The following is a 56380-nucleotide window of genomic DNA, read 5'->3' on the forward strand; positions in this document are numbered from 1 at the left end:
GACGCTGCCGGCTGCTTTTACCTGAATCAGTATGCGTTTATTTCTAAGGTGGATCATTCTCTTATAGATTTGATTATCCATGTCCACGTGAACGATATTATTTTTTCCTGCACTGCTCACCCTCCGAAGCATCTTAGAGAAATCAAAGGGTGATGCAGGCCTAATTACTTTTAACATATTTTCTCCTTTTTACTTCATAGTTTGTAAAAAAACACATAACGATGTATGCGCTCCCATCCTCTTTATTATCCCCCCTCACCTTCAAACTTTCCAGTCTAATTTTAGGGAGGCCTATCTGAAAAATAAAAAAGCCGGCATGGGCTGCCGGCTTTATGCGTCGCGCGATTTTTCCTCTTTTTCTTTCAGGTGCGGATGTTCCTCCAGGCTGTCCACCGTATGTTTATAGGAATATCCCTTCGATATCGCAACAACAAAAATAACGAGGATGAACAAAATGATGATGACAGAAATAACAATAGAAATAAGAAGAGTGGACACGATGTACAACTCCTTTATTTATTATTCCTTATTTTAACATAGTCAAGCAGCCTGCTACACTCTGCCTTTATACAGATTGTAATCATCTATACTGTTAAAACAGCCCAGTCTGTCACCGATGACCAATCCAAAATCAATATATGCATTGTTTTTGGCGGTTATTATATTTTTATCTTCAACGACCGGCCGGTTCACAGCTCTTCCTGTCAGCCAATCCTTGGCTCGTCTGTGCTCCTCCTCAAGGACAGACGAAGTAAAATTTTTGTTAACCAGTACTCCTGCTTTGCCAGCAAGCAGCACACCCGTGCCGATTGCTGCTATCCGTACACCGTCTCGGTCAAAAGCTTTTATGAGTCTGATCAGCCGGGGATCGGACTGGCTTCCGGCTTGCCGTCCTCCCGGGATCAGCAGCATATCATATTCAAGCGGATTAATATTTTTCAGTTTAATAGACGGCTGCATCGTAAGGCCGCATTCACTAGTGACTGCCCCATGCGGCAATGTGAAGGTTAATACTTCATAAAAGCGGCTGACAATAGACAGCGCCACCATAATCTCAACTTCTCGAAACTGGGGATAGAGATAGACAAGTACTCTCTTTTTCACGTCCTCACCCATTCTTCCTGGTACTATTTACATACCATACTTTGTCGAACCTAGTATAAATTAAATTGTATCAGTACAAAAGGAGGATGTGTATTGGGAAAATCAGTGATTAACCTATGAAAATATCGAAGTGTCGCCCTATACTTTTTCCCAATTCGCACATAAAAAAAAGCAAAGCCCTGAATAAGCTTTGCTCAGAGTGTACACGATTAGTTCTTCATACCTGCGGATGCAATTCCCTGAACATAGTATTTTTGAAAGAAGACGAAAATAATCAGAAGCGGGACGGTGGCCATCGTGAGGGCAGCCATGACATGTCCATACTTCACTGGGGGCTGATGGAAAAAGAACTGCATCCCGACTTGAAGCGGCCTTACACTCTCATCTGTTGTCGCGATGAGCGGCCACATAAAGTCTCCCCAATGGGTGATAAACGTCAGGAGAGCTACTGTAATGAAAACAGGCTTTGACAGCGGAATAACGATCTGGAAAAAGATACGAAGCGTCGAAGCCCCATCCATGCGGGCAGACTCTTCTAATTCTTTCGGCAAGTTCAAAAAGAACTGCCTAAACATGAAAATATTAAACGCGTTTGCAATAAAGGGAACGATCAGAGCCTGGTAGGTATTGAGCCAATCAAACTCATCAATGATTAAATACAAGGGAAGCAGGATACTCTCAAACGGGATAATGATTAAAGCAACTACAGCTGCAAACAAGAAATCCCTTCCTTTAAACTGCATTCGCGCAAAAGCGTAGGCGGCCAGTGAGTTTACGAACAAACCGAGGATGACAATGACGGACACGTATAACGTACTCGTAAGCAGATACCTGATGAACGGGATCCGTTCAAAAACCCCGGTATAGTTATCCAAAGAAAAGGTATAAGGAACAAAGGCTTTAAAGGATTTCAAGTCGGCAAAAATCTGGGGCTCTGTCTTAAAAGAAGAGACGATCATCCAGACGAGCGGAAATAAAAAAAGAAGCGCAAGCAAAGTAAGGGCGGTATACAAGCCTATTAATTTAAGCAACCTGTTCTTTTTCATCAACTCTCCTCCTATTCTGTAGATTCTTTAATAAACTTTCGCTGCAGAATGGAAATCACCAGCACAATCACAAAGAAAAGAATGGCGATCGCTGATGAATAGCCGACATCCCTGAACTTAAAGCCGGTTTCATATACCATATAGACGAGTGTTTTTGTCGAATCCAGAGGCCCTCCCTGCGTCATTACGAACGGCTGGATAAAGAGCTTGGTAGCTGCTATCATCGTTACGATCGCAATAAAGACAAGAATATTGCGAATACCAGGAATCGTAATATGAATGAGCTTCTGCCAAGCGCTTGCTCCATCAATGGATGCGGCCTCGTAGAGATGGTCCGGAATCTCCTGAAGTCCGGCAAGGAAGATCATCATCTGATAGCCGGCACCCTGCCAGATACTCATAAAAATGATAGAGTACATCGCCTGGTCTTTATCTGTAAGAAACTGAAAAGGGCCGAGTCCCACGATATTCAAGATTGAATTGGCCAACCCGTTGTCAGGATTATAGATGAATGTCCAGAGAATCGATACAATGACCATGGACGTGACGACAGGTGCAAAAAAGGCCATCCTGAAAAATTTAATGCCTCGCACTTTTTGATTCACGAGCAGAGCCAGTGCCAAAGCGACAAGGGTTTGTACTGGGACCACGATGATGACAAAAAGAGCGGTATTGCCTAACGATTTCAAAAAGATATCGTCCTCTGCCAGACGTTTGTAGTTTTCCACTCCTACAAATTTCATTTTTTCAGGAGTCAGCAGATAATAGTTTGTGAAACTATAATACAGCGCTAAAATGGCCGGCAGTATGAGAAAGACAAATAAAAGAATCATCGCCGGACTGACGAATCCATAGCTGGCAAACAAATTTTTTCGCTTTTTTTGCTTCGGGCTTACCGTAGGCAATGGGCGGCTTTCATTTGTTTTTTGAGTAACGGGTTCCATCCGATTTCTCCTTCCTGTAGAGAGTACAGGAAAAGGAGTGAAGCAATCACTCCTTTTTCCCTCTTACTTTTTGAATCGTTCGAGTTCCCTGTCTGTATCCTTCGCTGCTTTATCAAGTTCCTTTTTTACATCCTGCCCTAAGGCAGCGGCTTGAAAGGCCTCAGCAAATTTAGCGGTTAAGACAGGATAGGCCGGCGTCGCCGGACGTGCCTTGGCTGTATTCAACACCTGGTCTTTAATCACCTTTTTAGGAAGTTTATCGTATTCCGGCAATTCCTTGAATGCAGATTCCCTGGCCGGCGGCATTCCTGTAATTTTGGATATTTCTACAACAGAATCTTTATTGCTCATCCACTTTACCACTTCAGCTGCCTCTTTTGGCTGTTTGGACTGGCTTGAGACTCCGAATGCCCATGATCCTGAAGGTGACATCTTTTTCTTGCTGTATGGTAGATAGGTCATTCCCCACTCCAGATTCTTGTACTCCTCAAACCCAGGAATCAGCCATACTCCGCCAAGCATCATGGCCGCCTTTCCCTCTTCAAAATCTGTTGGACCGTTGGAAACGCTCACAACTTTGGACTTGAACAGGTCTTTCACGTAGTTCATTGCCTCTACTGATTTGGGGCCGTTGACATAACCGTCAGCTTTTGTGTTATCTTCGTTGAGCAACAGTCCGCCGTTCGACCATACAAATACAGAGCCCATATAGGTCAGCCACTCCCCGACGCCGAGGTCCATATGCATCGTTAGGCCGTGGACGTTGTTTTTTGTCAGCTTTTTCGAGGCGTCCATAAACTGGTCCCATGTCCATGCTTTATCCAACGATTCAGGAGCCTGGATCCCGGCTTCCTTCAGCAATTTTTTGTTATAGAAGACCACGACGGATGATTCCATGGCTCCAAGAGCGAAAAGTTTGCCGTCATATGTACCTTGCTGGATGATGGATTTGGCAAAATCCTGCTTGTCCTTTTTCTCTACGTAATCATCTATGGGAGCAAGAATTCCGGTGGCCGCATAGTTTCCGACAAACGGCCCGTCCATATCGAGCACATCCGGCAGACCGTTTGAAGTGGCGGCTGCGTTGATCTTGTCTTCATAAGCATGGCCCGCACCACTCGGAATGATGTCCAGCTTAACATGAATCTTTCCTTTGTATTCCTTGTTAAATTCTTCAATGCGTTTTTTATAAAAGTCAACTTCTTTTGGCTGTCCCTGATGTGCCCACATTTTAAGCTGTACTTCCCCGTTCTTCTCTGTTCCTGATGCTCCTTGGTTGTCATTGGAACAGCCCGACATGGATAAAGCAAATACAAGACAAAAAAGCAGCAATAATCCCTTTTTCATCGGTTTTGCCTCCTCATTTTATAATCGAATGGGTGATTTAAACGGATTTTGAACTTCATCCTCTGCTGGAAGTGAACGGATGATTTTATCATTTTCCATGATAACCGCACCGTTCGAATCCTTCAATTGTCCGGTTATTTTTACGATTTCACCGGTTGTAACTGGAATGGTTAAAGATTCAAATGATTGGACGGAATCTTTTTCAATCTTTGGAACAGACAAACAGTGCTGATCGACCAGGGTGCCATCCTCCAGGAACACTTTGTACGTAATTTGGCAGTTTTCAATCACGGTGTTGTAATCGTTCACAATCCAAGGCGTGACGGTAGCTGTCCTGCCCAGCTCTCCCTCTGTAATATCCCCGTTAAAAGAAAGATGCAGCGGTTCAAAAGCTTTGGCCATGGCAAAATAGGCTTTCTTTGGCTGTCGGTAATAATCAATAATGGACCAATCGATGGACGGCCCTGTATTAACAAAATGAAACTGGAGAAGGCCGCCTACCTGATTGTACTTCTTTCGCCTTAATGCCTCTGTATGCTCCTTGTAGAATTGAACCTGATAATCCTGTGTAATGTCGATGAGCTCCTGAAGGGACTGCGTCATGACCGAACCCATCATCGTCTGATAAATATTGGTCTGAAAGCCCCACGTACGGTAGATCTCCCAATTGACCGGCCACAAAGATTCCTGGTTCATAAATTTCTTCAGAGAATCTTCATTTGGAATAGACTGGGTTCCATACTCTGTTACAAACATTGGATTATAAAACTCAGCATCTTCAATTTTTCCCCAGTACCAGCCGACCCAGTGCACACTTAAATGCGTACCGATATAGTCAGTGAAATCATCGAGCGTCTCAAAATAATGAGGGAGCTCTTCATCGGATACAAGAACTGAGTTTTTAATAACCGGGCGGAGACTGTCCAGCTCCTTTACAACGCGAAGTAGCATGTTGTCCAGTTTGTTGTAGTCATGGTAGCGGGACTCACTGTGGCAGGACCATAAAATAATGGCTGGATGGTTATACAGCATTCTAACGAAGCGCCTCGAAACATCTTCAGCCCGTTTTATAAAAAGACCGGTAGATTCATAGCCCCATTGAAACGGCAGATCCTGAAAAACCATGATTCCCTTTTCATTGCACAGCTGATAAAACTCCTCCTGTTCGGCATGAGCAAAAAGCCTGGTGGTATTCATGTTGGCGTCCAGCATCATCTGCACATCCAGCTGGTAGGATTCCTTTGTCATAAGGGAGAGGAATTGATCGGATAAATAGTTGTTTCCTTTAATAAACACCCTTGTCCCATTGAGGAAAAAGATCCATTTTTCGTCCATTTTAATTTCTCTTATTCCAAAAATTTGAATCTTATTATCTACCAATACCCCATTTACCCATACTTCAATCACGGCTTTATACAGGTGAGGAAATCCGAGCTCCCAAGTCCACCATAATTTAGGGTTGGACAGCTGATCGGTCATTGAATAGCTGCTTCTGCCAGGCCTCTGAAAATAGCTTTGTGGTTTCCATCTGTAAATTTTCCCTTTGAAATTATGGGGCAGGAAGGAAACTTCCACATCAATCCGGGCTTCCTTGCTATTGTTGTTTTGTATTTCAACATCCAGATAAATCGTTGCTTTCTTGTAATCATCTTTCAGATAAGGCGTCACCTGAATATGCTCAATATGTACCTTGCAGCGCTCTTCCAGATAAACGCCTTTCCAGATCCCTCCAGGATTAACAAGAGGGTTTGGATAATGGGCATTAACGGAAGAGGGGACTTCCGGACAGTCTGTGAGCCCTTCTTGTTTGACCGGCAAGCAGTCCCAATGGTAGAGGCCTCCCTTTGCAATTTTTTTCCGTTCTGGCCTTGTATCCAGCTCCGAGGTTACTTTTACAACCAATGTATTCTCCCCGCAATATTCCAGAAAATCAGAGACATTGAATTCAAACGCATCAAAATCGCCCTCATGAGCGCCGAGATATACCCCGTTCAGCCAGATCTCGGAATAATAATCAACAGCCTCGAAGCACATGTAAAACATTTTATTTTTCTTTAGTGCCGGCGCCCGGAACGTAGTTTTATACCACATGACCCCCTGAAAGTCCTCAAATCCTGCTTTCTGCCAGTGTGCAGGAACATGAATGTCCTTCCATTCCAGTTCCTCCGCATGGTAGACAGGCTTGTTCCTGATGTTTCCTTCCAGACGATTTTCCTCATCCGGGACACATTTCCATATACCATTCAAGCTTAGTTTTTCTCTGCATGCTCTGCTCATGTTTATCACCCGACTTCGAATTAAATGATTGTGTTTAATTATCGCTTCAAGGGACAGAGAAAAGTTAACTTTCAACACTATTCTGAACATTTCCCATCCATGAATGAACATAAACACCTTTTATATAAAAAATGTACTCCCTCTATTAAAAAGTAATGCACATCTTCACATGAACGGGTAAACCTCGGGAAGATGTGCTGTTTCCATGGCATTCGTTTTTTATTTCATACCTTTTCCTTTTGTCAGATGGCAGGGGACACCGTGGCCTACTGCACCCGGTTTAGACATTTTTTCGATATACGCCAATCCTCTCGCACATTGTGTTTTACAGGACAGGCAGGTAGAACTGGTCACCATTTTTACAGTATGGGCATATTTGTTGACTGCCTGATCATATTTGGAGATCTTTTTTTTAGCCGGTTTCTTTGCCATAATATATCCTCCTCGCCTAACATTCCTCATATGATATGAAAGGCTGAAGAGGTGTGCCACAAGTGAAAAATAAAAAAACCGCCTATAAAAATAAGCGGTTTACATCCTTATTCGATCTCATAATGCAAAGCATTCTGGTCGGCCAGTGTCAAAATATAATCACTGTCCCTCCTATCATAAGAGTCTAAAAATTCCTGAAGCGGCATGTGATATTTGTCCCAGACAATATCCATCAGCCAATTGTGGTTCACCTCAAAGTATTCTCCGTCAAAACGGTTAATTTTGACAGTTTCACCATAATACATGCCTAACACTCCTTTCGACAGGAAGGTAAACTGCATTAAGGCCATACATGATATGATAAATTATACTATAATATTCAGAAAAATAAAACAATATGACAGAAAAAAATATAGCTGAACAAAAAAAACAGGCAGTTCAAAAACCGGCCTGTTTATTATTGTTATAATTTTTTAGCGCCTAGGAACTTCGGAGCCCAATAAGGATTTTGCATGGATGCGATGCTTACTCCTTTAGATGATGAGCTGTGAATAAATTTATGGTTGCCGATATAGATCCCGGCATGAGAAGCTCCTCGTTTGTAGGTTTGGAAGAAAACTACATCTCCAGCTTTTGGAGTACTGACAGATGTACCTCTTAAATAGATGCCGGAAACAGTTCTTGGCAAATCAACTCCTGCTGATTTATCGAATACATAGTTAATATACCCGCTGCAGTCAAAACCTTTAGGTGTTGTCCCGCCCCAGCGGTAAGGAACACCCATATATTGTTTTGCTGTGCTGATCAAGCGTGTAGAGCTGTATGATGCGCTGCTTTTGGATTTAGACGGTGTTTTAACACCTAATGCTTTAAACGTGTTTTTACCAGCTACTCCATCTGCTTTCAATTTTTTTGCTTTTTGAAACTTTTTTACAGCGTTTTTCGTATATGTACCATAGTAAGCAGTTGTCTTTTTATATGTGAAATATCCTTTTTTCTTAAGGACAGATTGTAATTGTTGTACGTCTTTACTGGTCATACCTTGTTTTAAAGTGTGATCGCCAAGCGCTGCTTTACCTACGATCGGATTGAACGCCATCATTCCTACTAGTGCCGCTGCCGCTACCAATTTTTTCAAAGCATGTATCCCCCTAATATCTGTATTACCAATGTTGGTATTTGTTTCCTTGCTAACTTACTTAGATTCTACCAACAAAATATGACATGAGTATTTTAGGAAGATTACAGATATATTACAAATTAATAGAATTCCCGATTTTTTATGACATTAAACCTAATGAATTCCATATTTTTTGTCAAAATAAGCTAATTTCAGTAAATGTATTTGTAACCAACCGACTACCCAATGCGCCATCCGATGTCTAAATACCCATAACTCAAGACCTGTTTCGAATAAACTGATCAATGAAGAGGTTCTATCCCTTCAATTTTAGGGAAGTATAATGCAGAGATAGACTGCCTTAAAATATTTTCATTTAAAAAAAGGATGCCGCAATCCTTTTCGTACGTTATGATAAGCAAGTGCTACCTATTTTTTGTCATAAATATTACAGGGTTATTAACAAGAAGCGCCACAACTTTTACAAATATCATGGTATAATATGGTAGTTATTCGATTTGAATGGTAATGAATTGAAGGAGCAATGACTATTGAGTAAATTAAAATCCCATATTCTTCCCTTGAGTTTAATGCTATCTATTCCTCTTCTGCATACTTTCTATGAACTGCTGAACAACGGCGAACGGGGAGCAAGGAGTCTTATGACATCATTTGACCAGCAGATTCCTTTTATCGAAGCTTTTATCATTCCTTATGTTTTTTGGTACCTATTTATTTTTGGCATGCTATTTTACTTTTTCATCGTTGACAGATCTCTATATTTCAAGACGCTGTTAAGTCTGGCGATCGGCATGGTTGTCTGTTATGTTATCTATTTCTACTTTCAAACAACCGTACCGAGGCCCGCCCTGCATGGAACCGGGGTTCTTACGAATGTGATCCGCTACATCTATTCAGCAGATGAACCATTTAATTGCTTTCCTAGTATTCACGTGCTCAGCAGTTATTTGATGGTCATAGCCATGAGGCACTGCAAAACTAGAACAACTGCTGCCTATTTCGGGGTCAGCATTGCAGGGTATTTGATCATTCTATCGACCCTTTTCGTAAAGCAGCACGTCGTCCTTGATGCCTTTGCCGGAATTCTTCTTGGCAACATCCTGTTTAATACGATCTATTACTTTAAACCTATAATGGCATACGCCACGAACAAACGTTATTCCAAGAATAAAAAAGCAGCCGAGCCCCGATAGCGGACCAGGCTGCTTTTTCGTATCGTCTTTCTCCTCACGAAGAGAGGATCAGGCGTCCTCTCCTTTATCAGAAGCATTTCCGTGTGTTTCCATCATTTCATCGACTGATTGCATTCTGCTGTCTTCGAACTTTCCTTCGGCCTTTCTGACGAAAGAAGGTTCCCCGATTTCAAAATTGTCCGTTTTTCCTTCTTCATCAGCCTTTTCCTGTGCCTGTACGGTTCGTTTTGCATACGGAAGGGCTTTTAGTCTTTCGTAAGGTATCTCCTCTCCCGTGTCCATGCACTTTCCATAGGTGCCTTCCTCAATTCGTTGGAGCGCTTCGTTAACCTCTTCAAGAATTTCCTCCTGATTTTCATCAAGCGCCATTGCCATCTCGCGGTCATTTAGCTCACTCCCCATATCACCAAAGTGGTTATCGTATGAGCTGATCTCCCCGGTAGATTCTTGCAGGCTGTCTTCGTTCTCCCTCAGCTCCTGCTGTTTTTCAAGCTGCTCTTTCATCTTGATCAGATTCTGTTCTAGTTCGCTGACTTGTTGTTTGGATAAGCTCATGATGTTCCTCCTCCTACATGATTGTGGTTAGTATTTACCCTCTTTTCATTGAAATAACACACACAATCCTTTTATTGGACAGACATATTCTAAATTTTCAATAAATAAGAATAGTGTGGAAGGAGTTGATTGCCTATGGAGGATTACAATGATCAGCAGGAAACGGAAGGAAGAAACTGGGGACATATGCACAACCTCTGTAAGAAGCATTTGTATTTCCACGTTATTGTCACTATGAACGACGGCAAGAAAACGGAAGGGATCATAACCAATGTGGATGGCCAGAACCTCCATATGATGGTTCCTCAGGATATTCAGCAGCAACAGGCTGGGCAAGGAAGCCAGCAAGGCATGCAAGCGATGCAGGGACAACAGGGGACTCTGGGAAGAGAGGATAGTGAAGAGGAGAGGATATGGTTCGGGAGGCCATGGTTTGGAAGAAGGTTTTTTCCAGGCATATTTCCACTTGCCTCAGTGGCTGCACTTTCACTCTATCCTTATTACTATCCGTACCCTTATTACCCTTATCCACCGTATCCTTATTACCCTTATCCACCGTATCCTTATTACCCTTATCCTTATCCATATTATTGACGGCCAGCTGGATCTCCAGCTGGTTCTGCTTTGGGCAATTCGTCCTTGTTTTCCATTTCATCAATCGCCTCTTCTTCCTCCTTCAAAACGCCATCATCTATTTCTTCTTTATAAGCGTAGGATAGGAGCAGTGAGACGAGTATGCCGCCGCCGATCAAATTGCCGATGCTAGCAGGAACCAGGTTAAGCAGAATAAACTTATACCAGCTGATATCAAACCCTTCAAGGACCGTTATACTGAAATAACCCATGTTGGCCACAGCATGCTGAAAGTTTCCTGCTTCAAAAATGATAACAGGCAGAGCAATACCGAGAATTTTCCCCACTACATCTCGCGCAGCAGTAGCCAGGACCGCCGCAGCCCCGATTAGCCAGTTTGCCAGGATTCCTGAAAAAAGAACCTGAAACCAGCCCCAAGTTCCTCTATGTGTAAACTCCATTTTCTTCTCCATAAACATAAGTAAGTGATCATAGAAATCACCGTGCAAAGATCCTGAAAAATTTAAAAGAAAACCGACAAACAGAGCTCCCACGAAATTTCCAATGTAACAGATGAGCCAAAATGACAGCAGTTTTTTACTGATCCAATACTTGCTCTGCATGATATAACTGGGCAGGAGAATGTTTACTTCTGTAAATAATATGGAACCGGACAAAAAGACCATTGCATAGCCGATCATGAATCCAATGCCAGCCATTAGATTCATAATGCCTGCCGTATCAATTTCCATTGTCAGCAATACTGAACCAAGGGCTCCAAAAGCAATAAAAGCACCTGCCAGACTGGAGAGAATAAATTGAGCCATATAGGTGGTCTGCAGGGATTCTTTTCCTTTTTTAATAAACGTTTCGACGATTTGGGCAGGGAAGTAATACTGTCTTTCAGGGTATTTTTGCGCGGATTTAGAATGTGTCTTTCCTGATGGATTTCTCATTGCCGGCCTCCATTTCTTTAACTTACTTTCCCTTCATTACCCTCTCGTCAAACGGTGATTTTTATACAAAAATAAGGCGCTGTTTATGTAAATGAACATAAACGTGCGCCTTATTTAAAATACTTGCTATTCACTTGTTGATTTTCCTTTCTTTACTTAAAACACATGCCTAGCACTACTTGCAGACTTGCATCTTTCAGTTTATTTTTTCCTTTTTGGTTTCCCGCATGCCCACATGATGCGAAAATAGTTTTCACGGACTATTTCCTTATGCTCCATGATTCTAGCATGCTTCGCTTACGCTAGTCATTGGAACCACGTCCTCTGAAATTTTAGTGTTTCCATTTTGGTTTCCCACATGTCCACATATCTCAAAACCAGTTTTCACGGGCTGATTTTTTACTGGATATGATTCTGACATGCTTCGCTTACATTTTTCATTGGAATCACGCCTTTAAGAGGTTATTTTGAAAAGCTGCTGCTTGGCAGACTCTGAAGAACCCGCATGCTCCACCTATTGTACTGCTTGATAGGTTTGTTTAGCATGCTTCGCTAACATCCTTCATTGGAATCTACTCCCTTCTCTTGTTACGTTTATAATACTGTATGTAAATATTAATTAAAATATTCAGAATAATCTATTTTATCTAATTTTAGGGATTTTTGCTTGCTTCTGCCTATGAGAACAGGTTTTCTTTTAAAATTCCTGCTTTTTTCTTCAATTCTCAACAAAAAATATATAAAATCTTCACAAAATCTGGCTAGTCATGGCTCGCATGATGGATGGCCTGTTTAAGCAGGTCAATCACATGTTCATCGTCCATGGAATAAAACAAGGTGGTCCCTGAACGCCGGAACTTTACAAGGCGCAGGTTCTTCAGAAACCGTAACTGGTGGGAGACCGTAGATTGCAGAAGAGACAGAGCCTCTGTTATTTCGTTCACACTGCATTCTTTTTGGGAGAGCAGATGCAGAATCCGGATTCTGGTAGGGTCTGAGAGAGCTTTAAATGTTTGCGAGACAATAAAAAGCGTTTCATCGTCCAGCTGTGTGTTTTCTCCTGATTGATGTTCACGATTTGAATCCATCAGTAAAATCCCCCTTTTTACACTCATGTTATCGATCATACCTAATCAGGGCGTGCTGGTCAAAAGATTGAACGAACGCGTAAAAGGAAGCCCGCCAAAGCTGTACGAAACGGTGATTTTTTTTACAGGTACACCGTGTAAAATACGAATTTGCCTTTCTCCTCCAGAGTCTAGGATTAACTTTCTAATTGAAATAAATTGATCGGATGACCTGTAAGCAGCTTCAGCAGGCACTTCATTATTATTCACATAAAAGGATTGCACCTTGATTGAAGCCCATCCTTCGTTCTTTACATTAATCCATGTTTCATTGGGGGATGCCTTAAGCCAACCCCCTATGGATAATGGTGGATTCAGGCTGATAAACAAATAGATGGCTGTGGCGATCATAGCTATTAATGCCATCAATCTGAATTGATATGTTGTTTTCATCCTTCACCACCCGGCTCTTCCCTTATCACTGTTAATCTTTCTATCCTCTCTTATATCTTTAGCCGCCTGCTCTTTTTTATGACGGCAGCTTAACAAGGGCAGATGGATGGCATCAATAGAAAGAAATGAAGGAAAACATATGCAAAATAGTAAGCGATTTTTAGTTTCTCTGCTATGCTTTATGTAATTAGTATTTGAAAGGATGGTCTTGTGAAAAAAAAAGGTCTGTCTCTCATCACAGCTCTTTCCATTCTATCAGCTTTTCTATGGCTTGCGGGGCTTGCCTGGGTCATACAGGACCAGTTTTTTTCCGCTGGCAGCCAAAGTATGGACACCGTTAAGCCAGACAGGGATCAAACTCCCTCCATACCATCGGATGGAAAGAGCAAGAAACTGCATATTGCAGCATTAGGCGATTCCTTGACAAGGGGAACAGGCGACCCTGACGGGAAGGGATACATCGGTTACTTAAAGCAAGAGTTAGCAAAGAAAACAAAAAAAGAGATTGAACTTTCCAATTCTGCTATAAAAGGACAAACTTCAAAGCAGCTTCTTGATCAGGTCAGCCAGCAGCAGATCAAACGCCAGATTAAAGGCGCTGATATCATCCTGCTTACGATTGGTGGCAATGATTTATTCCGCGGCGGACAAGGTCTTCAGCAGCTGAATTCACAGGCCATCAATCAAACAGAAGAAGCTTACTTGAACAACCTGAAGGAACTGTATAATGAGATTCGTTCGCTGAACAAGACCGGGACAATCTATCATGTAGGGCTCTACAACCCATTCAGTGATATGGAGGATTCTAAAAAAACGTCCAGCATTGTCCGGAAATGGAACTATGATTCAGCGAACGCCGCGGCTGCTTTTCCAAACATTATTTATGTCCCCACGTTTGATCTTTTTGAACTTCATGTGAATGAATATCTCTTCAGTGACCATTTTCATCCGAATAAAGAAGGTTATCAATTAATCGGAGAGCGGACTGCCTCCCTCATTCATTTCAGCGAGGAGGAAAAGAAATGAGCAGATCACCTGCACTTTCCGTTAAAAACCTGCGTAAATCCATCGGCAAGAAAGAAATCATCAAAGGATTGTCCTTTGAACTATATCCCGGTGAAGTATTTGGCTTTCTTGGGCCTAACGGGGCCGGTAAAACAACCACGATCCGAATGCTTGTGGGGCTGATCAAGCCCACATCAGGATCTGTACATATCGGGGGCAAGAACGTACAGACAGAGTTCGGTGAAGCGATGAAGGATTTGGGCTGCATCGTTGAAAATCCTGAACTTTATCCTTATTTAACAGGTTGGGAGAACCTGGAGCATTTCGCCAGAATGGATTCCTCCATCCCCGAGAGCAGGCTTAAAGAAGTCGTCGATCTCGTAGATATGGGCAACAGAATACATGACAGAGTAAGCACCTACTCATTAGGGATGAGACAGCGTCTAGGTATAGCCCAGGCCCTGCTTGGCCATCCGAAACTTCTCATACTGGACGAACCAACCAACGGGTTAGATCCCGCAGGCATTCGGGAAATGAGAGAATTTATCCGTTTCCTGGCTGAAAAGGAGAAACTGTGTGTGATGGTTTCCTCCCACCTGCTTAGCGAGATTCAGCTCATGTGTGACCGGGTAGCGATTATCTCGAAGGGGAGCATCATCCGGATTGACACAGTAGAAGCATTATTGTCTGAACAGGAACGGGTAGTCTGGAATGCTGAACCACTGGATCAAGCAAAGCACCTGCTGGGGAAAGTGACAAAGGTGTCGGAAATGGAAGGCAAGCTCATCACTTTATACGATGAGGATCAAATCGGCAATTGGAACAGGCTGCTTGTTAATGCAGGAATCGAAGTAAAAGAAATGAGAACGAAACTCCCTGCCCTTGAAGATCTTTTTTTAGAACTTACAGGAGGAGAGCATATTGACTAAACTTGTTCATAATGAATTGCTGAAGCTCTTTAGAAAGAAACGGCTGTTCGTCATTATACTCATTGTAGCAGCCCTTGTTCCCCTTTTTACGTACGCTCAATACCAGCAGGCAAAAACGACACAGGAGAAACTCGGGAATGCCGATTGGCGCACGAAGCTTCAGCAGGAGATTGTAGACACACAGAACCGTCTTAGTTCAAGCCGGCTTCAGGACGACTGGAGAAAATATTTAAAAATACGGTTGGCCCAGCAGCAATACTATCTAGACCATGACATTAATCCACAGGCTCCAGGCGCTCCTACATTCATGAGAGTTTTCGTTGAAAATTCAATAACTTTGCTCTTGCCGCTGCTTGTTATGGTGGCGGCAGCGGATCTTGTTTCCTCCGAAGCAAGCGGGGGAACCATTAAGCTCCTCCTCACCCGGCCGGTAAAAAGGTGGAAGATTTTATTGAGCAAATATATTGCTCTCCTATTATCAGTATCGTTTATCGTAACCGCTGTGGCCTTCCTTTCTTACACCATATCTGGTGTGGTCTTCGGCTATGGCGGATGGGATATGCCGCTGCTGACAGGATTTAGTACAAAAGGTGAAGAATTGCTGACGGACAACGTTCATCTTATTCCTCAATGGCAGTATGTACTCATGGAATTCGGGCTCGTATGGTTTGTTTGCCTCGTCGTCGGCACATTGACCTTTATGCTGTCCGTACTGCTCAGGAGTACAGCCGCTGTCATGGGAATCATGCTCGCAGCCTTGATCGCCGGTGCCATTCTGTCGAACATGGTATCCTCATGGGAGAGCGCCAAGTATTTATTTATGGTGAACTTGGCCCTGACCGATTATATCAGCGGTATGGCCACTCCTATCGAAGGGATGACTCTCGGCTTTTCGTTAAGTGTTCTGCTTGCTTGGGCCGCTGGCGGACTCATCATCGCCTTCGCTGTCTTTACGAAAAGGGATGTGTATTAATCCTTAAAAAAAACAAAAAAGCTGCAGCAGAATTATGCTGCTGCAGCTTTTCTCTTAAACTCCCCGTTCAGGTGAATCAGTTGTCTTCTTTTTGTTCGCTTCGGAACGTTTTTTCGCTAATCCGATCAGAACGACCGCGGCAACCATAATAATTTCAAATCCATATTTAATGAACGGATTGCTGAAATAGTCTTTCAGGAAAGGCTCCCCAACAATCATTTTTGCAGCTGTCCACGCGAGAATTGCAGCTCCGATCGTAATAATAAATGGGAACTTGTCAATAAGCTTCAAAAATAGAGTACTTCCCCAAACGACAATCGGCACGGAAATAAGCAACCCAAGGACAACCAGCAAGAAGTCGCCATGAGCAGCTCCCGCAACGGCGAGTACATTGTCCAGACCCATTACGGCATCTGCAATAATGATCGTCCTGATTGCCGCCCAGATACTGTCCTGAGCTTTAATATCATGATCTTTCTCCTCTATCATAAGCTTATAAGCGATATAGATCAGAATGAGTCCTCCGGCAAGAAGCAGTCCCGGTACTTTAAGCAGCCATACAACCGCCAGCGTAGCAACGGCACGAATGATGACAGCCCCTACCGTACCCCAGATAATCACTTTCGTTTGCTGCTCTTTTTTTAAGTTTCTTGCTGCCATTCCGATCACAATCGCATTATCGCCTGCCAAGACCAAGTCGATAATGACGATGGATAAGAGGGCAGAAAAGAATTCAGCTGTAAAAAAATCCATGTAATACATTCCTCCTCAGGTACCTTGCTGTACACAATAAAACCATATAATTGCAACGGGCCCTTACTCCAATTATCATTTCTTAAAAAGCTCGGAGACATGCACTAACATTCTCCTAAAATCTCAGGACTGGCTTGTTCACCTCTTTCTAAAAGCTCTTTAAGACTGATTGCTCATCTATAGGTATACGATTGACATGAAAGAAGGTTTCAATCATTTTTAAAATTTTAAGAGGCAGGCTGTCTCGATCGAAGAAACAAAGGGAATACTGCAGCTAACGGTTAAAAAGGAGTTAGGTATGATTGTATTTTTAAAAGAACTTAAGCTGCGTTTTTTTGAAGATAAAGTGTTTGATCTCTCTGCACAGCTAGCTTACTATTTTTTTGTTTCACTCTTTCCCTTTTCATTTTTAATCTTCACAATTTTAGGATTCCTTCCTATTTCATCTGCTGCCGTGCTAGAAATCATCCGCCCGTTCGCTCCCGTTCAGGCTTTTCACCTGCTGGAGTATAATCTGATTTCAGTACTCGATCAGAATAGAAGCGATATTTTTTCCATCAGTATTGTGATTACCATCTGGCTGTCCTCTATCGGAATTCTTGCCATCATCCGTGTGTCCAACCAAGCTTATCATGTAATCGAAAACCGGCCTTTTATAAGAGAGCTCTTCCTCGGCATCCTTTTAACCTTAGGCCTTGTTCTGGCTATAGTTACTTCCTTGCTGCTGCCGGTATTCGGCAATTCGATCGGTATTTTTCTGGCGAACAGGCTCGGCTATGATCATCCGGCTTTTCATCTGTGGAACACGACCCGCTGGACCTTAAGCTTCGTTATTCTGATGGTGATGTTTGTGTCTCTCTACCTCATCGCTCCGAACATCCGACTGAAGCTTAAGAACGTCTTGCCGGGGGCATTCTTCTCCACGATCGGCTGGCAGCTGATCTCGATCGGTTTTTCGTATTATGTTACTCTTTTCGATTATCGCCAGATCTATGGCAACCTTGGCGCATTGCTCACCCTGATGATCTGGTTCTATCTCTCAGCCATGATTCTTATTCTTGGCGGGCAGATTAACGCGGCCTTGCTTACGATTCATAAGAGAAAGGCAGAACAAAGATAATTTTCTGTCGAAAGGGTATAACAGGATTGACTTTTTCTCTGTTCCATATAATGATTTAAGATATATAATAAAAGTTATTCTACATAGAGGATGATGGCCTGAAATGTCGTTAAAAAATGTAATCATTATTGGTTTGATTCTGGCTGGGGTAATCTTTCTGATCCCATACAGCATTCCATTAATATTAGCTCTTGTGACCGCTCTTGTGCTGGAGCCGGCAATCAAATTCTTCATAAGAAATTTTAAGATGAAGCGTTTATTGTCTGTAACCATCACTTTTATATTATTCCTGGCAGGATTTGGACTTTTGTCATATTGGCTGACCACCACACTGGTCGTCCAGACCATCGAATTCCTGTCATTGATTCCGACATACGCTGTTAAAGTGTTCGGTCTGATTGAAAAAGATTTATACAGAGCTGAAAGGCTGTACGCTTCACTGCCTCCCGAAGTCGTCTCGACGGTACAAAATGCTTTGAACGGCTTCAAGACATTTGCTGGAAGCTTTGCGACTAAGCTGACCAATGGTATTATCGCCATTATCGCTTCCATTCCCCAGCTGCTGATTTATCTCATCATTTATTTGGTCGCTGTGTTTTTAATCTCTCTTGATCTGCCGCGGCTCTTCGCTAATTTTCTCAATCTGTTTACGACATCGGCAAGAGAGAAAGTTGAGCTCGTTTTTACACAGCTTTCAAGAGCGACTGTAGGTTTTATTCGTGCCCAGATCATCCTAAGCTTTATCACATATGTTCTTGCCTTGATCGGCTTATTGATACTAGATGTTAAGTATGCTGTACTGATCGCCCTTTTTGTCGTATTGGTTGATATCCTGCCGATACTGGGTACCGGATCGTTTATTGTTCCGTGGGCTATCTATAACTTTGTCGTCAATAACGATTTTCTTGCCATCGGCCTGATGATCATGTTTGCTGTTCTTACCATCATACGGCGCATCATTGAACCTAAAATACTGGGTTCAAGCCTTGGGATTTCCGCTTTGGCGGCATTGATCAGCCTTTACCTCGGATTCCAGATCCTTGGATTTGTTGGCCTTATTGTCGGACCTGCCCTTGTGATCATCTATGAAGCGCTCCGTAGTGCCGGTTTTGTTAAGATTAAAATCGATTTTTAAGCAGATCCTTCCATTCAGGACAAAAGTACAAACCTTGGTTTGTACTTTTTTTATTTGTAGGTTAGATATCCTATCATTTATGGGAATTATAGAACTAGCTACAGAAAAAGGGACGAACACAACGAATAATTATGTTTGCATGTCTTTTAGATCTTGGAGGAATTATGGCGACTGAAGTAAAAGAACGCGATTATTATTTCGACAACGCAAGATTCATATTAATTTTTTTGGTAGTGTTTGGACATTTCATTTCTCCGATCAAAGACCAAAACGATTGGCTCTATACCGTTTATAACTTTATCTATACTTTTCATATGCCGGCCTTTATCCTAATATCCGGTTTTTTCACAAAGGGAGTGCTCAAGGACGGATATTTATCAAAGATCTTCAGAAAAGTTCTTGTACCTTATATTGTGTTCCAGTTAATCTATTCTTTTTACTATTATGATCTTTATGATAAAAGTGAAATAAAGCTTAACTTTTTTGACCCGCATTGGGCGATGTGGTTTTTATTAAGCTTGGTATTCTGGAATATCCTTTTAAAAGTATTTGTAAAAATTAAATATCCTTTGATCCTTGCCATTGGAATCGGAGTTGCTGTAGGCTACATTACCGATATTGGCACCTATTTGAGCCTTCTGAGGACCTTCGTCTTTTTCCCTGTATTCCTGCTTGGGCATTATTTAACAAAAAGGGATTTTAAACAGATTTTAAAACCATCGGTCCGGATTGGTTCGAGTGTTTTTCTCGTATTGATGTTCCTCGCTTATCATTTCCTAATCCCGGACCATGCCAAGGACTGGCTGTTATCGTCATCCTCTTATGCTGAAATTCTTGGTCATAATGAATGGTATGGCGGGGTGATCAGGCTGGGGCTCTATGCCGTAATGTTCCTGGCCACCTTCAGTTTCTTGGCGATTATACCAAAGCGGAAATTTTTCTTTACGGAATTCGGGGAAAGAACGTTATATATTTATTTGCTTCATGGTTTCGTTTTAAAATATTTATTTACAACAGATTTGTTTTCATCCATCGAGAAAAATAACTATTACGTGATGCTTCTCGTTCTTGCTGTTATCATTACAATGTTTCTTGCCAGTAAACCGGTCATCGCTCTCGCCCAGCCGCTCATTGAACTTCGCTGGACAAAGCTAAACCGAATGCTGAGGAAAGATGAATAAAAAAACCATCTCGGATAAAAACCCGAGATGGTTTTTTTGTGTTACGGCTTGGATGTTCGAAACAGTAAGAACTGAAGAATTAGATAGGACGCAAGCCGGCTGGTCATGTCCCTGAAATCAATGGCGGGATCAATTTCGACGATATCCATGCCTCTTACTGCCCGATGAGAGGAGAGAAATTGAATGGCCGCGATCAGCGTATCGCTATTCATTCCCCCAGGGCCGATAGCAGGGCATCCCGGTGCGAAGGCCTGATCAAGCACATCCATATCTACCGAAACATAAACGGCAGAAACCTGTGATTGCAGCTGTTGAATACTTTCCTCAAGTATGCCGAGGATACCCCGCGCATTCACTTCGCTCATCGGATAGACCGTTATGCCTTGTTCTTTTGCATAATCTCGATAGGTCTTTCCATTTGAAAAATCACGCAGTCCAATTTGGATCAAGTGGTCCCCATTGATCTTCTTCCGTTCCAATAAGTTACGAAAGGGGGTGCCGTTTGAAGGTCCACCGTCCTCCAGATTACGCAGGTCGTGGTGGGCATCAAATTGAATGATGCCCACCGGGCCATGTACATTGCAAAAGGCTGCAATGCTGCTGGCGCTGATGGAATGGTCTCCTCCCAGTATGATTGGGGTCATCCCAGGATTCTTCTTAAGCACTTCCTCCATCACTTGTTCCAATCTGGCTTGAGTTTCTTTGAGATCGGTAACATGCGGTGTAATATCACCAAAGTCTGTGATGGGTGCGAATTGCAGATCGACATCTCTTTCAATGCTGTAGGTTGTGAAAGAATTCATCATTTTCCTGATTACTTCCGGCGCCGCTGAAGCCCCTGAGTGGGAAATCGAGGTCTTTGACAGCGGCATCCCGATCAGGCCTATTCCGCTTACCGGTCCTCCATCCCATTCCTGAAGCAGCTCCACAGCTTTTGTAATACCCCGGTCAATGAACTTTGGTTTTCCGAAAGGTTTTAGATGTTCGATATCATGCATAAGCGGGCTTCCTTCCTTCCGCCTTCTTTCCTTTCTTCCATACGGTATTTACATGGTTTACACCGTAATGGTAGGGAAGATACTGATAATTTGGGGCATCCCACAGAACAAGATCGGCCCATCTTCCCGTTTCGATAGCGCCTGCTTCGCTTCCTCTGCCGATGGCATACGCGGCGTTGACTGTGACAGCATTCCAAATTTCTTCAGGCTTCATTTTTAAGCGTAAAGCCGCCAAATTCATGATGAATTGAAGATTCTCAGTCGGTGAGCTGCCTGGATTAAAATCGGTAGACAGTGCAACAGTTCCACCGGCTTCAATGATGCTTCTTGCGGGAGCATAGCTGTCTTTACCGAGATAGAACGTGGTACCTGGAAGAAGAACGGCAATCGTTTCGGAAGCTGCAAGCATTTTTATTCCTTCTTCCGAGACGCCGACCAGATGATCAGCAGTAATGGCTCCGATCTCACAAGCCATTTCAGTTCCTCCAAGAGGAACGATCTCATCAGCATGAATCTTCACATTAAACCCAAGGTCTTTGGCTCTCTCAAGAAATCGTCGGGATTGTTCAACTGTGAAAACTCCAGTTTCGCAAAAAATATCGACAAATTCAGCCAGCCCTTCTTCTTTAATCTGCGGAAGAACATCCAACATGCTCTCCAAGAATTTTTCGGGCATATCCTTATATTCAGCTGGAACGGCATGAGCCCCGAGGAATGTGGAAACAAGATCGATATCGTGGGCTTCATTCAGCCGTTTAGCTACCCTCAGCTGTTTTAGTTCTGTCTCACGATCCAGCCCATATCCGCTTTTGGCTTCCATCGTTGTCACACCTAAACGCAAGCTCCGATTGAGATGAAACCATCCTTTTCGAAAGAGTTCTTCTTCGCTCGTATTCTTTGTTGCATTTACAGTAGATAGAATGCCGCCCCCTTGTGCCAGTATCTCTAAATAGGAAACTCCCTGCTGTTTCAAGGCCATCTCATGTTCGCGGGAGCCCCCAAATACGAGATGTGTATGCGGATCGACCAGGCCAGGAGTTACAATCTTGCCTTTACAATCTATGATTTCTTTCGCATCTAAACCCTTTACTTCCTCGGTTGTGCCTACAAAAGCAATTTTCCCGTCCTTGATACCGATAGCACCGTTTTCGACCACAGGAAGGACGGCCATATCCTTGCCTCGTTTTGGTCCGCCCGATGCCTGAACAGCCAGAAGCTGATCAATCGAAGTCAATAATGTATCCAGCATTTTATCCCTCCTATTCTTCCATCATCGGGATTTGTACTCCCTTTTCCTTGGCTGTTTTTTTTGCCAGCTCATATCCTGCATCCGCATGCCGTACAATTCCCATTCCAGGATCTGAAGTAAGCACCCTTTCGAGCCTTCTTGCTGCTTCCTCTGTGCCATCCGCAACGATGACCATCCCGCTGTGAAGAGAATAGCCCATTCCGACTCCTCCGCCGTGATGGAGGGATACCCAGCTCGCGCCATTCACCGAGTTGATGAGGGCATTTAAAATCGGCCAGTCTGCTACAGCATCGCTTCCATCGAGCATGCTTTCGGTCTCCCGGTTAGGAGAGGCAACAGAGCCGCAGTCCAGGTGGTCACGCCCAATGACAATCGGCGCTGACAATTCACCTTTAGACACCATTTCATTGATAATCCGTCCGAACTTCGCCCGTTCACCGTATCCGAGCCAGCAGATTCTGGAAGGAAGCCCCTGGAAATGAACTTTTTCTCTCGCCATCTTAATCCAATTGCATAGATGCTCGTTATCGGAAAACTCTCTTAGAATGACCTCGTCCGTTCTATAAATGTCCTCAGGATCTCCGGAAAGAGCCACCCATCTGAATGGGCCTTTCCCTTCACAGAACAGGGGACGGATAAAAGCAGGAACAAAGCCCGGGAACCTGAAGGCATCTTTTACTCCTTCATCGAACGCGACCTGGCGGATATTGTTTCCATAATCGAACACAACGGCTCCCTTAGCCTGCAGATCGAGCATCGCCTGAACATGCACCGCCATGCTTTCCTTCGCTTTTTTAATATACGTAACCGGATCCTCCGCTCTCATTCTTGCACCTTCCTCCATGGACATCCCAGCAGGAAGATACCCATTAAGCGGATCATGAGCAGATGTCTGATCTGTCACTAGGTGCGGAATTTCATTTCTTTCTGAGAGCTGGGGCAATAATTCAGCAGCATTGCCAAGCAAACCGATGGAAAGCGGCTTCTCTTGGGCCATCGCCTCTTTTGCCAATGACAATGCCTCATCCAAATCCTTGGCAAGCACGTCACAATATCTTGTTTCCATTCTTCGCTGAATTCGTGTAAGGTCACATTCAATCGCGATGACAACTCCGCCGTTCATCGTAACGGCCAGCGGCTGTGCACCGCCCATGCCTCCGAGTCCTGCTGTTACGGTCAGCGTTCCTTTTAAAGAATGGTTAAAATGCTTGCGTGCTGCTTCAGCAAAAGTTTCATAGGTTCCTTGTAGGATTCCCTGGGTTCCAATATAGATCCAGCTTCCTGCAGTCATCTGTCCGTACATCATCAACCCTCGTTTTTCCAGATCGCGGAACGTTTCCCAATTGGCCCAGGCTGGAACGAGGTTGGAGTTTGCGAGCAGCACCCTTGGTGCATCCGGATGAGATTTAAATACTGCAACCGGCTTGCCTGATTGGATCAAGAGTGTTTCATCACTCTCCAGTTTTTTAAGGGATTCCACAATGCTTTCATAGCTCTCCCAGTTTCTCGCCGCTTTTCCTATCCCTCCATACACAACCAGCTCTTCCGGCTTTTCCGCCACTTCTGCATCCAGATTATTCATGAGCATCCTCAGCGCCGCTTCTTGAACCCAGCCTTTCGTGTTTAATTGGTTTCCACGCGGAGCCGAAATTTTTTGAATGGTATTTGACATGGTTATTCCTCCTCTTAGCGTTGCATTTCTTTTGAATTTTTCATTGTGTTTTCCAGAAGTGCGTCCCAACGAACTTCTTTTAGCCATTCATTCATCCGTTCGATATCAGCTGCAAAAATTCTGTCAGACGTGATAGGCGGACAAACCTCAACAGCCTGGTCATAGATTTTGCGGGTTGCAGGTGCAAGGAGATCTATCCCTCTGTAGTGTACAGCTTGAAGAGCACAGATCATTTCTATGGCAAACACTCTTCTAACATTGCCGATGATTTGATAAGCATGCCTTGCTCCGATCGTTCCCATGCTTACATGGTCCTCCTGATTTGCTGAAGATGGAATGGAATCTACACTTGCGGGATGGGCAAGCGTTTTGTTCTCAGAAACCAAGGAAGCCGCACAATATTGCATAATCATTGCACCGGATTCCAGGCCAGGGTTTGCGCTGAGGAAGGCCGGCAGATCACTGAGCTGAGGATTTACCATCCGTTCGATTCTCCGTTCTGAAATGTTGGCGAACTCGGCCATCGCGATGCTGAGAAAATCCATGGCAAGTGCAATGGGCTGCCCATGAAAATTGCCGCCAGAAATGACCTTTCTTCCTTCATCAAAAATAAGCGGGTTGTCAGTGGCTGCGTTAATCTCAATCTCGAGCTTATCTTTTACATAGCCTAATGCCTGCCATGATGCACCATGAACTTGCGGAATACAGCGGATGGAATAAGCATCCTGTACTCGTACTTCTCCCTGCCGTGTCGTCAGACGGCTCCCGTCCAAGTAGGAAAGGATGCGCTCGGCGACTGCTGTCTGCTCTTTAAAACCGCGTGCCAGATGAATGTCTTTGTCAAAAGCGTCTGTGATGGCTGTTAATCCTTCCATCGTTAACGCAGCGATGGCTTCTGATTGGCTTGCAAGCTGTTCTGCTTCTAAATAGGCGGCCACTCCCTGAGCCGTCATTGCCTGTGTGCCATTAATCAGGGCCAGGCCTTCTTTAGCTGTAAGTGTGAGCGGCAAGATCTCTTCCTGCAGCAGCGCTTCCATCGCCTTCATTCTTTTTCCTCGGTACCACACTTCCCCTTCACCAATCAAAACAAGAGCCAGATGGGACAGAGGTGCAAGGTCACCGCTTGCTCCCAGCGATCCTTGCTGGGGGATAACCGGATGGATCTGGCAGTTTACAAGTTTTATCAGATTTTCTACAACTGCAGGCCTTACTCCCGAGAATCCTTTTAAAAGGGCGTTGGCACGCAATACCACCATCAGACGGCTTACGTTTTCTGGAAATGGTTCCCCGACTCCGCATGCATGGCTTCTTATTAAATTTAATTGCAATTTTTCTGTGTCCTCCGGAGCGATATAAACATCGCTCAGCTTTCCGAATCCTGTCGTTATTCCATAAATGACTTTCCCATTTTCTACAATCTCCTCAACCGCTCTTCGGCTTTCTTTTACTCTTTTTAAACTTTCCTTACAGGCGGTCACGATTTCCTTGGTATCCAAAATCCTTTTTGCCTCTTCTAAAGTTAATGTATGACCTGTCAAAACGACCATGCGTCATCCTTCTCCCTCTTGAATTTTGTTAATAAAACGCAGAAAGAGGCTGCATTTAAAGAACAGCAAAAAATACCTGTTCCTTGAAATGCAGCCCCCTAAATGTTCACTAATCACTATGGGCTATCCCCAATATTCGTTTAAATATGATTGATTCCGAGTCCGATGGCTTCGTGTTCCAGGCCTTTGACCGGGGCACCGATCGTCCCGTATAAAGCCACTGCAATCCATTCTCCCTCTTCCGGCTGCTCGTATGGCGTCCCCCTGACAATAGCAAATCGCAAACCCACTGTCCTAAGCACCGTACCAAGCTGAACCTGGCCGCGGGTAACACCATGAAGGGCTTCCATAATGGCATGATATAACGCATGGGTTTCCCGATACACCCCGCCGTTGATCACTTGGTTTTTCTTTGCAGCCGTTTCGATCGCTGCCACTACTTTGTTTGATTCCATGGAACCGACTTTACCCGTGCAATGGAACCATCCTAGTTCTTCCACCTTCGGTTGATGAGATTCATCCAATACATAAAGCATGGCAAGCTTTCCGATTAACTTTTGTTCTGAAAGAGACATCTTATCCACTACTTTCGCGGCTTTCCCTAATAACTGTTCACTACACCCAGTTTATGCCTTTCTGAATTGTTCGTCAATTCCCTTTCAACAACTTATCACTTTATCGAGGCAGTATGGCAGATGTATAAACTAGCAATCTACCGGGCAAGCTGTACTTATCAATCAATGAAAGAGAGTGGTAGTGTTGATTAATGTTCAAAAAGAAATTGTACATGCCACCATGAAAAGGCCGCCCGTAAAAAATGAGAACAGCCATGATTTCTTCATCGGCTATGATGAACAAGATACGCCTTTCCTTCTTTTACCCACAACGCCTGGGCTGCTCCTTGACGACGAATGCTACGGCATTTCATTTCAGCGGGATGCCTGTAATCCGTACAAATACCATTTAGATACTCACATTGTGCCTGTTAACTTGAACAGTATCCGTATGTTTATCGACCATCTCGCCTTCTTCTTCGGTCCAGACCATAACATGCTGAACTTCTACCTTGAAAGCAGCAGCTATCACGCCTATGTGAGCTGGAGCAACAAGAAGCAAGAAGAAGTGATCCGGGAGACATTACTGAAGTATGGTGCAGTTTCTTCTGTAGATGAGAAAAAGAAATACAGTGAATTGTTGGCCCAGCTTTTAAAAAATTAAATATCTTCTGGAAAAGTTATCTATTGAGCCAGCCATTGACAATACCACCATTCGACAATATACTACAAATAGTTTGAAAATATAAATATTCTATATATTCAAATTATAGAGTTTTTTTATGAATGGGGGACATCAATGAGTATTTTTAGAAAAAAATCCATTTCAGATATGATGGCTCAAAGCAACAATAAGGGATTAAGCCGTTCATTAGGAGCCTTTGATTTAACACTACTGGGCATCGGTGCCATTATAGGAACCGGAATTTTCGTTTTAACTGGAGTCGTGGCAGCGGAACATGCTGGTCCTGCCCTCATCCTGTCATTTATTATTTCGGGTCTCGCCTGTGCTTTTGCAGCCTTCTGTTACGCGGAATTCGCATCGACTGTCCCGATCGCCGGCAGTGTTTATACCTATACTTATGCCACGTTAGGAGAGGTCTTCGCCTTTTTAATCGGCTGGGATCTTATGCTGGAGTATTTGCTCGCCACATCGGCTGTGGCCACGGGCTGGTCCGCTTATTTTCAATCCCTGATCGCAGGATTCGGCCTTCACCTTCCAGCGGAACTCGCTTCAGCGCCTGGCACAGGAAAGGGTGGATGGATAAACCTCCCTGCCGTTGTGATTATCCTGCTGATCACTACACTGTTAAGCCGAGGCATCCGGGAGAGCGCCCGTGTCAACAATATCATGGTATTTATTAAGCTTGCTGTGATTGTTCTGTTTATTGTTGCTGGTTTCGGCTATGTGAAACCGGATAACTGGGCTCCGTTTATGCCGTTTGGTTTCGATGGGATTGTAGCTGGCGCCGCAACAGTATTCTTTGCCTACATCGGATTCGATGCAGTCGCTACTGCAGCGGAGGAGGTCAAACGTCCACAGCGTGATCTGCCGCTAGGCATCATTTGGTCTTTAACGATCTGTACCGCATTGTATATTGTCGTTTCTCTTATTTTGACTGGTATGGTGCCCTACACCAAGCTGAACGTTGCCGATCCCGTTTCATTCGCATTGCACTTCGTAGGCCAGGATTCGATTGCAGGGCTAGTCTCCGTCGGGGCGATTACTGGTATAACTACCGTTCTGCTCGTCATGCTTTTTGGGCAGGTTCGAATTTCCTATGCGATGAGCCGCGACGGTTTGCTTCCGCCAGTACTTTCCAAGGTTCATCCGGTATTCAAGACTCCTTTTAAGAACACATGGGTTACCGGATTTATCGCAGCCGGTATCGCCGGTCTTATTGATCTAACAACGCTTGCCCATCTTGTAAATATGGGAACTTTATCAGCATTTGCACTTATCGCCGTAGCTGTCATCGTGTTAAGGAAAACACATCCAAACCTGGAAAGAGCGTTTAAGGCTCCATTTGTTCCTGTATTGCCGATCTTAACTGTTCTCTTTTGCGGTTACTTGATGTTCAGCCTTCCTTCGATCACATGGATTTCGTTTGTCATCTGGATCGTCATCGGACTGCTCGTTTATTTTCTTTATGCGCGCACGAGAAGCAAACTCAATTAAATAAGACACTGTAAAAAAGAGGTGCGGAGTACATCCCGCACCTCTTTTTTATCCTTAACTAAACCGCTACACGCCTTCGTTTTCAAAACGGTTGAGATCCTTATTTTGCCCGATCACAACAAGAACATCACCCGATTTCAAGACGACATTGGCAATGGGTGAAACAAGGATGTCGCTGTCTTTTTTTATAGCAACAATGTTACAGCCATATTTGGCACGGACATTCAGTTCCGTCAGTGTTTTTCCTGCCAGTTTGTCAGTCACCCCGACCTCGATAATACTGTGTTCATTAGACAATTCAATAAAATCGATTATTTTTTCAGATGTGATAAGCTGCGCCACCCTCAAAGCCATGTCCCGCTCTGGATGGATGATTCGGTCCGCACCCAGCTTTTCAAGAACTTTATGATGATAGTCATTTTGCGCTTTGACCCAGACTTTTTTCACTCCCGCTTCCTTTAAAAGGAGCGTGGTTAATATACTGGATTGAATATCCTCTCCGATTGACACGATAACATGGTTAAAGTTTCGGATGCCGAGCGCGTTCAATGCCTTTTCATCTGTGGAGTTCGCCTGTACGGCCTGAGTAGCAATACTTGCAAATTCATTTACCCGCTCGATATCCCGGTCAACCGCCATTACTTCATAACCCATTTTGGCAAATTCCCTGCATATGCTTCCACCGAAACGGCCTAATCCGATAACGGCAAACTGCTTGTCCATTCTTCTCTCTCCTTAAAAACAATGATCAATGAAGAAACAAAAAAAGACCATTAAAAAATGGTCAGCTACATTCCCAACTGCCCTTCTTCCTATAAACATTTACGAGGTTAGCTGTGATTAGGAAATGGAAGGATCCCTTCTTATTTTGAATACATATAATGTAATCTTGTCCATCCAAATTGTCAATGTTTCAGTAAAGCCTTTCACAAGGTTCAAAAAATACCGGCCGCCTGCATGCCTATAATTGATAGTCCAAGGATCCAGACGTAGATGGCAAAACCTTTTAAAGACCCTTTTTTGACGAGAGAGATCATCCACTTGACGGCCAAGTAGCCGAATAGAGCTGACATGGCTGTCCCGAGAAAAAGAGAAAAGAAAGACAATTTTTCTGCTTGGCCTTCCAGCACCTCTTTCACCTGAAGCAGACACCCTCCTGCGATCGCCGGAATGGATAATAAAAAGGAAAAATAAGCGGCGGTCCCGCGGTCGATTTTTCGGAAAAGCGCAGCCGCAATCGTTAACCCCGAACGAGATACTGCGGGAAGTATAGCGGCTCCCTGAAAACTTCCGATCAACACCGCATCCATCATTGAAATGTCGTCCAGCTGCTTATGTCCTCGTGATTTCATCGTATCCGCTAACCAAAGCACACAGCCCGTCGCAAGAAACTCCCAGCCTACTGTGACACCTGTCTTTGATATCTCTTCAAAGTAATCCTTAAATGAAAGTCCGATAATGACTGTAGGTACTGTACCTGCCACAAGCAGCATAGACAATCTGCTGAAAGGTTTCCTAATCAGCTCTTTTATTTCTCTCCAGTAGATCGTCAGCACCGCGATTAGCGTACCAATATGAAGCATACTGTCAAGGAACAGCCCTGCTTCATCCAGCCGAAAGAAATGCCTTCCCAAAAGGAGATGTCCTGTGGAACTGACGGGCAGAAATTCTGTCAGTCCCTGTATGATCCCTAAGATGACCGCTTCAACCCAATCCATGTGTTCACCTCTTATCGCTCATCATGATAAAACGTATTCACTGGATAGGAAAGTTAGTACAAGGTTTCTTACAGAACACCCGAAAACAGCCGGGCAAAAGATTCCTTTGTCCGTTCCCAAAGTCCTCTTTTATAAAAACCGACCGGCCGAACCTTTTCACTTTCTTTCATATCTTCTTCATAGTGTTCTACCAGGTCCCTGATCGAGGAGGCTCCCGTTAAAAAAACATTGACTTCAAAGTTCAGGTGAAAGCTCCGCATGTCCATATTCGCTGTACCGATGGATGCCATGTCCCCATCCACGATAATAACCTTCTGGTGCAGAAACCCTTTCTTATAGGAATAAATTTCAATCCCGCTTCGCAGCAATTCAGGAAAATACGATCTTGTGGCATACTGTGTCAGAAATCCGTCATTGATCTTTGGCACCATCAGCCTAACCTGAACCCCTTTACGTGAAGCGATCCTTAAAGCGGTTCTGATGGCTTCATTTGGAACAAAATAAGGAGTAGCAATCCATATGGATTTAGTTGCACAGGATATGAGGGAATAATACAGATCACTCATGATGCCTTCCTGGGTATCCGGTCCGCTGGGAACCACCTGAACCGCACCATCCCCTGTCACAGGAACCGGCTTAGTGTACTCCTCATGTTCAAGGAGGTATTCTTCACAAACGTAATCCCAGTCCAGCAGGAACACGGCATGAAGCGTCTGAACGGCTTCACCCTCCATAACCATGTGGGTATCCCTCCAAAAACCAAAATTCGGATCTTCACCCAAATATTCGATCCCTACATTCAGTCCACCAACAAATCCTACTGCTCCGTCAATAACGATGATCTTTCGGTGATTTCTAAAATTAAACTTTTGATTAAAGAATCCATATTTAATCGGCAGGAATGGATGAACCTGAATACCGGCTTTTTTCATTCGTTCGATTTCTTGTGACGAGAGCCCCAGGCTTCCGAGTGCATCAAATAAAAAACGGATTTCTACCCCTTCTTCTGCCTTATGGATCAATATATCAATCAATTCTTTTCCAAGCCGATCCGATCTGAAAATGTAGTATTCCATATGTATGTATCTTTTGGCTTCCAGCAGCCGGCGTTTTATCTCGGGAAACGTCTCTTGCCCGTTCTTAAGAATTTTTGTTTGGGTCGCACTGTTTTGAAAGGTCATCGTCACATTATGCGCAAATTTCGAAAAACACGCTTGATGCTCATTAAACAAAGACCAGTCCGGTTTCTGTTCTCTTTTAGCCAGCAGCTGCAATTCTTCCCTGTCATGTTTACGTTTACTCTTGAATAGATGGCCCTTTAAGTAGAGCTGGCCGGAATACAGATAAAAAATATAACCGAAAAGAGGAAAGAACACTAAAGCATAGATCCACACCAGCGTATGCTGCGCTGTCCGGTTCTCGAGCAAAAGGGAATAAGCAGTAATAAAAAGGATCAAGAAATAAGCAGCGGCGCTCCCCCACTTCCAATATGATCCCATATCTGAAAAGAAGTTAATATACAAAGCCGCAATCATTACAAGGACAAATATAAATTCACGAATCAGTTTCATGGTCCATTCTCCCACTGCTTGGTTTTCAACTAAAATTCCCGTAATTTTAGTCCATTAAACTAAAAAGAAGGAGAAAGCCTCTCCCTCTTACCATTCGTCTTCGTTATGTTCAAACAGGTCGATGACTCCAAGTACGATGTGTGCAAGTCCAAACCCAAGCAGAATGTTAGAAAACGAAGAATACTTTCGTGAGTTCGCGAAGGAAAAGGAAGCCAAGCTTACAGCCGTTCCTAAAACAGTGGGAATTAACCCTTCCCTTCTAAACATAAAATCCCTCCTTTATCTGAATATCCTTAGTATTTTCAACTTCAGCAGGAGTATGACATATTTCCATTCGAACTCGTCATACAAAAAAATCAAAAAAACACAACGGAGCAAAATCATCCGTTGTGTTTATGGAGTGAACGTCAGCTCTTCACTTTGTGCTGTACCCTTTCCGAACTTTCCGTAAATGGTAATGAGCATCTCCAGTTCCTGCTGTGAAAGTTTGCTCAATAAATTTTCCATGCTTTCCATCCGCCGTTCTTCTGCTTCATTCAAGATGGCTCGCCCTGTCTCGGAAAGCTCCAAGTAAACAATTCGCCGGTCCGCCTCACTGCGATAGCGCTGTACATAATTCTTTTTATAAAGACGGTCAACTGCCACGGTTACAGCACTCGGCTTCACTTCGAGCATTTCAGCAAGTTCAGTAACGGTCCAGCGGTCTCTAACAGACAGCATTCTCATCAAAATGTATTGAGTTCTGGTCAGATCTCCTTCACCTGTCGTTTCCGGATGCAAACTTTTAGACAGTATATAATGAGCCACTTCCAGCTTTTCAACATATGCCTTTAGTCCTTCTATTTTCATTTAATAGAATCCTCCAACTTTATGAACTAATAACATTATACTAAAAAATCTAAACATTGGAAATTTATTTTTTAGAAAATTAGGTTCCCTAGGTCAAATGGCATATATGGATGAAATTGACACTTTTAACGATATGAGCTAATATTTTATTGTAACGTTCAAGATAAACTGAACGTTCAAAAGGAGGAGAACATGAAAGAAACGTATTACCTGGAAGATGTCGAGCAGCTGAAAGTATTGAGTGATCCTCTACGTCTGAAAGTTCTGTGGGAGATTACGGATGAAGCGAGAACAGGCAAAATGATTGCTGCCATCCTCGAGGTTCCAGCTCCTAAAATACATTATCATCTAAAGGAACTGGAACGTGTTGGATTGATTTCTGTGCAAAAAACCGAAGAAAAAAACGGGATCATCCAAAAGTTCTACCGTCCGATCGCTCGAAATTTTTCGGTTGAAAATATTTTGAAACAGCATAAGGAAGATGTAAAAGAAGAATTGTCCGACACGCTAAGAGAGAATGTCCTCATTTCCCTTGATAAGACAAAAAGTTATCTGCGAAGAGTGAACAGCTCTTTATTTGAAGAGTGGAAGCAAATTAAATTTGGCTATGACCAATTGTATCTAAATGAATCTCAAATCAAAGAGTTCGAAGAAAAAGCCAAAGAGCTGCAGACGCTGATCCGGACATTTAAAGAAAACCGGCAGAAAGACGGTGAACTTTATCACATGCTTCTTCTAGCTTTTCCGTTTCAAGAAACCGAATACCCTGACGAATAGGAGAGTGCGTCATCATGGCAGAGGCGCTAGTTAGAAAAGAACAAGCGGAAGCCCCGGTTTCCTTTTTCAGCCAAAAGAAATTTTTGCTTATGTGGGGAGTTTCTCATCGGAATGACCTTTCCGGCAACGAATATCCCCATCGTTTCTATCTTTCAGCAACTAGTTGACCGTTCGATGCTCGGAAGGCTTTCAGGGCTGCTCACCATGGCTTCGTTAGGGTTAACTCCTGTTTCATATGCCGTGACCTCATTCTTTCTCTCAAATGGCGTCCCCATTTCTTCCAGCATGTTTGGCGGTGCCTGTTCCTTGCTGCTCGTAAACTTTATTGTGCTTTGGAAATTGCCCGTATTTCGTAAAACCACTTAAGGAGGAGCTACAATGAAAATTTTGATCGTCGGAGGTACTCGTTTTGTAGGTCGGTATTTGACCGCTTCATTTTTACAGAAAGGCCATCAAGTTACTCTTTTTAACAGAGGATCGAATTCTGGATCATTCCCTGAGTGTCAGACCTTGGTTGGAGACAGAGACCGTGACCTGAAACCATTAATGGGAGGTTCGTGGGATGCGGTTGTGGACACGTGCGGATACTTTCCGAGGCAGGTGGAACGGATGGCAAAATCGCTTAAGGAGTCCGTTCCCCATTATACGTACATTTCATCCGTATCCGCCTATAAAAGCATGGAGGAAAAAAATCAGACAGAAGAAAGTGAACTTGGTACACTGGATGACCCGTACACAGAAGAAATAAATGGCGAGACCTATGGCCCTTTAAAGGCAGCCTGTGAGAAAAAAGTCAAAACGGTTTACGGAGAGTTTTCGACATTGATCATACGCCCTGGATTGATCGTCGGACCTCACGATTATTCTGACCGGTTTACGTATTGGCCGGCTAGAGCAGCCAGAGGAGGAGAAATACTTGCACCTGCCGAACCCGACAGACAGGTTCAATTTATCGATGTAAGAGATTTGGCTGAATGGGTGACTTCGATGGTGGAGCAAAAAGCATCGGGGGTATTCAATGCCGTGGGAGATGATTACAAGATGGGCGAAGTCCTGACAGCCTGCCTTTCCATCACCAATTCTCGTGGCAGGCTGGTTTGGGCTGAGGAAACATTTTTAAAAGAGAAGAAAGTGGACGAATGGATTGAACTTCCGCTGTGGGTCTCTTCAAAGGAGTTCATCGGAATACAGCATATAAACAATGACAAAGCCATCGATTCAGGGCTCACTTTCCGAAGCATCCAGGAGACCATTATGGACACTTTGAAATGGGATCAGAAAAGAAATATCAAAACAGGTGATTATAAAGCTGGTCTATCCGCAGATCGTGAGAAAGAATTGCTGTCTGAATGGCATACCAGGTCGGCTTCACATTCTTGATTCCGTAAAAAAAAGAAAAATCGGGCGGCTTCCCCATGGCACTTGTCCAGACTCCAGCTATTTCTATGCATATCATAAGAATGTAGAGAATGTCACTCTCTCCTGCCGGGTCTCTCCGGCAGAAAAAGCTCTTCCCCACCCCAATTCTTCATCATGCGTTCGGCCTTTGCCATAATCGTTATTGATTATGGCCTTTTTTCATTTCTAATCAGCTGGAATGATGAATATGGATCGGTATATTTCGACATTTCAGAAGGGAGATCTCCAGCGGTAAATACTTGCTGTATTTCACGGTGGCTGATTTCCATTTTGGCTAAAGCCGGATAGATCGAGTAATCTGTTCTCTGCTGATACCGGGTGTCCATCGACTGAAAAGCCTGAAGGGTCGATTCTTCGATATCCTTAACATACTCATTAATCTGATGGATCTGCTGTACAATCATTAAATACTCTGCCTTCAATCGATGCATTTCCTCGATCTTTTTCTTCATGGTTCTTTCCGCGGCACCTACTTCACGGTCTCTTCCCTGTTGAAGAGTATCCACAAAATCCTTCATTCTGTACCGTCTGCTTTCCTTGAGCTCATCCAGATGTTCCATCGCATCCCGTTCCTTCGCCATCAGCCTGAGATACTCATCCTTGCTCTCATGCAATTCCTCCATACTGACACGCGAATTTCTTCTTCCATACTGGCCCAGCAGGCTTTCATACTCTGAAGAGGCCATCTCCTTCTGCTTATGTAAGATCTTCCATCGTTCATTGGCCTCTTTTATACGTTCATCATATTCCTTGCTCATTTGATTAAACTGCTTAAGTTCAGGATACATACTGTACTCCTTTCTAGTTAGAAAAGCTGAAGCAGGTGTTTAGAGCCGATAGACGGTGGAGGTCTCACGCAACAACACGCTTTTTGTGTTGAGGCGTGAGAGCGAAGCGGCCAAGGCTCTGCCTGCTGAAGCTGGATCAAGAAAAGCTGATGCCCTCAAGGATCCATAACCTCGCTCAAAACTCCTTCTTTACATTATTCGTGAAAGGAATCCGGTTTAAAGGTCTCGAATGTTAAAGGGTTACGAACTAAATATCACAGAAAGAGGAACGAGCATGAAATCAATCCTTATCGTCCGGCATTGCAAAGCCAATGGCCAGGAAAGAAATGCAGTACTGACCAATGAGGGTTTGCGGCAATCGCGCGAACTCAAGAATTTTTTAATGGCCAAACCCGTTGACCGCATCATTTCAAGTCCCTTTACACGAGCCGTTGATTCCATTGAACTTCTGGCTAAAATCAAAGAACTTCCTATTGAAACCGATGAGCGCTTGGCTGAAAGGATACTGTCATCCGTCGAACGGGCGGACTGGCTGGAGCTTCTGGAGCAATCCTTTAATGATTTTGCAATCGTTCTTGAAGGCGGAGAATCCCATCAGCAGGCGACAGAAAGGGTTAAGCCGCTAATAGAAGAGATTTTGGCCTCGCCGTTTCAATGTACTGTTCTTGTTACCCATGGCAATTTAATGACCCTATTATTAAAGATCTTTGATAACCGGATCGGATTCTCGGATTGGAGAGCCCTATCAAACCCGGATGTGTATGAAGTGACCGTAACGGAAGAGGTGCGTATCCAAAGAATTTGGGAATAAACTGGTAGTTCTTTCCACACCCCCACCCGCGGACACCCAAGGGCGAAACCTGTGTTGTAGCTAATATCACTATACAAAAACCAGGAGGTCATTCATCCATGAAAAAGGTAATAGTAGCTTCAATCTTAGGTGCATCTCTATTCGGTGCTAACGCAGGAATCTCTCACGCGCAAGATTGCCCGCAAAGCGGAAATGTACAAGTACAGCCGCAACAAGGCCAATCAGGTGCTGATATAAATAAATTGATCGAATCTCTTAAGAAACAAGGGTTTAATGTTCAAACTCAAAATGTTGAGCAACAACAACAAGCTCCAGCACAAGATAAAACTCAAACGAAACCCGCTCCACAAGAGCAAAAAGCAAGCGAAGCGCCAAAATCTGATGCTGCAGCAGGACAATTAACAGCTGACGAAAAGCAAATGGTCGACAAAGTGAACCAAGAGCGCGAAAAAGCTGGAGTTAAACCACTTCAGGTTGACATGGAACTAACTAAAATGGCTCGCGTAAAAGCACAAGACATGATCGACAACAACTATTTCGATCACAATTCACCAAAATACGGTTCTCCATTCGACATGATGAAAAAGTTTGGCATCCAATATCAAACAGCTGGTGAGAACATCGCTGGAAACTCTTCAGTAGACGGAGCTCACACTTCACTCATGAATTCTCCAGGACACCGTGAAAACATCCTAAAATCTGACTACACAAAAGTCGGTATCGGGATCGTTGACGGCGGAAAATATGGTAAAATGTTTGTCCAAGAATTCACTGGATGATCATATTAACAAGAGGCACCCCATCAGGGTGCCTCTTGCCTGTATTTCGCGTTTCCACACACAACCAAAAAAGCCCGCACAATCGCTGCTAAGGCAAAATGGTTTTTCTTTTTCCTTTTCTCCTCCCCTGCTCATATCGGCAGAATCACTTCAAAGGTTGTACCTTTTCCTACCTCACTTGAAACACGTACGGTTCCTTTATGGTTTTCAATAATTTTATAACTGACCATGAGCCCTAATCCCGTTCCCTCTTCTTTCGTGGTATAGAACGGTTTGCCGATTCTGTCCAGTACTTGGTTTGGCATCCCGCTACCATTATCCGTAAAGCAGAAGTGGACTTGGTTTTTTTCAGTACGGAAAGCTTTAATAAATATGGTTCCACCTTCATCTGTCGCTTCAATCCCATTTTTTATTAAATTGATAAACACCTGTTTGATCTGAAAAGGATCGCAATCGATATCGGGAATATTATCCTCAATCTCCACTTCCAACTCAATGTTTTTTAGGATGGCCTGGGTCTGCAGCAAGGAGACAGTTTCTTTCAAGGTGACCACGAGACTGCTTTTTTCAATATGCTGGCGGTCAGTTTTGGCAAGAAGCAGGAATTCTTTGATAATATATTCGATACGGTCCACTTCATTTAAAATGATGGAATAATAAGCCTCATGTGCCTTGCTCTCATTTTGCAGCAGCTGGATAAACCCTTTAAGGCTGGTGAGCGGATTGCGTATTTCATGTGCGACTCCTGCCGCCATTTCACCGACCACATTCAAGGTTTCTGCTTTTCGAAGGCGTTCTTCTGTCTGTCTCCGATCGGTTACATCCTGTAAAATACACAGATGAACCCCAGGAAGTATGTCTTTCTTGCCTGTACATTCCATCAGCCTTTTTTCTTCCCCCAGGACTGCTTTAAACTCCCATTTGAGGCTTGGATCGAGCATGAATAGGTCCCAATTAAGAGATAATTCACCTTCATCTTCTTTGCAGATAAAGGAATCCAGCCGGTTGAGGTTCATATCCCTTCGTGGAATTCCCAGTGCCTCGAGCGCGGCCGCATTAGCCTCGAGAATGACTCTGCTGTTATTCAGCAATAGAATAGGATTGAGTGTATGATTAAATATTTCTTTGTATTTATGCGCGTAGAGTATCAATTCTTCTTGAGATCTTGTTTCGAGCGTGCAATCCATTGAAGTGCCTGCCACTTCTATTACCTGTCCATCTTGAAACATAGGAGTCAGTACAGTCTGAAACGAACGCTCCCTATCATGCGTTTCAAAAATGCAGGGCCGGCCGCTGAAGGCACTTTCAAGATAAGCGGTCCAATGCTGAATGGTTTTAAGAGGTATCAGATCACTTAGAGGGCGTTCTGAGGCTGCAGCATGTAACCTGGTATCGTTGGGAAGCTTTCCCTCGGAGTGTGTGACAACATAGTTTCCGGCAGCTTTTCTTTTGATTCTGAAAAGGTGAACTGGACTGAGTTCCAATGTATGAATCTGTGAGTCGTCCCCTTGAGGACGTTCAAAAGGCTTCTGCATTTTCATCATTTTCACTAAGAATTGTTCAACCATGGTGTATACCCCTTTTCTCCATAGTTGGATTTTTGTACGCTTTCCATCCTTGATATATTCGATAAAAGGTAAGATATTCCTATTATGCAAAATGCCTAATTTTTGGCTGTGAAATACTAGTAGTAAAATCCTATGATAATCAGAAAAACCCCTCCTTCTCTACTGAGCACGGAGGGGTTGATTTATTTAGCTTTTTTCGCAAATTCTCTCATAAGGTCCTGAGAAAGAGGTCCAATGATTTTTTTTTGAATAATGCCTCTGGAGTCAATCAAATAACTCGTAGGAAGGGAAACGGCCTGGAATTTCTTGCTCACCCTGCCATCCTGATCCAGAAGGATGGGAAATGCCACATTTCGTTCCTTTACAAAAGCAGAAACCGAATCCGTACTCTTTTCTGTATATCTTAAATTCACAGCCAGGATGCTCAAATTTTTATCTTCATATGTACTAAAGATTTTTTGCATATCAGGCATTTCCTTTCGGCAGGGCGGACACCAGGTCGCCCAGAAATTAAGGATCACCTTTTGACCCCGCAGATCCTGGATCGAGATCTTTTGGCCGTTCAATGCCGTCATTGTAAAATCCGGCACTTTGTTGCCCGGTTTCAATCCTGTACGCCCGTTCTGCTGCACTGTGCTGAAGGTACTCTTTGATGCTGTCTGTTTGGTCGGACCTGTCTCCTGTTTTGATGTCCACAGTGCGAGCCCGATTAATCCAAGAAGGATGAGTACGATGATAAATGGTCTTATTTTCATAGAACCTGCCTCTTTATCTTTTTTGAATCGTTTTACTGTCATTATACCTATTGATCCACACTTTGTCCTACGTAATCAACAGCGTTATTAAGATAACGTTTGGAAACAGGGTTTTGAATGGCGCTGAATTCTAGAAATACGCGGCCTGACAATGAAGTTCCTATAAAAATACGATGAGGACCGCCGATATATAAGTGTAGCCCAAACGAGAAATGTATCTTTAAATTCAGCAAAAAGCGAGGATGAATATAATATGGATAAAACATCGGTGATTGGTTTAGTCTTTGGCATTGTTGCTATTGGTGTAGGAATGGTACTAAAAGGGGTTGCCATCTCTTCGCTGTTCAATCCCGCAGCACTGCTGATCATCTTTGCAGGAACGGCCGCTGCCATCATGATTGCCTTTCCTTTAAACGAAGTAAAGAAACTGCCCAAGCTGTTTAAGATATTATTCACAGAACAAAAGATGGTCAGCAAGGCAGAACTGGTCGGAATATTTATTGAATGGGCAACGATCGCCCGAAAGGAAGGATTGCTTGCACTTGAGTCAAAATCGGATGAGATCGACGACCCTTTTTTAAAACAGGGGATCAAAATGATTGTCGACGGGCAGTCCCCCGAATTTATTAAGGATGTTCTCATAAAGGATCTGGAAACGATGGAAGACCGCCATCTCAGCAATGCGGGCATCTTCTCGCAGGCCGGAACGTATGCACCCACGTTAGGTGTACTCGGAGCGGTTGTCGGACTTGTGGCTGCTCTTGGCCACATGGATGATATCGAAGCCCTCGGCCATGCCATTTCTGCTGCATTTATCGCAACTCTCTTTGGAATATTTACAGGGTATGTCCTCTGGCATCCCTTCGCTAATAAATTAAAACGGAAATCACAGAATGAAATCATGCTAAAGGAAATTATGATCGAAGGCCTCTTATCCATACAGGATGGAACATCGCCAAAAATATTGGAAGAGAAACTTTTAACCTACATCCCCGCGAGCGAGCGGGAAAGACTAAAAGAGGGTGTCAGTCTTGACTAGAAAAAAGAAAAAACATGATGACCATGTAGATGAATCCTGGCTTATCCCCTACTCAGACATGCTGACTCTCCTTCTGGCACTGTTCATCGTTCTTTTCGCCATGAGTGAAGTGGATGCATCCAAGTTCAAACAGATGGCCAATACGTTCCGCAGCCAGTTTTCCGGCGGAAGCGGAGTGATGGAAGAACAGTCTCCTATTTCACCTCCAGAATCCACTCCGTTTCCTAAAAAGGAAAATCTCGTACAGTTATCCATTCAGGAAAAGGAACGGATGGAGAAAGCGAAAGAAGAACTGGAATCTTTGCATAAGGTTCAAAAGAAAATTGACAGTTTTATTAAAGACAAGCACCTATCAAAAAGCCTGCAGACGAAACTGACGGAAAATGGTCTATTGATCACGATTTTGGATAATGCTCTATTTGATTCAGGAAGTGCGACCGTGAAGACAGATTCAGTGAGTATCGGCAGGAATCTGTCCAAGCTCCTCGTCACCAATCCCCCCAGAAACATTATTATCGCAGGACATACGGATAATGTGCCAATTGAGACGTCTCAATACAAATCAAACTGGGAACTGAGCGCCATGCGTGCGATCCACTTCATGCAGATCATGATGAAAAACCCTGATCTTTCTCCCAAAACGCTTAGCGCAAGCGGGTATGGAGAATACCGGCCGAGGGCCACTAATAAAACAGCTCAAGGCAAAGCGAAAAACAGGCGGGTCGAAGTACTTGTCCTTCCCAACTACAGTCTTGAAAACGCAAAATAAGAGGTGAGCCGAGGCTCATCCTCTTATTTTTTACTGGCCGTTTTGCTTATTTGCTTTTTCCCGTTCATTTGGTTCGTATGTTTGGCGATAGGAATCCAGGAAGGTGATCCTCTCGAGCATTGTAGGGTGGCCGTATAAGAAGAATTTCACGAGCTTTGGCGGATTCACTTCGCTAAGTCCCGAGATCGTCAGCTGCTGGAAGGCCCCTACCGCTGCATCCGGATTCTTTGTCATCTCAATCGCGTACCGGTCGGCATCTTTCTCCGCTTTACGGGAAACTGCATTTTCAACAGGTCCAGCTGCAAATGATAACAGGCTGAAAATCAAGAGCAGAACAGGGAGGCCTGCGATATCCCCTATGCCTTTTATCCCCCATTGCTTGCCCCACTTTGAGACCGCCCAGGAATATATCCTGCTGCCCAGGAAAAGGCCAAAGAACGACAGGATGATGGCACCAATTAGATTTTGATAAAGATGTTTCATCACATAATGCCCCATCTCGTGGGCCATCACAAATAAAACCTGTTTATCGTTCAGTTTATCGATCGTCGTATCCCATAATACAATTCGCAGATTTGACCCTATGCCATTTACATAGGCATTCAGGGAATTGGTCTTCGCTGACATGTTCACTTCATACACGTTGGAAGCCGGTATATCCGCCCGATCGGCAAGTGTTAATATTTTCTCCTTCAGTACCTGGTCCTTTAAAGGATAGAATTTGTTATAGAGCGGATCAATCACAACAGGCTGGATGAAATATAAAAAAATGGTGAACGGAATGGAGATAAGCCACGCATACAGCCACCACTTCTTCTTGCTTTTACGGATAAAAAAGTAAATAACCACTACAGTTAATACCGTAAATAACCATCCCATCCAAAAGTCGATCAAACTGTCTTTCATCCATCCCTTGAAGGGCTGAACGGAGATGTGATAATCTCTGGAGATCGTATAGCTGTAATATCGAAGCGGGAAGGTCAAAATCCAGCTTATAAAGGACAGCAAGAGGACATACAAGGCTGTGTGGATGAATGAAAAACGGGTGACTTCTTTCACAGCGCCCCTCATTCTCTTCGATAGACCAAACCCTAAAACGATCAGATAGATCAGCCATTCCAGCGGAACAGACAAAAAGTAGATCCAATCCTTTATTCTTGAGAAATCATAGCTCAGCTTGAGCTGCCTTTCATTCATAAACATGGTAGGATCGGCAGCAGATCCGCGAAACTGTACCGGCAGATCTGTCTGAGCGCCATGGATTAAGTAATACCACATGGCGGCTGCATACAGCATGAAGCCAACAGCGATCAAAAAAGTTTTTTTCACACGCTCTCCCCCTTACGGACATCCTATTCCTAGTTTAGGTAACTTTGTCCGAATTAGAACAAAAAAGAAGAACTTTTGAAAGAAAAGCAATAGCTCTTGTCCAGGTCCGACAAGCGCTCGAGCCCGACATTAAAAAGCCTGTTCCAGCGTTGGAACGATATAAAGATTGTCATGATGGAGATCGCAGCCATTCGGCTGTATGTAAACAGCATTTAGACCCATCAGCAAGGCTGGTGCAATTTCGTTGATAAAATTATCGCCAATGGAGACTGCTTCTTCCGGCTTCACCTTATATTTGGAGATGATCGCCTTCAAAATCTCTTTGGTCTTTACAGGTTTCCGAGAAGAAGAAAAAATTTCATCAAACAGCTCATCCAGCTCCAGTTCACGGAGAAGACGGAGCACATCATCTTTTTCACTGTTTGTCATCAGAACAAGATGTTTTTCCCTCTGTAGCCTCTGAAGGCTTTCCTTCAATCCCGGGGTTTTCGTCAAAGAGAATTCATCACTGACCATGTAAACCTTTGTCGCATTGTAGGACTCCCATGTATCCTGCTGGCTCAGTCCATAATGCATGGCAGTGACATAGGGAAGCCACCATCCGTCTCCAATCGCAATAAAGCGTTCAAAATCATATGTAAGTTCTCCAGAATACTCCCTCTTCAAGGTTTCTTCGTCAATTGGTGTTCCATCCCAAAGATGTGCAGCTGTTACTTGCAGTGTCAACGGATCAACGGTCAGAGCCGCATCTTTTTTCAAGTCATACACTTTTCCGATGGCAACAGGATGACTCCCCTGTTTCATCTCCTCATACGCGTTATAAAACTCTTCTTGTATCGAGACATCTGCCCGCTGCTGGAGCAGGCTGCAATAATAATCAAAATGATCTGTGTCCTCATAGAGAGTACCGTCCAAATCAAAGACTAAAAGCTTGCTTTTTTCTATCATTTCACGCATGGTAACACTCCTTTCCTCTCTATTGTAAGCTCACTATTTGTGGAAGTAAAACGGCTCCGATCCATGTTGACTTTGTTTTCCTAATATCTTATTGTTTTAAGTGTACTGCATACAATAATACACTTATAAAGGAGGATGAATGTGCTTCTACATCTGGATCCACGCAGCAGTACCCCCATCTGGGAACAAATCATTCATCAGATTAAAGAACTGATCCTTAAGAAAATTCTGCTTCCCGGTGATAAACTCGCCTCGGTCAGAGAGCTTTCATCCAGTCTTGTCATTAATCCGAATACGGTCAGCAAAGCCTATCAGGAACTGGAGCGGCAGGGAATCATAGAGACGCTCAGAGGCAAAGGAACATTCGTTGCAGAATGCATCGTGCCAAAAGCGGACGAACAAAAAGTAGAAGCTCTTAAACAGAGCCTGAAACAATTGGTGATCGAGGCATTGTATCTGGGAATTGATCGGACTGAATTTATAAAAATGGCAGAACACTATTTGGATGAACTTGGTGGTAGTACTTAGCTTTATTTTTTTATTTATGCCTGCCGGATTGTTTAACCTGTTGGGTGAGCTTTTGGATGTTCACCGCGCTTCAATAAACTGGATGATTGGAGCAGGTGCACGCTAATCCCAAAAAAATAGCGAAAAGCCGCTCAGGCCTGAGCGGCTTTTCTGCTTTAACATGGCGGTGAGTTTAATCCTGGCCATTTTTCTTGATCATCTGATGAAGTCTGTCAGGGAAATTCGTAAACATTCCTGTAACTCCCCAATCCATCAATCTTTTCATGTCTGTTGTTTCATTAACCGTGTAAGGATGAATTTCCAAACCGCTTCTTACTGCTTTTTGTACATAGGCCTTATCGAGATAATTAAAGTTTGGTCCGATTCCAGCTGCATATTGTTTATACGAATTAAGGTCCTGGTCTGTTAGGACCGCATGCTCCTTATATTCCAGAAGCTGGATTAATTTTAAAGACGGATCCAGCTTGTGTACTTTCAACAGGCTGTCTTTGCTGAATGATTGAACGAGCAGCGTGTCTTTATTAATATGGTATTGATTAATGAGGTGGAGGAGCTTTTCTTCCATTCCCGGATACACATCTGGTGATTTCGTTTCGATGTAGTAATTTTTGTTTTTGCCAAATGTCTTGAAAATTTCCTCAAGTGTCGGTACTTTAAGGCCCTTGTACATCGGCTTTGCATATTGTGGGTATTTTTCATTAAACCAGGAACCCGCATCCAGCTGTTTGATTTGTTTTAATGTAAAATCTTTCACCTTTCCCGTTCCGTTTGTTGTACGGTCAACGGTTTCATCATGCATAGCGATCAGCTTGCCGTCTTTCGTCATTTGAAGATCAATTTCGATGTAATCCCCATGCATCTTGTCACCCATATGATAGGAGGTGAGCGTATGTTCCGGAGCATATCCCGATGCACCCCGATGGGCAACGTCAAGTACGTCATGATGTTTTTGAACGGATTCCGCATCGGCATTCTGCGCTGCAAACAGGCTGGCTCCAAGAACCGCCGCACTAAGTAAAGAAGTCATTTTTTTGCTCAACATGTTCTCCCCTTCCGCTTTATCGAACAGATCAAGCGTACCAATGGAGTGTTAATCACTGTTTAAGCAGGCGTAAATAAGGGGTAAACAAATATTTAGAAAATATGAATATTGTAATTTTTATAAATGACCCCCGCAACATCAGAACAAAAAAAGACGAGCCTGTTAAGCAAGGCTCGTCTTCTTTTCTTCTAAATAATTTTCGATCGCATAGGCCACTCCGCTCTCATCATTTGTTTTGGTCACATGCATAGCGATTTGTTTAATTTCATCGTAAGCATTCCCCATGGCAACGCTGATGCCCGCTTTTTCAAGCATGGATACATCATTATAATTGTCGCCGATCGCCATCGTATCTTTCAGGCTGATATTGTGCAGTTTGGAAAATTTCTCAAGGGCCACTCCTTTTTGTGCATCCGCATTCGTAATCTCAAGGTTGTTATTTGCGGATGAACTGACAGCCAGGTGATCAATTTTTCTTAGCATGTCCACCGAGTTTGCGATCTTTTCCTGTTCGCTGGAAAAGGCCAAAACCTTGTAAATTTCAAGACCCTCTTTCTCCATCAACATGTCGTAATCGCTGATAAAATTTACGGTTCCCAATTTAAATCGCCTCAAAGCCGCTTTATGAACATCGTCTTCAGTGGCTTCAGGATTGGATGTCAGAACGATGTCTTTCATGACTTTAAACGCTTTTTCACGGTTATCGGTGTAGGTTCCCTCGCTCGTATACACTTCATAATAGATATCATTCGCCCGGAGCGCCTTTTCAATATCAAAATATTGCTTGGACGGGATAGGGATGCTTGTTACCTTTTCCCAATTATCCGAACGAATCTCAGCCCCGTTCACACAGATCAAAGGAAGATACAGCTCTGCTTCACTCAATGTGTACTTTGCTTCATCAAATGAACGCCCTGTAGCAATGACCACCATATGACCTTCTTCCCTGGCCTTTTCAATGGCTTCTTTATTCGCTTTGGTGACTTTCAATTGCTTGCTTACTAGTGTTCCATCCATATCTATGGCTATCAGTTTCATCTCATCATCCTTTATCTCTGTCTTTCCTTTTTTCAGTGTACCCCTTTTTTCCAATACATTACCTTAACTCTTAACGAAAACGCAAGCGCATTTACGGTAATAAAAAAAGAGCTAACAAAGCCCTTTTTGTAAGAAAGAGCTTTGTTAGCTCTTTTTCTAAAAAGGAGCACTATTGCTCTTTACCCATTAATCGTTATGAAAAAAACCTGTAAACACATCGATGAACGCTTGAACAACTTCTAGTGATTGAAAAAGTATAAGCGAAAAAGCGTCTGTTGAAAAACAATCCAATCGCAGCAAATCGAAAAAGGTGTAAACCCATACTATTCGCCTCCTGTCTATTGGATACCCATCCTAACATACATCGATTGCGATAAGAACAATTTTCAGTTCATAAAGAAGGAACAAAGGCTTAAAGCAGCCACAGAGCTTAATACCACTAAAATGATGTTCCAATTTAGATAGGCAGCGGCTCCTGCAACACAGGCACCGAGTAATCCAAACCACATGCTATCCTCGTTAATATGCAATATTCCAGGAAAAATCAATGCCCCGAGTATAGCGAAAGGAACATTTTTCAGTATCCGCTGCAGTCTTGGAGGAATCCGGTCTGCATTGATGAGGACAAGAGGCAAAACCCTCGGAAGATATGTAACAACTCCCATACCAGCAATCATCCAAAGCAAGCTACTCTCCATAAACATTCTCCTCCGTCATAAAAAATTCAATAGCTGCGGCAGATAAAAGTGTAGATAAAATGATTCCCCAACCGCCTGACAGCGGGTCATACAGAGAAAAAAGAGAGTTTAAAAAGGCGGCGGTTCCAGCCAATGCAATGACTTTTCGCGATTTTTTGGCAGAGGGAACCAGTAATCCGATAAACATCGCATATAGAGCTACAGCCATGCCATTTTGGACGGTTTCAGGAAGGCCCGATCCAATTAAAAAGCCAACGCCAGAATTGATGACCCAGCTTCCATAGGCGATCAAGCCCAGGCCAAGCATAAAAGCAGAACGCAGCTTTTTTTCTGTACGTGTAGCTGCTACTGAAAACGTCTCATCCGTAATCAAAAAACCGTAAACCGCTTTAATCCACTTCGCGTCCTCAGACATTCTTTCGTTTAATGAAGCGCTCATCAGCAGGTGGCGGATGTTCATAATAAACGCAGTAATGATAATTTCAAATGCCCCAGTCCCGGCTCCGATCATGGAAAGAGCAATGTACTGGGATGCACCGGCAAAGACGATCATACTCATGCCTACGGTCTCAACCAACGACAAACCGCTGGACTTGGCCAGCAGGCCATAGGTAAAAGCCACGGGCAAATACCCTATCGCAATGGAAAGACCTGCTTGAACACCAGTAAGAAATGGATGGCTTTCCTTTTCTTCAGCAGGGAATGGCAGCATCATGTCGAACACTCCTTAAGTAGCTTCCTTAACCATTTATATGTTATATTATACATATTGTATGTTATATCATATAAAACGACAAGGGGATTTTTTGTATGAATTTGAATGAAGTCATCGGCAGAAGATTAAAAGCCATGAGAGGACAAAAGAACTGGAGCCTCGATCAAGCAGCTAAAGCAACAGGAGTTTCAAAACCGATGCTGAGCCAGATTGAACGGGGAGAATCCAACCCTACCGTTAGTACACTGTGGAAAATCGCAAATGGATTAGGCGTATCATTCAGTTCCTTTCTGGAGGAAAATCAGCCAGCGATAAAACAAGTAAACACTGCGGATGTCGAACCCATTGAAAACCAGGACGGAACATTCCTTGTCTCCCCTCTTTTTCCGATAGAACCTAAAAAGTCATTTGAGATTTATGCTGTGGAGCTTCTTCCTGGATGCCATTATACCTCTGAACCACATGCCCCTGGGGTGGAGGAATACCTACTCTTGCAAGAGGGATCCCTCTCATTAACGGTTCATCGGGAGGACTTCCAATTGTCTTCAGGTCAAAACATCCGTTTTGCTGCAGACTACGTCCATGTTTATAAGAATCAGGGAAGGGGCCCTGCAAAATTAATCATGATCATTTATTACCCATAATGAAAAAACAACCTTCCTTAGACGTGGAAGGTTGTTTTCCGGGTCGCTGCCTTTTTACGCGAAGGCGGTATATGGATCGCTTTTCCCGATGCGTTCTCGACCGCCTCAAGCCATGCTTCACTTAATGATGGATGGGCGTAAACAGGATAAGCGAGGTCTTCCTCTCTGGCTACCATTTCAAGGGCTGTTGTGCCTGACTGTATTAACTCTGCAGCTCCGGCACCCATCATATGAACACCTAGAATGAGCTCGTTCTCTTCATCCATCACCAATTTGGTCAGGCCTTCCTTTTGTCCGGCAAGACCGGCAAACCCGTTTCCGCCCATTGCAAACTGACCGGTCTTCACCTTGTATCCCTCCTGCTTTGCTTCTCCTTCTGTCATCCCGACTGAGGCAATCGGAGGAACAGTATGGATAACAAGGGGCACAAGGGCCAGGTTAAAGGTTGAGTTCATGCCGCTGATACGTTCAGCGGCTACCTTTCCTTGTTTGATCGCCTTGCTGGCAAGCTTTATGCCGATCGTGCAGTCACCAACAGCATAGATGCCCTTCACACTTGTTTCGCCATATTCATTTATGACGATGAATCCTTGGTCATCGGTGCTCATCTTTAAAAAATCCAATCCAAGGCCTTGCGTGTTTGGCTTGTATTGACCGGAAATAAGCAGGTGGCTCCCCTCAAGCGTCAGTTTTTCCTGATCGGTTTGAACGGTAATGGCGACATGGCTTTCATATGAACAAGCTTCAAGCAACGTGCTGTTTTTGAATACCTTTATCTTTAATTTTTTTAGAACACGGTGCAGCTCTTTAGCTACCGTTTCATCGAGTCCAAACGTATCGTCCATACAGAAGATTGACACATTAGATCCCAGGTTCCGATAAGCCACTGCCGTTTCAAGCGAAATGTAATCTGATCCGCTGACCACAAGATGCTCCGGAAGCTCATGAAGGGTCGGCAGATCATTGGCGCTGATGATCTTTCCTTCCACCGGAGCAATTCCCTCCGGCATTACAGGAGAAGCTCCAACGGCAATGATCGCACGCTCATACTCATACATCTCATAATGATGGCCGGAATCCACACCGATCCGGTTTTCCGACATAAAGGTAGCTGTACCTTTGATCACTTCGATTTTGTTCGCTTTGCAAAGGGCTTCTACCCCTTTTTGCAGAGCAGATACTGTTTTTTGCTGATACTCTTTAAAATTTTGCAGTTCAAATCCAGGCGCGCCTGTCTGGATACCCATCTCGTTCAAGTGAGGAAGTGAAGCATAAGCCGCAGCCGCGTGCGTCAATGTCTTCGAGGGAATGCACCCCGTATTCAGGCAGACACCGCCCAGCTTATCTTTTTCAATGATGGTGACTTCCATGCCGAGCTGTGCCGCCCGAATGGCTGCATTATAGCCCCCAGGCCCGCCGCCGGCTATGATCAGCTGCCGCTTTTGAGTAAATTCTCCAACGACCATTTATATCAGCTCCAATACCATGACAGAAGGATTTTCAATCAGCTCTTTGAAACGATTTGTAAATTGTACTGCGGTCGCCCCGTCAGCAACACGGTGATCAAACGACATTGAAAGATTCATCATCGATCTGATTTGGATCTCGTCTTGAATGATCACAGGCATTTTCTTCGTTTTATGAAAAGCTATTAAAGCCACTTCGGGATGATTGATGATCGGGGTTGCACCCATGCTTCCCAGCGGCCCGACATTAGAGATCGTAAAGGTGCCGCCCGTCATCTCTTCTCTTGTGAGCCCGCCTTCTTTCGCCTTCGATATCTTAACTTTCATATCAGAATTAATGTCTTTAATGTTTCTGCGTTCAACATTCCTGATTACAGGTACGATCAAGCCGTCCTCAGCATCTGTGGCGATCCCGATATTTATTTCCTTCTCAAGTCGGATAACTTCATGTTCTTCATCCAGTTTACTGTTGAAAATCGGGAAATCCTGAAGAGCAAGCTGAATCGCTTTTACAAAAAATGCGGCGACTGAAACATTAAAGCCCTTGTTATTAAGAGGATCAAGACTTTTCATCTGTTTTTTCAATTCAAGCAAATTCGTCATATCCACTTCCTCAAAATGGGTGACATGCGGGATCGTGAACAGCGATTTTGTCATCTTTTTTGCTATTTGCTTTCTGCGTCCTCTAAATGGAATGGTATCTGCTTCCGCAGGTATACTACTTTCTTTCTTCTGTTTGAGAGCGGGCTTAGCAGCTGCTGGCTGCTCGTCTGATTTGGGTTCTGTTCTTTGTTTTGCAAATGAGAGTACATCTTCCTCAGTAATTCTTCCTGCCGGCCCCGTGCCCGTTACCTGCTCGATGTCAATGCCCTGCTCTCTAGCGATTTTCCGGGTGTATGGTGCAGCCAGCACCCGTTTTGTCAGCGTCGCGAGAGATGCTTCCCGTTCAGGGTTCTGGGGCGTCATGTTCTGCACGTCCTGCGGTGAGTTCATCTCTTTTTTAGCCTCTTGAACCGCCCCTTCTCCTTGCAGCGTAAGCAGAACGGTACCGACAGTGACCGTTTCTCCTTCCTTTACAAGGATGTCGGCCACTTTGCCGGCGATCGGTGATGGAAGCTCTGCCGTCACTTTGTCTGTTTGGACTTCAACAAGAGGCTGGTCAATGGAAACCGTGTCACCGGGTTTTACAAAGAAATGGATGATTTCTCCCTCATGCATTCCTTCGCCTATATCATGCAATTTTACTTCAACCATTTTACAGCCTCCTAAAAGTTAATCACCTTATGAATTGCTGATGTCACCCTGGCCTTGTCAGGCAGATAATGATCTTCGAGTGCAAACATCGGAACTGGTGTATCAAAACCTGTAACACGCTCCACAGGCGCTTTCATGTAAAGGAATGAAGTGTCATTGATCAAAGAGACAAGCGTATCCCCAAGCCCTCCAGTAGACGGCGCCTCGTGCACGATGACCACTCTGCCTGTCTTTTGGACGCTTTGTGCAATGAGATCTTTATCTAGCGGATAAAGGGTACGCAAATCAATAGCTTCCACATGTATACCATGCTTTTCCGCTTGCTCTGCTGCTTTTAACACTGGGTCAACCATCGCTCCATAGGTCAAGACCGTGACGTGTTCTCCTTCTTTCAGAACACTTCCCTTCCCGATTTCAACCGTGTACTTTCCTTCTGGCACCTCCATTTTGGAGCTCCTGTAGCATCTCATCGGCTCAAGGAACAGCACCGGGTCCGGATCCTCAATGCTCGCGATCAGCAGCCCCTTGGCATCATAGGCGTTTGAAGGAACTACCACTTTAATTCCCGGCATGTGAGTGAACAGAGCTTCCACCGAATCAGAGTGAATTTCAGGCGCGCGCACCCCCGCTCCGAACGGTGCACGGATAACCATCGGGACGGTAAATGCACCGAGTGTTCTGGCTCTGATCCTTGAAGCATGGGTCATAATCTGGTTGAAGGCTGGATAGATAAATCCCAGGAACTGCATTTCTGCCACAGGGCGGAAGCCGTTCATCGCAAGCCCGATGGATGTCCCTATGATGCCTGATTCGGCCAGCGGCGTGTCGATGATCCGCTTTTCGCCAAACTCATCCATCAATCCGTCAGTGGCACGGAACACTCCTCCGTTCCGCCCTACATCCTCACCTAGAACAATCACGTTTTCATGTTCCTTCATCATCGTTCGAAGTCCGTCCGTTACTGCCTGAACAAGTGTCAGCTTTTTCGTTTCAACTGCTGTCGTCATCTTACTCCCCCCTCATAAGCGCATAGGCTTCTTTTTGGTCATTGATCGTCCATGGATTTTCTGCAAATACATGGTCAAACATATCATTGACGTGCGGCGGCCGTTCGTTTTCCATCTCTTTTACAGCCGCCTCGATTTCCGCTGTTAATTCTTTTTCAAGATCTGCTGACCACTGGGTATCCCACATGTTCTCCAGCTTCATATACTTCTCCAGCCGGATGAGAGGATCGGTCGTTTCACGCCGGATCAGACTCTCGTTTTGATCTCTGTATTTGGACGGGTCATCGGCAGTCGTATGGGCACCATACCTCCAGGTCACCGCTTCAATTAGAGTCGGTCCTCCTCCGGCCCTTGCCTTGTCTATGGCTGCTTTTGTATGGAAGTACACTGAAAATACATCATTGCCATCCAGTCTTATACCTTCAATATCATAGCCGAGCGCTTTTTGGGCGATAGTCTTCGCCTTCATTTGCTTTTCTATTGGAACGGAGATCGCAAAACCGTTATTCTGGTTGAAAAAGACTACAGGAAGATTAAAAACACTCGCAAAGTTAAGGCCCTCATGAAAATCTCCCTCCGAGGTCGCACCGTCTCCAAAGTAAACGATGGAGGCGCGGTCTGTTCCTTTCATCTTTTCAGCCCATGCGGTCCCGGCAGCATGAAGAAGCTGGGAAGCAATTGGCACGGCAGGTGGAAAAATGTTCTTTCCAGCGGGTGGAATACAGCCTTCCTGACGGCCTTTCCAATAGAGAAGCACATTCTTTACAGAGTGTCCGAACGTTAATGTCGCCCCGTGGTCACGGTAGGTAGGGAACATCCAGTCTCCTTCTCCCATCGCCATGGCACTGCCGATTTGCGCCGCTTCCTGGCCTTCAAACGGCACATATGTTCCAATACGGCCTTGCCGCTGAAGATTTACTCCTTTGCGGTCAAAGAGGCGGGCTCTCAGCATTTTTGTGTAGAGGCTTTTCACAAGCTCTTCTGTCAGTCTGATTTTATATGAATCATCTGCCAGCTTTCCGTCTTCGTTTAAAATTTGCTTCTTCGGAAATTGACTTTCCACATTAACTCCCCCTTTAATAGACTCCATATTAATGCCGGACCTTCCATTTCGGCCTTGTATCATGGGAAAAGAAACTGTTTCGCCTCTTACGGTGTTCAATCCTGTCCTCACAGAAGCGGTTGGCGGCTTCCATCGTAGATAGATTCTGTTCCTTGCTCTGTTTATAGATTGCCAGAAGAGAATCATAGATGGCTCTTGTCTGGTTCAGCACCCGGTCCCTATTCGGCCCGTAGAGCTCATCAGCAACCTGAATAAGCCCGCCGGCGTTCACGATATAATCAGGCCCGTAAAGAATTCCTTTCTGCTGAAGATAGATTCCATGCTTATCTTCGAGCAGCTGATTATTCGCACTTCCCACAACCGCTTTGACCTTGAGCCTGTCGATGGTTTCGTCATTAACCACACCTCCGAGCGCACATGGAACAAATATATCCGCATCCGCTCCGTAGATCTCATTGCCCCCAACAATTTGCACTGTTCCAGGAAGAAGCTCTGACTGCTCCACGATGTTCTTCAGCGCCTCCTGATTAATATCGGTAACATACACATGAGCACCAGCTGCGACCAGATGCTCCGCTACCTTATAGCCCACTTTCCCGAGCCCCTGAATGCTGTAAGACATTCCGGAAAGATCTTCTGAGCCATACAGCGCCTGAAGGGTTGCTCTCAGTCCGTATATGACACCCTGTGCGGTAGGAACCGACGAATCTCCGCTGCCGCCATATTCATCCGGTACGCCGACGATACAAGAGGTTTCTTTCAAGGCATGCACAAAATCATCTGGTGTCGTTCCCATGTCTGTGCCTGTATAAAAACGTCCGTTCAACGAGTCCACGAATTGTCCAAACGCACGGAACAGTGCCGGGGATTTATCTGTCGTCGGATCACCAATGATCACCGACTTACCTCCCCCAAAATCCACGTCAGCTCCGGCACACTTATATGTCATTCCCTTAGAAAGCCGGAGTACATCTTCGAGTGCTTCATCCGTCGATTTGTACGGACGCATCCTGCAGCCTCCGAGCGCCGGCCCAAGCGTGGTGTTATGTATTGCGATGATCGCCTTCAAGCCGCTGGATGGATCGTTGCAGAATACCACCTGTTCATGCTGTGATATCTTTTCAAACATGATTTCTTCCCCCTCGGTAATCCTTTATCTCTTTGTCGCTTTAAAGTAAGCGCTTTCATTTTATGGTGTTCAGATGGTCATTTCATGCAGCCTCTGAGAAATTTTTTCTTTTGGAAGAATGTATTGTGTCACCTCTCCCTCTCCTACTGCTGCTTTCTCATTTCTTACTTCGACTTTGCAGATGACTGCTCTTCCTTTCAGTTCTGTAAGAGTTGCCGTTATCTCAAGTTTCATTCCTTCAGGTGTAGGGGCAAGATGCGAAGCTTTGATCCCTCCGCCGATTCCTTCCTCATCTTCTTCGAGGTAAGGCAGAATAATTTGTCTCGCAGCCCACTCCATATGATAAACCATTGATACGGTCGAGTAAGCGCGATGAACAAGTTTTCCTTCGAACTGCGCAAACATATCAGGCGTAACAACAGCCGTAATGGTTGCTGTATCACCGATTTTCATCCCTGGTTTCATGAAATCACCTCTTAGTAGTTACAAGCATTTGTATGACCGCAGACAATGAGGACATATTCCAGCTAATGGCCCATGCCCTCATGCACGATAATCATATAACGTTTTCTTAACGTAATAATATCATTGTGTTGAATAATCAGTCAATGAATAGCCTGAAGATTTCAAATCTATACAAACTATCAGGACTGTGAAAAAGTGTAGTTCGAAGGAGTGAAAAAATATGGACAACTGTCTATTATGCCAGCCGTTCGATCTGGATGATCAGCAGATTGTCTTAGAAAACAAAACGTGTCTTTATATTCAAAGCCCGCAGCATCAATTGATCCTTGAAGGAAGCGAATTGATCATTCCTAAAGCTCACCGGCCGTCTGTGTTTGATCTGACACAGGAAGAATGGAATGATACTTACAGCCTTCTGGCCGATGCCAAGAAATACGTTCACCGCCGATTGAAACCGGATGGCTTCAATATCGGATGGAACTGCGGTGAAGTCAGCGGCCAGCATATCCCCCATGCCCATCCATGTCATCCCTCGTTTTGCGGATGAGCCTTATGAGGAAGAGGAATTCGCTCCTGGCTCAAAAGCTCCTCCAACAAACGCCCCCAAAACGAATAAAAGCTGTGTCCCGGTTGGAACACAGCTTTTGTTTTTCCAGAAGAATTAAGAGAGAAGCGCCCTGTCGCTTGCCATCTTTTCTCCCCGTATGCGCTGAAACTCATTAAGAAGACTTTCAACGGTTAAAGACCTTTTGTTGACTTCATCAACATCCAGGATGATCTGGCCTTTATCCATCATAATCAGCCGGTTTCCAAGATCAATGGCCTGCTGCATGTTATGAGTGACCATCATTGTGGTGAGGCCATGTTCAGCCACGATCTGTTTTGTTAATTTTGTGATCAATGCTGCACGGGATGGATCCAATGCAGCTGTATGCTCGTCCAGCAAAAGGATATCCGGCTCTGTAAAGGTTGCCATCAGCAACGATAACGCCTGCCGTTCACCGCCTGATAACAGGCCGACCTTGGCAGTAAAGCGGTTTTCCAGCCCGAGGTGAAGAGACTTTACCGCTTCTTGAAAGAAATCCCTCGATCTTTTTGTAATGCCCCGTCTGAGGGTTCTTCTTTTATTTCGTGCATAAGCCATCGCCAGATTTTCCTCGATTGTCATTGTCGGTGCGGTTCCAGCCATCGGATCCTGAAAGACTCTTCCGATAAACCTGGACCGTTTATGTTCAGGCAGTGAGAGGATGTTTTTTCCTTTGATTCTGATCTCGCCGGCATCAGGAAACAGGACGCCCGAAATGACATTCATTAAGGTTGACTTTCCAGCTCCATTGCTTCCGATAACCGTGACGAAGTCTCCAGGCTCAAGTTTCAGATTGATATTGGAAAGTCCAATTTTTTCATCAGGGGTGTCTTCATTAAAAATTTTATGAACCGAGTTTAGATGCAGCAATCTCCTCACCCTTTCTGTCCATTGACTTGCCGTTCGTCAGCTTTCTCTTTGTTTTTCTTGCCTGTTCTTTTCTGGCTTCCAGCAATTTAGGCAGGATGAGAGAACAGACTACGATCAGCGCAGTGATCAACTTCAAATCCCCGGTTTCAAAAAATTCGATCTGAAGAGCAAAAGCAATGATGATACGGTAGACAACAGCTCCTAATACAACAGCAAGCGTTGCACGGGCAATAGATTTCGTTCCGAACAATGCTTCACCGATGATGACCGAAGCGAGACCGATAATAATCATACCGATTCCCATCCCGACATCGGCAAATCCGCCGTATTGCGCGATGAGAGCCCCCGCAAAAGCGACCAGTG

At 44.1% G+C, this 56380-nt stretch carries 62 protein-coding genes (2 of these 62 running past the window's edge); 20 read left to right on the forward strand and 42 right to left on the reverse strand.

From position 1 onward, the window contains the following. From QYF49_RS22010 to QYF49_RS22055, 10 genes are all read right to left on the reverse strand, one after another. A protein-coding gene (locus tag QYF49_RS22010) for a DNA-3-methyladenine glycosylase family protein (RefSeq protein ID WP_290401744.1) crosses the window boundary here: on the reverse strand, window positions 1–177 show its 5' portion. 744 nt of this gene lie to the left of the window's left edge; the window shows 177 of its 921 coding nt (coding positions 1–177); its start codon is at window positions 175–177; its stop codon lies off the left edge, out of view. A 153-nt stretch (window positions 178–330) separates the two neighbouring features. Further along, a complete protein-coding gene (ytzI, locus tag QYF49_RS22015; RefSeq protein WP_290401745.1) occupies window positions 331–498 on the reverse strand; it encodes a YtzI protein in 168 nt (55 codons plus the stop codon). A gap of 54 nt (window positions 499–552) precedes the next feature. Then, on the reverse strand, window positions 553–1104 hold the full coding sequence (locus tag QYF49_RS22020) for a DJ-1/PfpI family protein (RefSeq protein WP_290401746.1): 552 nt from the start codon (window positions 1102–1104) through the stop codon (window positions 553–555). Between the two features lie 209 nt (window positions 1105–1313). Further along, window positions 1314–2150 carry a carbohydrate ABC transporter permease gene (locus QYF49_RS22025; RefSeq protein ID WP_290401747.1) on the reverse strand — a complete coding sequence of 279 codons (837 nt, stop codon included), beginning with the start codon at window positions 2148–2150 and terminating at the stop codon, window positions 1314–1316. Window positions 2151–2161: 11 nt separating this feature from the next. Next, window positions 2162–3094, reverse strand: a complete 933-nt coding sequence (locus tag QYF49_RS22030; protein WP_290401748.1) for a carbohydrate ABC transporter permease — start codon at window positions 3092–3094, stop codon at window positions 2162–2164. A 63-nt stretch (window positions 3095–3157) separates the two neighbouring features. Continuing rightward, a complete protein-coding gene (locus QYF49_RS22035; RefSeq protein WP_290401749.1) occupies window positions 3158–4441 on the reverse strand; it encodes an ABC transporter substrate-binding protein in 1284 nt (427 codons plus the stop codon). Between the two features lie 18 nt (window positions 4442–4459). Then, entirely contained in the window at window positions 4460–6718 is a 2259-nt protein-coding gene (locus tag QYF49_RS22040) for a glycoside hydrolase family 2 protein (protein WP_290401750.1), read from the reverse strand. Window positions 6719–6937: 219 nt separating this feature from the next. After that, window positions 6938–7150 carry a hypothetical protein gene (locus QYF49_RS22045; protein ID WP_290401751.1) on the reverse strand — a complete coding sequence of 71 codons (213 nt, stop codon included), beginning with the start codon at window positions 7148–7150 and terminating at the stop codon, window positions 6938–6940. A gap of 107 nt (window positions 7151–7257) precedes the next feature. Further along, window positions 7258–7455 carry a hypothetical protein gene (locus tag QYF49_RS22050; RefSeq protein ID WP_290401752.1) on the reverse strand — a complete coding sequence of 66 codons (198 nt, stop codon included), beginning with the start codon at window positions 7453–7455 and terminating at the stop codon, window positions 7258–7260. A gap of 158 nt (window positions 7456–7613) precedes the next feature. Next, window positions 7614–8288 carry a C40 family peptidase gene (locus QYF49_RS22055; RefSeq protein ID WP_290401753.1) on the reverse strand — a complete coding sequence of 225 codons (675 nt, stop codon included), beginning with the start codon at window positions 8286–8288 and terminating at the stop codon, window positions 7614–7616. Window positions 8289–8821: 533 nt separating this feature from the next. Here QYF49_RS22055 and QYF49_RS22060 point away from each other — a divergent pair. After that, window positions 8822–9484 (forward strand): phosphatase PAP2 family protein, encoded by a 663-nt coding sequence (locus QYF49_RS22060; protein WP_290401754.1) that lies wholly within the window; start codon window positions 8822–8824, stop codon window positions 9482–9484. A gap of 48 nt (window positions 9485–9532) precedes the next feature. On the opposite strand, the gene QYF49_RS22065 is transcribed toward QYF49_RS22060, so the two are convergent. Continuing rightward, window positions 9533–10039 carry a TraR/DksA C4-type zinc finger protein gene (locus QYF49_RS22065; protein ID WP_290401755.1) on the reverse strand — a complete coding sequence of 169 codons (507 nt, stop codon included), beginning with the start codon at window positions 10037–10039 and terminating at the stop codon, window positions 9533–9535. Window positions 10040–10174: 135 nt separating this feature from the next. Between QYF49_RS22065 and QYF49_RS22070 the strand changes: the two genes are divergently transcribed. Continuing rightward, a complete protein-coding gene (locus QYF49_RS22070) occupies window positions 10175–10633 on the forward strand; it encodes a hypothetical protein (protein WP_290401756.1) in 459 nt (152 codons plus the stop codon). On the opposite strand, the gene QYF49_RS22075 is transcribed toward QYF49_RS22070, so the two are convergent. From QYF49_RS22075 to QYF49_RS22085, 3 genes are all read right to left on the reverse strand, one after another. Beyond that, complete coding sequence (locus tag QYF49_RS22075; RefSeq protein ID WP_290401757.1) at window positions 10627–11568, reverse strand: formate/nitrite transporter family protein; 942 nt, start codon at window positions 11566–11568, stop codon at window positions 10627–10629. The two genes, QYF49_RS22070 and QYF49_RS22075, sit on opposite strands and share 7 nt — an antisense overlap. Before the next feature lie 761 nt (window positions 11569–12329). Then, window positions 12330–12656 carry an ArsR/SmtB family transcription factor gene (locus tag QYF49_RS22080; protein ID WP_290401758.1) on the reverse strand — a complete coding sequence of 109 codons (327 nt, stop codon included), beginning with the start codon at window positions 12654–12656 and terminating at the stop codon, window positions 12330–12332. Window positions 12657–12701: 45 nt separating this feature from the next. After that, window positions 12702–13088, reverse strand: coding sequence for a hypothetical protein (locus QYF49_RS22085; protein WP_290401759.1), 387 nt, complete (start codon window positions 13086–13088; stop codon window positions 12702–12704). Window positions 13089–13298: 210 nt separating this feature from the next. Here QYF49_RS22085 and QYF49_RS22090 point away from each other — a divergent pair, with 210 nt between their 5' ends. The 3 genes from QYF49_RS22090 to QYF49_RS22100 are packed head-to-tail and all read left to right on the forward strand — an operon-like array spanning window position 13299 to window position 15995. Beyond that, window positions 13299–14114, forward strand: coding sequence for an SGNH/GDSL hydrolase family protein (locus QYF49_RS22090; RefSeq protein WP_290401760.1), 816 nt, complete (start codon window positions 13299–13301; stop codon window positions 14112–14114). Continuing rightward, window positions 14111–15022 carry an ABC transporter ATP-binding protein gene (locus QYF49_RS22095; protein WP_290401761.1) on the forward strand — a complete coding sequence of 304 codons (912 nt, stop codon included), beginning with the start codon at window positions 14111–14113 and terminating at the stop codon, window positions 15020–15022. Before QYF49_RS22090 ends, QYF49_RS22095 begins: the two co-directional genes overlap by 4 nt. Then, entirely contained in the window at window positions 15015–15995 is a 981-nt protein-coding gene (locus QYF49_RS22100) for an ABC transporter permease (RefSeq protein WP_290401762.1), read from the forward strand. The genes QYF49_RS22095 and QYF49_RS22100 overlap by 8 nt, the downstream gene beginning before the upstream one ends. Window positions 15996–16049: 54 nt before the next feature. Here the strand turns inward: QYF49_RS22100 and QYF49_RS22105 are convergent, their stop codons facing one another. Further along, complete coding sequence (locus tag QYF49_RS22105; protein ID WP_290401763.1) at window positions 16050–16748, reverse strand: TerC family protein; 699 nt, start codon at window positions 16746–16748, stop codon at window positions 16050–16052. A gap of 298 nt (window positions 16749–17046) precedes the next feature. Here QYF49_RS22105 and QYF49_RS22110 point away from each other — a divergent pair, with 298 nt between their 5' ends. The 3 genes from QYF49_RS22110 to QYF49_RS22120 all read left to right on the forward strand — a co-directional run bounded on the left by QYF49_RS22110 (window position 17047) and on the right by QYF49_RS22120 (window position 20184). Further along, on the forward strand, window positions 17047–17868 hold the full coding sequence (locus tag QYF49_RS22110; RefSeq protein ID WP_290401764.1) for a YihY/virulence factor BrkB family protein: 822 nt from the start codon (window positions 17047–17049) through the stop codon (window positions 17866–17868). 103 nt (window positions 17869–17971) lie between these two features. Next, entirely contained in the window at window positions 17972–19003 is a 1032-nt protein-coding gene (gene ytvI, locus QYF49_RS22115) for a sporulation integral membrane protein YtvI (RefSeq protein ID WP_290401765.1), read from the forward strand. Window positions 19004–19167: 164 nt separating this feature from the next. Beyond that, window positions 19168–20184 carry an acyltransferase family protein gene (locus QYF49_RS22120; protein ID WP_290401766.1) on the forward strand — a complete coding sequence of 339 codons (1017 nt, stop codon included), beginning with the start codon at window positions 19168–19170 and terminating at the stop codon, window positions 20182–20184. A gap of 41 nt (window positions 20185–20225) precedes the next feature. On the opposite strand, the gene hutG is transcribed toward QYF49_RS22120, so the two are convergent. From hutG to hutP, 5 genes are all read right to left on the reverse strand, one after another. Beyond that, window positions 20226–21173, reverse strand: a complete 948-nt coding sequence (gene hutG / locus QYF49_RS22125; RefSeq protein WP_425589631.1) for a formimidoylglutamase — start codon at window positions 21171–21173, stop codon at window positions 20226–20228. Between the two features lies 1 nt (window position 21174). Continuing rightward, entirely contained in the window at window positions 21175–22431 is a 1257-nt protein-coding gene (gene hutI / locus QYF49_RS22130; protein ID WP_290401768.1) for an imidazolonepropionase, read from the reverse strand. Window positions 22432–22441: 10 nt separating this feature from the next. After that, window positions 22442–24103: a urocanate hydratase gene (hutU, locus tag QYF49_RS22135; protein ID WP_290401769.1), complete on the reverse strand. Its 1662-nt coding sequence runs from the start codon at window positions 24101–24103 to the stop codon at window positions 22442–22444. 14 nt (window positions 24104–24117) lie between these two features. Next, window positions 24118–25650: a histidine ammonia-lyase gene (hutH, locus tag QYF49_RS22140; RefSeq protein WP_290401770.1), complete on the reverse strand. Its 1533-nt coding sequence runs from the start codon at window positions 25648–25650 to the stop codon at window positions 24118–24120. A 140-nt stretch (window positions 25651–25790) separates the two neighbouring features. Next, entirely contained in the window at window positions 25791–26225 is a 435-nt protein-coding gene (hutP, locus tag QYF49_RS22145; protein WP_290401771.1) for a histidine utilization transcription antiterminator HutP, read from the reverse strand. 184 nt (window positions 26226–26409) lie between these two features. Between hutP and QYF49_RS22150 the strand changes: the two genes are divergently transcribed. Together QYF49_RS22150 and bcaP are read left to right on the forward strand one after the other, a co-directional pair. Next, window positions 26410–26868: a hypothetical protein gene (locus tag QYF49_RS22150; RefSeq protein ID WP_290401772.1), complete on the forward strand. Its 459-nt coding sequence runs from the start codon at window positions 26410–26412 to the stop codon at window positions 26866–26868. Between the two features lie 135 nt (window positions 26869–27003). Then, entirely contained in the window at window positions 27004–28383 is a 1380-nt protein-coding gene (gene bcaP / locus QYF49_RS22155) for a branched-chain amino acid transporter BcaP (protein ID WP_290401773.1), read from the forward strand. Between the two features lie 66 nt (window positions 28384–28449). Here the strand turns inward: bcaP and QYF49_RS22160 are convergent, their stop codons facing one another. The 5 genes from QYF49_RS22160 to QYF49_RS22180 form a co-directional block, all read right to left on the reverse strand. Next, entirely contained in the window at window positions 28450–29106 is a 657-nt protein-coding gene (locus QYF49_RS22160; protein ID WP_290401774.1) for a potassium channel family protein, read from the reverse strand. A gap of 212 nt (window positions 29107–29318) precedes the next feature. Then, window positions 29319–30101 (reverse strand): undecaprenyl-diphosphate phosphatase, encoded by a 783-nt coding sequence (locus QYF49_RS22165; RefSeq protein WP_290401775.1) that lies wholly within the window; start codon window positions 30099–30101, stop codon window positions 29319–29321. A gap of 68 nt (window positions 30102–30169) precedes the next feature. Beyond that, window positions 30170–31672 carry a cardiolipin synthase gene (cls, locus tag QYF49_RS22170; protein WP_290401776.1) on the reverse strand — a complete coding sequence of 501 codons (1503 nt, stop codon included), beginning with the start codon at window positions 31670–31672 and terminating at the stop codon, window positions 30170–30172. Window positions 31673–31759: 87 nt separating this feature from the next. Continuing rightward, on the reverse strand, window positions 31760–31939 hold the full coding sequence (locus QYF49_RS22175; RefSeq protein WP_290401777.1) for an asparagine synthase: 180 nt from the start codon (window positions 31937–31939) through the stop codon (window positions 31760–31762). A gap of 126 nt (window positions 31940–32065) precedes the next feature. Next, window positions 32066–32521 (reverse strand): MarR family winged helix-turn-helix transcriptional regulator, encoded by a 456-nt coding sequence (locus QYF49_RS22180; RefSeq protein ID WP_290401778.1) that lies wholly within the window; start codon window positions 32519–32521, stop codon window positions 32066–32068. A gap of 192 nt (window positions 32522–32713) precedes the next feature. On the opposite strand from QYF49_RS22180, the gene QYF49_RS22185 reads away from it, so the two are divergent. From QYF49_RS22185 to QYF49_RS22195, 3 genes are all read left to right on the forward strand, one after another. Continuing rightward, the gene (locus QYF49_RS22185) at window positions 32714–33298 is read left to right on the forward strand and encodes an ArsR/SmtB family transcription factor (protein ID WP_290401779.1); all 585 of its coding nucleotides are present in this window, start codon (window positions 32714–32716) and stop codon (window positions 33296–33298) included. A gap of 111 nt (window positions 33299–33409) precedes the next feature. Then, on the forward strand, window positions 33410–33664 hold the full coding sequence (locus QYF49_RS22190; RefSeq protein WP_290401780.1) for a hypothetical protein: 255 nt from the start codon (window positions 33410–33412) through the stop codon (window positions 33662–33664). Window positions 33665–33676: 12 nt separating this feature from the next. After that, entirely contained in the window at window positions 33677–34678 is a 1002-nt protein-coding gene (locus QYF49_RS22195) for an NAD-dependent epimerase/dehydratase family protein (RefSeq protein ID WP_290401781.1), read from the forward strand. A 185-nt stretch (window positions 34679–34863) separates the two neighbouring features. Here QYF49_RS22195 and QYF49_RS22200 read toward each other — a convergent pair whose 3' ends face one another. Further along, window positions 34864–35505 (reverse strand): hypothetical protein, encoded by a 642-nt coding sequence (locus QYF49_RS22200; protein WP_290401782.1) that lies wholly within the window; start codon window positions 35503–35505, stop codon window positions 34864–34866. Window positions 35506–35779: 274 nt separating this feature from the next. Here QYF49_RS22200 and QYF49_RS22205 point away from each other — a divergent pair, with 274 nt between their 5' ends. Both QYF49_RS22205 and QYF49_RS22210 read left to right on the forward strand, forming a co-directional pair. After that, on the forward strand, window positions 35780–36316 hold the full coding sequence (locus tag QYF49_RS22205) for a histidine phosphatase family protein (protein ID WP_290401783.1): 537 nt from the start codon (window positions 35780–35782) through the stop codon (window positions 36314–36316). A gap of 98 nt (window positions 36317–36414) precedes the next feature. Beyond that, entirely contained in the window at window positions 36415–37095 is a 681-nt protein-coding gene (locus QYF49_RS22210) for a CAP domain-containing protein (protein ID WP_290401784.1), read from the forward strand. Between the two features lie 131 nt (window positions 37096–37226). Here QYF49_RS22210 and QYF49_RS22215 read toward each other — a convergent pair whose 3' ends face one another. Both QYF49_RS22215 and QYF49_RS22220 read right to left on the reverse strand, forming a co-directional pair. Further along, window positions 37227–38663, reverse strand: coding sequence for an ATP-binding protein (locus QYF49_RS22215; protein WP_290401785.1), 1437 nt, complete (start codon window positions 38661–38663; stop codon window positions 37227–37229). A 182-nt stretch (window positions 38664–38845) separates the two neighbouring features. Then, window positions 38846–39418, reverse strand: coding sequence for a TlpA disulfide reductase family protein (locus QYF49_RS22220; RefSeq protein ID WP_290401786.1), 573 nt, complete (start codon window positions 39416–39418; stop codon window positions 38846–38848). Window positions 39419–39671: 253 nt separating this feature from the next. Between QYF49_RS22220 and motA the strand changes: the two genes are divergently transcribed. Further along, complete coding sequence (gene motA / locus QYF49_RS22225) at window positions 39672–40457, forward strand: flagellar motor stator protein MotA (protein WP_290401787.1); 786 nt, start codon at window positions 39672–39674, stop codon at window positions 40455–40457. Then, on the forward strand, window positions 40441–41226 hold the full coding sequence (gene motB, locus QYF49_RS22230; RefSeq protein WP_290401788.1) for a flagellar motor protein MotB: 786 nt from the start codon (window positions 40441–40443) through the stop codon (window positions 41224–41226). The genes motA and motB overlap by 17 nt, the downstream gene beginning before the upstream one ends. A gap of 30 nt (window positions 41227–41256) precedes the next feature. Here motB and QYF49_RS22235 read toward each other — a convergent pair whose 3' ends face one another. Both QYF49_RS22235 and QYF49_RS22240 read right to left on the reverse strand, forming a co-directional pair. Next, the gene (locus tag QYF49_RS22235) at window positions 41257–42555 is read right to left on the reverse strand and encodes a M48 family metallopeptidase (protein ID WP_290401789.1); all 1299 of its coding nucleotides are present in this window, start codon (window positions 42553–42555) and stop codon (window positions 41257–41259) included. A gap of 129 nt (window positions 42556–42684) precedes the next feature. Then, window positions 42685–43512, reverse strand: a complete 828-nt coding sequence (locus tag QYF49_RS22240) for an HAD family hydrolase (protein WP_290401790.1) — start codon at window positions 43510–43512, stop codon at window positions 42685–42687. A 141-nt stretch (window positions 43513–43653) separates the two neighbouring features. Between QYF49_RS22240 and QYF49_RS22245 the strand changes: the two genes are divergently transcribed. Beyond that, window positions 43654–44040 (forward strand): GntR family transcriptional regulator, encoded by a 387-nt coding sequence (locus tag QYF49_RS22245; RefSeq protein ID WP_290401791.1) that lies wholly within the window; start codon window positions 43654–43656, stop codon window positions 44038–44040. A 172-nt stretch (window positions 44041–44212) separates the two neighbouring features. On the opposite strand, the gene QYF49_RS22250 is transcribed toward QYF49_RS22245, so the two are convergent. The 4 genes from QYF49_RS22250 to QYF49_RS22265 all read right to left on the reverse strand — a co-directional run bounded on the left by QYF49_RS22250 (window position 44213) and on the right by QYF49_RS22265 (window position 47533). Next, window positions 44213–45082, reverse strand: a complete 870-nt coding sequence (locus QYF49_RS22250; RefSeq protein WP_425589621.1) for a glycerophosphodiester phosphodiesterase — start codon at window positions 45080–45082, stop codon at window positions 44213–44215. A 162-nt stretch (window positions 45083–45244) separates the two neighbouring features. Next, a complete protein-coding gene (locus QYF49_RS22255) occupies window positions 45245–46120 on the reverse strand; it encodes a Cof-type HAD-IIB family hydrolase (protein WP_290401792.1) in 876 nt (291 codons plus the stop codon). 386 nt (window positions 46121–46506) lie between these two features. Further along, window positions 46507–46818 (reverse strand): AzlD domain-containing protein, encoded by a 312-nt coding sequence (locus QYF49_RS22260; protein ID WP_290401793.1) that lies wholly within the window; start codon window positions 46816–46818, stop codon window positions 46507–46509. Then, window positions 46808–47533 (reverse strand): AzlC family ABC transporter permease, encoded by a 726-nt coding sequence (locus QYF49_RS22265; protein WP_425589622.1) that lies wholly within the window; start codon window positions 47531–47533, stop codon window positions 46808–46810. Before QYF49_RS22265 ends, QYF49_RS22260 begins: the two co-directional genes overlap by 11 nt. Before the next feature lie 95 nt (window positions 47534–47628). On the opposite strand from QYF49_RS22265, the gene QYF49_RS22270 reads away from it, so the two are divergent. Beyond that, complete coding sequence (locus QYF49_RS22270; protein WP_290401794.1) at window positions 47629–48177, forward strand: helix-turn-helix domain-containing protein; 549 nt, start codon at window positions 47629–47631, stop codon at window positions 48175–48177. 17 nt (window positions 48178–48194) lie between these two features. On the opposite strand, the gene lpdA is transcribed toward QYF49_RS22270, so the two are convergent. The 6 genes from lpdA to QYF49_RS22300 form a co-directional block, all read right to left on the reverse strand. After that, complete coding sequence (gene lpdA, locus QYF49_RS22275; RefSeq protein ID WP_290401795.1) at window positions 48195–49643, reverse strand: dihydrolipoyl dehydrogenase; 1449 nt, start codon at window positions 49641–49643, stop codon at window positions 48195–48197. Then, on the reverse strand, window positions 49644–50897 hold the full coding sequence (locus tag QYF49_RS22280; RefSeq protein WP_290401796.1) for a dihydrolipoamide acetyltransferase family protein: 1254 nt from the start codon (window positions 50895–50897) through the stop codon (window positions 49644–49646). Window positions 50898–50908: 11 nt separating this feature from the next. Then, entirely contained in the window at window positions 50909–51904 is a 996-nt protein-coding gene (locus QYF49_RS22285; RefSeq protein ID WP_290401797.1) for an alpha-ketoacid dehydrogenase subunit beta, read from the reverse strand. A 1-nt stretch (window position 51905) separates the two neighbouring features. Beyond that, entirely contained in the window at window positions 51906–52967 is a 1062-nt protein-coding gene (gene pdhA, locus QYF49_RS22290; RefSeq protein WP_290401798.1) for a pyruvate dehydrogenase (acetyl-transferring) E1 component subunit alpha, read from the reverse strand. Between the two features lie 28 nt (window positions 52968–52995). Further along, on the reverse strand, window positions 52996–54096 hold the full coding sequence (locus tag QYF49_RS22295) for a Leu/Phe/Val dehydrogenase (RefSeq protein WP_290401799.1): 1101 nt from the start codon (window positions 54094–54096) through the stop codon (window positions 52996–52998). Window positions 54097–54165: 69 nt separating this feature from the next. Next, the gene (locus QYF49_RS22300) at window positions 54166–54561 is read right to left on the reverse strand and encodes a thioesterase family protein (RefSeq protein ID WP_290401800.1); all 396 of its coding nucleotides are present in this window, start codon (window positions 54559–54561) and stop codon (window positions 54166–54168) included. Between the two features lie 220 nt (window positions 54562–54781). On the opposite strand from QYF49_RS22300, the gene QYF49_RS22305 reads away from it, so the two are divergent. Further along, window positions 54782–55108, forward strand: coding sequence for an HIT family protein (locus tag QYF49_RS22305; protein WP_354005868.1), 327 nt, complete (start codon window positions 54782–54784; stop codon window positions 55106–55108). 114 nt (window positions 55109–55222) lie between these two features. Here QYF49_RS22305 and QYF49_RS22310 read toward each other — a convergent pair whose 3' ends face one another. Continuing rightward, a complete protein-coding gene (locus QYF49_RS22310) occupies window positions 55223–56017 on the reverse strand; it encodes an ABC transporter ATP-binding protein (protein ID WP_290401801.1) in 795 nt (264 codons plus the stop codon). Next, a protein-coding gene (locus tag QYF49_RS22315) for an ABC transporter permease (protein ID WP_290401802.1) crosses the window boundary here: on the reverse strand, window positions 55992–56380 show its end. 631 nt of this gene lie beyond the right edge of the window; 389 of the gene's 1020 nt are visible here — the last part of the coding sequence; the start codon falls outside the window, past its right edge; it ends in the stop codon at window positions 55992–55994. Before QYF49_RS22315 ends, QYF49_RS22310 begins: the two co-directional genes overlap by 26 nt.

The organism is Fictibacillus terranigra (genome assembly GCF_030412265.1).
GTDB classification, from domain to species: domain Bacteria; phylum Bacillota; class Bacilli; order Bacillales; family Fictibacillaceae; genus Fictibacillus_C; species Fictibacillus_C terrinigri.

What these genes read in the sequence shown, in the direction of transcription:
- QYF49_RS22025 (WP_290401747.1), bottom strand. Translation starts at nt 2,150, where the DNA reads ATGAAAAAGAACAGGTTGCTTAAATTAATAGGCTTGTATACCGCCCTT.
- QYF49_RS22030 (WP_290401748.1), bottom strand. Translation starts at nt 3,094, where the DNA reads ATGGAACCCGTTACTCAAAAAACAAATGAAAGCCGCCCATTGCCTACG.
- QYF49_RS22035 (WP_290401749.1), bottom strand. Translation starts at nt 4,441, where the DNA reads ATGAAAAAGGGATTATTGCTGCTTTTTTGTCTTGTATTTGCTTTATCC.
- QYF49_RS22040 (WP_290401750.1), bottom strand. Translation starts at nt 6,718, where the DNA reads ATGAGCAGAGCATGCAGAGAAAAACTAAGCTTGAATGGTATATGGAAA.
- QYF49_RS22045 (WP_290401751.1), bottom strand. Translation starts at nt 7,150, where the DNA reads ATGGCAAAGAAACCGGCTAAAAAAAAGATCTCCAAATATGATCAGGCA.
- QYF49_RS22050 (WP_290401752.1), bottom strand. Translation starts at nt 7,455, where the DNA reads ATGTATTATGGTGAAACTGTCAAAATTAACCGTTTTGACGGAGAATAC.
- QYF49_RS22065 (WP_290401755.1), bottom strand. Translation starts at nt 10,039, where the DNA reads ATGAGCTTATCCAAACAACAAGTCAGCGAACTAGAACAGAATCTGATC.
- QYF49_RS22070 (WP_290401756.1), top strand. Translation starts at nt 10,175, where the DNA reads ATGGAGGATTACAATGATCAGCAGGAAACGGAAGGAAGAAACTGGGGA.
- QYF49_RS22075 (WP_290401757.1), bottom strand. Translation starts at nt 11,568, where the DNA reads ATGAGAAATCCATCAGGAAAGACACATTCTAAATCCGCGCAAAAATAC.
- QYF49_RS22080 (WP_290401758.1), bottom strand. Translation starts at nt 12,656, where the DNA reads ATGGATTCAAATCGTGAACATCAATCAGGAGAAAACACACAGCTGGAC.
- QYF49_RS22085 (WP_290401759.1), bottom strand. Translation starts at nt 13,088, where the DNA reads ATGAAAACAACATATCAATTCAGATTGATGGCATTAATAGCTATGATC.
- QYF49_RS22095 (WP_290401761.1), top strand. Translation starts at nt 14,111, where the DNA reads ATGAGCAGATCACCTGCACTTTCCGTTAAAAACCTGCGTAAATCCATC.
- QYF49_RS22105 (WP_290401763.1), bottom strand. Translation starts at nt 16,748, where the DNA reads ATGGATTTTTTTACAGCTGAATTCTTTTCTGCCCTCTTATCCATCGTC.
- QYF49_RS22110 (WP_290401764.1), top strand. Translation starts at nt 17,047, where the DNA reads ATGATTGTATTTTTAAAAGAACTTAAGCTGCGTTTTTTTGAAGATAAA.
- ytvI (WP_290401765.1), top strand. Translation starts at nt 17,972, where the DNA reads ATGTCGTTAAAAAATGTAATCATTATTGGTTTGATTCTGGCTGGGGTA.
- QYF49_RS22120 (WP_290401766.1), top strand. Translation starts at nt 19,168, where the DNA reads ATGGCGACTGAAGTAAAAGAACGCGATTATTATTTCGACAACGCAAGA.
- hutI (WP_290401768.1), bottom strand. Translation starts at nt 22,431, where the DNA reads ATGCTGGATACATTATTGACTTCGATTGATCAGCTTCTGGCTGTTCAG.
- hutU (WP_290401769.1), bottom strand. Translation starts at nt 24,103, where the DNA reads ATGTCAAATACCATTCAAAAAATTTCGGCTCCGCGTGGAAACCAATTA.
- hutH (WP_290401770.1), bottom strand. Translation starts at nt 25,650, where the DNA reads ATGGTCGTTTTGACAGGTCATACATTAACTTTAGAAGAGGCAAAAAGG.
- hutP (WP_290401771.1), bottom strand. Translation starts at nt 26,225, where the DNA reads ATGTCTCTTTCAGAACAAAAGTTAATCGGAAAGCTTGCCATGCTTTAT.
- bcaP (WP_290401773.1), top strand. Translation starts at nt 27,004, where the DNA reads ATGAGTATTTTTAGAAAAAAATCCATTTCAGATATGATGGCTCAAAGC.
- QYF49_RS22160 (WP_290401774.1), bottom strand. Translation starts at nt 29,106, where the DNA reads ATGGACAAGCAGTTTGCCGTTATCGGATTAGGCCGTTTCGGTGGAAGC.
- QYF49_RS22165 (WP_290401775.1), bottom strand. Translation starts at nt 30,101, where the DNA reads ATGGATTGGGTTGAAGCGGTCATCTTAGGGATCATACAGGGACTGACA.
- cls (WP_290401776.1), bottom strand. Translation starts at nt 31,672, where the DNA reads ATGAAACTGATTCGTGAATTTATATTTGTCCTTGTAATGATTGCGGCT.
- QYF49_RS22175 (WP_290401777.1), bottom strand. Translation starts at nt 31,939, where the DNA reads ATGTTTAGAAGGGAAGGGTTAATTCCCACTGTTTTAGGAACGGCTGTA.
- QYF49_RS22180 (WP_290401778.1), bottom strand. Translation starts at nt 32,521, where the DNA reads ATGAAAATAGAAGGACTAAAGGCATATGTTGAAAAGCTGGAAGTGGCT.
- QYF49_RS22185 (WP_290401779.1), top strand. Translation starts at nt 32,714, where the DNA reads ATGAAAGAAACGTATTACCTGGAAGATGTCGAGCAGCTGAAAGTATTG.
- QYF49_RS22190 (WP_290401780.1), top strand. Translation starts at nt 33,410, where the DNA reads ATGACCTTTCCGGCAACGAATATCCCCATCGTTTCTATCTTTCAGCAA.
- QYF49_RS22195 (WP_290401781.1), top strand. Translation starts at nt 33,677, where the DNA reads ATGAAAATTTTGATCGTCGGAGGTACTCGTTTTGTAGGTCGGTATTTG.
- QYF49_RS22200 (WP_290401782.1), bottom strand. Translation starts at nt 35,505, where the DNA reads ATGTATCCTGAACTTAAGCAGTTTAATCAAATGAGCAAGGAATATGAT.
- QYF49_RS22205 (WP_290401783.1), top strand. Translation starts at nt 35,780, where the DNA reads ATGAAATCAATCCTTATCGTCCGGCATTGCAAAGCCAATGGCCAGGAA.
- QYF49_RS22210 (WP_290401784.1), top strand. Translation starts at nt 36,415, where the DNA reads ATGAAAAAGGTAATAGTAGCTTCAATCTTAGGTGCATCTCTATTCGGT.
- QYF49_RS22215 (WP_290401785.1), bottom strand. Translation starts at nt 38,663, where the DNA reads ATGGTTGAACAATTCTTAGTGAAAATGATGAAAATGCAGAAGCCTTTT.
- QYF49_RS22220 (WP_290401786.1), bottom strand. Translation starts at nt 39,418, where the DNA reads ATGAAAATAAGACCATTTATCATCGTACTCATCCTTCTTGGATTAATC.
- motA (WP_290401787.1), top strand. Translation starts at nt 39,672, where the DNA reads ATGGATAAAACATCGGTGATTGGTTTAGTCTTTGGCATTGTTGCTATT.
- QYF49_RS22240 (WP_290401790.1), bottom strand. Translation starts at nt 43,512, where the DNA reads ATGCGTGAAATGATAGAAAAAAGCAAGCTTTTAGTCTTTGATTTGGAC.
- QYF49_RS22250 (WP_425589621.1), bottom strand. Translation starts at nt 45,082, where the DNA reads ATGTTGAGCAAAAAAATGACTTCTTTACTTAGTGCGGCGGTTCTTGGA.
- QYF49_RS22255 (WP_290401792.1), bottom strand. Translation starts at nt 46,120, where the DNA reads ATGAAACTGATAGCCATAGATATGGATGGAACACTAGTAAGCAAGCAA.
- QYF49_RS22260 (WP_290401793.1), bottom strand. Translation starts at nt 46,818, where the DNA reads ATGGAGAGTAGCTTGCTTTGGATGATTGCTGGTATGGGAGTTGTTACA.
- QYF49_RS22265 (WP_425589622.1), bottom strand. Translation starts at nt 47,533, where the DNA reads ATGATGCTGCCATTCCCTGCTGAAGAAAAGGAAAGCCATCCATTTCTT.
- QYF49_RS22270 (WP_290401794.1), top strand. Translation starts at nt 47,629, where the DNA reads ATGAATTTGAATGAAGTCATCGGCAGAAGATTAAAAGCCATGAGAGGA.
- lpdA (WP_290401795.1), bottom strand. Translation starts at nt 49,643, where the DNA reads ATGGTCGTTGGAGAATTTACTCAAAAGCGGCAGCTGATCATAGCCGGC.
- QYF49_RS22280 (WP_290401796.1), bottom strand. Translation starts at nt 50,897, where the DNA reads ATGGTTGAAGTAAAATTGCATGATATAGGCGAAGGAATGCATGAGGGA.
- QYF49_RS22285 (WP_290401797.1), bottom strand. Translation starts at nt 51,904, where the DNA reads ATGACGACAGCAGTTGAAACGAAAAAGCTGACACTTGTTCAGGCAGTA.
- QYF49_RS22295 (WP_290401799.1), bottom strand. Translation starts at nt 54,096, where the DNA reads ATGTTTGAAAAGATATCACAGCATGAACAGGTGGTATTCTGCAACGAT.
- QYF49_RS22300 (WP_290401800.1), bottom strand. Translation starts at nt 54,561, where the DNA reads ATGAAACCAGGGATGAAAATCGGTGATACAGCAACCATTACGGCTGTT.
- QYF49_RS22305 (WP_354005868.1), top strand. Translation starts at nt 54,782, where the DNA reads ATGGACAACTGTCTATTATGCCAGCCGTTCGATCTGGATGATCAGCAG.